The organism is Halomonas saccharevitans (genome assembly GCF_032333995.1).
Taxonomy (GTDB): domain Bacteria; phylum Pseudomonadota; class Gammaproteobacteria; order Pseudomonadales; family Halomonadaceae; genus Halomonas; species Halomonas saccharevitans.
In genome coordinates this window covers 112,105-168,220 of record NZ_JAVXUR010000005.1, presented here as the reverse complement: position 1 = coordinate 168,220, position 56,116 = coordinate 112,105, and the positions used below count along the sequence as shown (strand labels likewise).

Below are 56,116 nucleotides of genomic sequence, written 5' to 3'. Positions count from 1 at the left end.
ATTATTTTGCTCAGTACGGAACACGGCCAGGGCCGCATCGGCGCCGCCGTCGAAGACGTCGGCCTTGAGCCCCATCTCGTAGCTGGCCCCCTCAATGGGATCAAGATACTGGCCGCTGCGGTCCATCTCGGTCTGAGGCGTGAAGATCTCGGTATAGCTGGCGTAGAGCGAGGCGCGGTCGGTGACGTCGTAGATCAGGCCGGCATAGGGCGTCAGCTCGTGGTCGAGGGTGGTGTCCTGGGAGCTGCCGTACTGCTCGCCCACGGTATCCAGCCAGCTCATCCGCGCACCGACCACGGCCGTCCAACGATCGGCAAGGTCCAGCTTGCCGGTACCGTAGAGGCTGCGCTCCTTGATGGTAGCGTCGTTGACGAAGTCAGGATCGCCGAAGTCGGGTTCCGGATAGTCACCGTCCCACTCGTCCAGGGGCGGCAGGTCCTCGGACGCGGCCGCGTAGAGGGAACTCTGCTGATTCCGGCTCTGGCTCCAGTCCGAGCCTAGCACCAGCTGATGGGTGCGTCCGAACGCCTCGACGTCGCCCTTGGCATGCACGTCCGCCACCCACTGCTCCAGGTGCCGATCGTATTTGCTCAGATAGAAGCTGTTGGGAATCCGTCCCGTGTCGGCATCCGGCACGGTACCGATAAAGAACAGCTCGGTGTCGGAGACCATGTCCAGATGGGTCACCGTGCCCTTGAGCGACCAGTCGTCGGAGAGCCGCTGGGTCAGCTCGACGAAGCTGCGCTGGGTCTCGCCGTTCCAGTAGGACCAGTTGGGCGCCGACGACGTCGAGCGGTCATAGTCGGTGGGGTTACCAGCCGAGTCGTAGAGCGGCAGCGCCCCCCACATGTTGCTGTCGGTGTCATTCTGCTGCCAGGTGTGCCCCAGCGCCAGCTGGGTGCTGTCGGTCAGGTCGGCTTCCAGCACGCCGTAGAGCACACCCCGCTCCCGATGAAGCCGATCCAGGTAGGAGTCGCTGTCCTGCCCCGCGGCCACCAGGCGGCCGCGCACCCGACCTTCATCGTCCAGGGGGCCGGAGACATCCAGTGCCAGACGGCGGTGGTCATCGCTGCCAAGGCTGCCGGTGACGGAGGCGTGAGGGGTCGCGGTGGGGCGCTTGCGGACGAAGTTGACGGTGGCCGCCGGGTTGCCCGAGCCGGACATCAGCCCGGTAGCGCCGCGCACCACCTCAACCCGGTCGTAGACGGCGGTATCGATGTCGCCGTGGACGTTGTTGTAGGGCATGGGCAGGCGCAGGCCGTCGACCTGGAAGTTCGAGATCTCGAACCCACGCGAGGTGTAGTAGGTGCGGTCCGTTTCCGGCCGCTCTACCGTCACGCCCGGAGCGCTCTCCAGAACGTCATTGATCGTATGGAGATTGAAATCCTCGATCTGGGCACGAGTCACCGTGGAGACGGACTGCGGCGTCTCGCGAGGCGTCAGGTCGAGCCTGGTCGCGGTGCTGGTCTGGGCGACCCGATAGTCGTCGGCGCCCTCGGTGACCAGCGACAGCGCTTCGGCCTCGACGGTGACCGTCTCGAGCTCTTCGGCGGACGCGGTCTCCTGGGCCAGCAGGGTGGGCGAGCCCAGCACGAGGCTGCCGAGGGCGGCGAGGCCAAGGGCGCGGCGCACGGCTTGGGCGAGGGGGTCGACCCCGACGCGGCGGGAAGCGGATGGGAACATGGGGAAAGCAAGCCTCTGGGTCAGATGCACGGGAAAGCGCATGATAATGACTCGTATTAACAACAACAACCCAATTGAAACTTATTCGCGTTTAAAGAGTCGCGTCGACGATACGACTCGGCGGTGGCCGTGGGGCCACCGCCGGGGAGAGCATGTGAGGCTCGCGTCAGCCCGAGACCGCCGTCGCCGCCTCGACCTCACCGGTCTGCACCCGCCACTGAGCGGCATAGCGCCCGTCCCGGGCGAGCAGCTCGGCGTGGCTGCCCCGCTCGACGACGCGGCCGGCCTCGATGACGGCGATCTGGTCGGCGTGGACGATGGTCGAGAGCCGGTGGGCGATCATGATCACGGTGCGGCCGTGGCCGATGCGCGAAAGCGAGCGCTGGATGGCCGCCTCGGTCTCGTTATCCACCGCGCTGGTCGCCTCGTCGAGCACCAGGATCGGCGGATCCTTGAGCAGCGCCCGGGCCAGCGACAGGCGCTGGCGCTGGCCGCCGGAGAGCCGAACGCCGCGCTCGCCCACCGCGGTGTCGAGCCCCTGGGGCAGCGCCTGGATGAAGTCCCAGGCCTCGGCGGTGCGCGCCGCCTCGACGATCTCGGCCTCGGGGGCGTCCGGTTTGCCGTAGGCGATGTTGTCGCGCACCGAGCCTTCAAACAGGTAGACGTCCTGGCTGACCAGGCCAATGGCTCCACGCAGCGAGGCCAGAGAGACCTCGCGGATCGGCTGGTCGTCGATCAGCACCCGTCCTGCTGCCGGGTCATGGAAGCGCAGCAGCAGCTTGATCAGCGTCGACTTGCCGGAGCCGGTAGCCCCGACCAATGCCAGGGTGTGCCCCGCCGGCACCGTCAGATCGATGCCCTGGACGCCGGCGCCCCCCTCGTCGTACCGGAAACTCACGCCCTCGAAGCGCACCGCACCGCGCACCGGCTTGGCCAGCGCCTCGGTCGCCTCATCGCGCACCCGGATGGGCGTGGCCAGCAGGTCGAGGATGCGCCGGGTGCTGGCCATGGCCCGCTCGAAGAGGTCGATCACCTGAGCCAGGCCGGTGAGCGGCCACAGCAGTCGCTGGGTGAGGAACACCAGCACGCCGTAGGCGCCCACGTTGAGCTCGCCCTTGAGCGCCATCATGCCGCCCACGGTGAAGGTCGCCAGGAAGCCGGCGAGGATCGCCATGCGAATCACCGGGATGAAGGCGGAGCTCAAGCGAATCGCCCGTCGATTGGCCTCCACGTAAGCCTCGCTGGCGGCCTTGAGACGCTCGGCCTCGCGGGCCTCGGCGGTGAAGCTCTTGATGGTGGCGATGCCGGCCAGGTTGTTGGCCAGCCGGCTCGAGAGCTCGCCGACCCGCTCGCGCACCTCGGCATAGAGCGGCCCGGCCCGGCGCTGGAAATAGAAGGCGCCCCAGATGATCAGCGGGATCGGCGTGAAGGCCAGCAACGCGATCAACGGGGAGAGCACGAAGAACACCGCGCCCACGGCCACCACGGTGACGCCGACCTGGATCATGGCGTTGGCACCGCCGTCGAGGAAGCGCTCGAGCTGGTTGACGTCGTCGTTCATGGTCGCGACCAGCTGCCCCGAGCTCCTCGACTCGAAGAAGCCCATGTCCAGGCGCTGAGCATGCTCGTAGGCGTCCTGGCGCAGGTCGGACTGCAGACGCTGGGCCAAGTTGCGCCACAGGACCTGGAAGAGATACTCGAACAGCGACTCGCCGGCCCAGATGAAGAAGGTCAGCACCCCGAGCACCAGGATCTGCTGCTCGGCCGTGGTGAAGCCCAGCCCGGCGACAAAGCTCTCCTCCTGATTGACCACCACGTCGATGGCCACGCCGATCAGGATCTCCGGGGCGATATCGAAGAGCTTGTTGAGGATCGAGCAGAGCGTGGCGGCGATGATACGACGCCGGTAACCCCGGGCATAGCGCAAGAGGCGCCCCAGGGCCTGGAAGCTGGAAGCGGTGGAAGACATGGTGAGGGTCCTTGCAAACGGGGGACAAAGCCTAAGGCATGTCGGCGCCCGAACCAACCGATCATATTGATAAGTATTATCGTTTGCCTTACGCTTTGCGGCAATTCCGCTGCCCCGCCGGGGCGGCCTTCCGCGAGCGGAGCCCTCCATGATTGAAACGCGCGCCGCCTCCTTCGAGGTCAACGGCCAGTGCCTGCTGCATCCCCTCGATCTCGCCTTCGCGGAAGGCCGGGTCCATGGCCTGATCGGCCACAACGGCTCGGGCAAGTCGACCCTGCTCAAGCTGCTGGCCCGCCAGCAGCCCGCCACTCGGGGCGAGCTCAGGCTGGACGGCAAGCCGCTGACGAGCTGGGGCCATCGCGCCTTCGCTCGTCGGGTCGCCTACCTGCCCCAGCACCTGCCCGCTGCCGACAACCTCACGGGCCGCGAGCTGGTAGGCTTCGGCCGCTACCCCTGGCGCGGCCTGCTGGGCCGACATGGCCGCGATGACGAGGCGGCCATCGAGCGAGCCCTGGCGTTGACCCATACCGAGCCCTTCGCCGACCGCCAGGTGGATACCCTCTCCGGCGGGGAGCGCCAGCGCGTCTGGCTGGCCATGCTGCTCGCCCAGGGCAGCCGCTTCCTGCTGCTCGACGAGCCCCTAGCCGCGCTGGATATCGCCCACCAGGTGGAGGTGCTGGCGCTAACCCGACGACTCTGCCGAGAGCTTGGCCTCGGGGTGATCATCGTGCTTCACGACATCAACATGGCATCGCGATACTGCGACCGCCTGGTGGCCCTGCACGGCGGCCGCCTGCTGGCCGAGGGCACGCCCGAGGCGCTGATGAACGGCGAGACCCTGAAGGCCATCTACGGCATTCCCATGCACGTCATGGCCCATCCCTCCGGCGAGCACCGCGTCGCCATCGCCCACTAGCCCCGCTATCCATTGACCTTGGAATCGCCCCTGGAGTCACCCGTGCCCCGCCCTCGACGCGCCCTGACATGGCTGGCCGGCCTGACCGCCGCGCTGGTCGCCGCCGCGACCCCGGCCGATGCGCCGCGCCTCGCCACCCTCGACTGGACCCTGGCCGAGACGCTCGTCGCCCTCGGCGCGCCCCCCGCCGCCGTGGCCCAGGTCGAGGCCTATCATGCTTGGGTGGGCGAACCCGCCCTGCCCGCCTCGACGATCGATCTGGGCCTGCGCAGCCAGCCCAACCTCGAGCGGCTGGCAAGCCTGGCGCCGGAGCGCATCCTCATCTCACCGATGTTCGCCAACCTGACGCCGCGTCTCGAGCACATCGCCCCGGTGGAAACCCTGCCGCTCTATCGCCCCGAGCGCGACACCTGGCGCGAGATGCGCGAACTGACCCGCTCGATCGGCGAGATGGCCGAGCGCCCCGAGGCGGCGTCGGGGCTGATCGAGCAGACCGAGGCCCGGCTCGATGCCCTGCGCCAGCGACTCGATGACGCCACAGCGCCGCTTCTGATCATGCAGTTCATGGATAGCCGCCATGTGCGGGTCTTCGGTGATAACGGCCTCTACCAGGCGGTGCTCGATCGGCTGGGCATCGACAACGCCTGGACCGGCCCCACCAATGCCTGGGGCTTCTCGCTGGTGGGCCTCGAGGCGCTAGCCGGCCTCGATGCCCGCCTGGTGGTGGTAGAACCCTACCCCGCCGGGGTCCGCGAGCGCCTGGACGACGGCGGCCTGTGGGGTCACCTGGTCGAGGCGAGCCGCGGCACTCCTATCGTGCTGCCGCCGATCTGGAGCTTCGGCGCCCTGCCCTCGGCCGAGCGTTTCGCCGAGCAGCTGGTGAATGCCCTGGAGCCCGACGATGCCGCCTGACGCCCTCGCCACTCGCCGCCCACGGCGTCCCCGACTGACCCCAGGCGCGCTCGGCCTGCCGCTCGCCCTCGGCGTGCTGGCCCTCGCCCTTGGCCACCTGCTCGCCGGTCCCGGTCTGGGGCCGGGCCTAATCGCGCTGTTCGCCCCCGAGGCGACGCTCGATGCCGCCTCGACGCTGGTGCTGCACTACGCTTGGTGGCCGCGACTCGCCATGGCGCTGCTCGCCGGCGGCGGCCTGGCGCTCGCCGGCGTGCTGATGCAGCAGGTGCTGCGCAACCCCCTGGCCGCCCCCACCACCCTGGGCGTGGCGAGTGGCGCCAACCTAGCGCTGATGGCCGCCTCGCTGATGGCCCCGGGCCTGCTGGGGCTGGGGCGGGAGTGGGTGGCGCTGGCCGGCGGCGGCATGGCCATGGGCCTGGTCTTCGCCCTGGCCTGGCGGCGCGGCCTGGCGCCGGTGGTGGTGGTGCTCGGCGGCCTGGTGGTCAACCTCTACTTCGGAGCGCTCTCCATGGTGCTGCTGCTCTTCCATCAGGAGGAGCTCAAGGGACTGCTGATCTGGGGAGCCGGCTCGCTCGCCCAGAACGGCTGGCAGGACGTCGCCTTCCTGGCGCCGCGCCTGGCGATCGGCGGCCTGCTCGCCTGGCTGCTGCTGCGCCCCCTGGCGGTGCTCGCCCTCGACGAGGCCGGCGCGCGCAGTCTCGGCGTCTCGCTCAAGCATCTGCGCCTCGCCGGCCTCGGGCTCGCGGTCTTTCTCACCGGCTGCGTGGTCAGCGTGGTGGGCATCGTCGGCTTCATCGGCCTGGCCGCGCCCAATATCGTGCGCCTGGCCGGCGCGCGGCGCCTGGGCGCTCGGCTCGTCTGGTCGACGCTGCTCGGCGCCCTGCTGCTGGCCGCTACCGACTTGACGCTGCAGCGCATCTCTGGGCACCTACCAACCCTGATCCCCACCGGCGCCACTACCGCGGCCCTGGGCGTCCCGCTGCTGCTGTGGCTGATTCCGCGACTGCGCTTGGCCGGCGAGACGCCCCCGCGTGAGGCCCGCGCGCTCGGTGGGCGTCATCCGGCGCCCGGGCGGCTGGCCGGCGGGCTCGCCATCGCCCTGCTGGGCGTGGGGGCGGTCGCAATGCTCGCCGGCCAGGGCGCCGACGGCTGGCACTGGGCCAAGCCCACCGACTGGACACTGCTGCAGTGGCGAGCGCCCCGAGCCCTGGCCGCCGCCGGCTGCGGGGTAATGCTCGCCATCGCCGGCACCCTGATCCAGCGGCTGACCGCCAACCCCATGGCCAGCCCCGAGGTGCTGGGCATCAGCGGCGGCAGCGCCATCGCCCTGATGGGCGCCATCTTCCTGCTGCCCGCTCCCGACAACCTGACGCTGGTGGCCGCCGGCACCCTGGGGGCGTTGGCCAGCCTGGCGGTGCTGGTGGGTCTCAACCGCGCCAGCGGCTTCCAGCCGGAACGGCTGCTGCTGACCGGCGTGGCGATCACCGCGCTGTTCGAGGCGGTCAAGGGCGTGGTGCTGGCCGGCGGCGATCCCCGAGGCCAGCAGGTCATCGCCTGGCTATCCGGCTCCACCTACTACGTCGACCCGACCAGCGCGCTGTCGGTGGCCGCGGCGGCCCTGCTGCTGGCCCTGGTCGCCACACCGCTCGGGCGCTGGCTGGATATCCTGCCGCTGGGCGGCGCCACCGCCACGGCCCTGGGGCTGCCCCTGGCCCGCGCGCGGCTGGCGCTGCTGCTGATGGTGGCGCTGCTCACCGCCGGCGCCACCCTGGTGGTGGGGCCGCTTTCCTTCGTCGGCCTGCTGGCCCCCCACATGGCGCGCCTGATGGGCTTCGCCCGGGCCCGGGCGCACCTGGCCGGGGCGGCGCTCACCGGCGCCCTACTGATGGTGCTGGCCGACGGGCTGGGCCGCCAGCTGCTGTTCCCCGAGGAGATCCCCGCCGGCCTGATGGCCTCGCTGCTCGGCGGCGCCTATTTCATGTGGGGATTGCAGGCCTCACCCTCACGGCGCTGAGGCCACCCACACCGCAACGAAAAGAGCCACGCCTCATTGAGGCGCGGCTCTGGCTCGGTTCCAGACCAGGCTGATGACTTGCTCAGACCTTATCGGCCGACGAACTCAGCCGGTGGCGTTCTGATAGCGACGCTCGACGTCTGACCAGTCGATGACGTTGAAGAAAGCCGCCACGTAATCGGGACGCTTGTTCTGATACTTCAGGTAATAGGCATGCTCCCAGACATCCAGGCCCAGCAAGGGCGTCCTGCCCTCCATGATCGGGCTGTCCTGGTTAAGCGTGTTCTCCACTTTCAGCTTGCCCTCCGGCGTAACGCTCAGCCAGGCCCAGCCGCTGCCAAACCGACCCAGCGCCGCCTTGGTGAAGGCCTCCTTGAAGGCGTCGAAACCGCCCAGCTCGCCGTCGATGGCCTCGGCCACCTTGCCCTGTGGCTGGCCTCCGCCGTCGGGCGACATCATCTGCCAGAACATGGAGTGGTTGGCGTGACCGCCGCCGTTGTTGATCACGGCCTGGCGTTTGCCGTCCGGTACATGATCAAGGTTCGCGATCAACTCCTCGACATGAACATCCTCAAGGCCGGAACCCTCGAGGGCGGCGTTGAGGTTGTTGACATAGGTCTGATGGTGACGGGAATGGTGAATCTCCATGGTCAACGCATCGACGTGTGGTTCCAGAGCGTCATAGGCATAAGGAAGATCGGGAAGGGTATGCGGCATGGTTCCTCCTCCTTGCTGGTATCCATGGGGCCTTCGGCCCCGCTACACCCTCAAGGATGGCAGAGAAGCACGGCTGTTGCTAATAGTTCTCGTTATCTCTTGTATAGTCATCGTTTATCAAAGCCTAACGCCGGATACGACAAGGCCGGCCCACCAGGGGCCGGCCTTGCATGGGACGAGCGACAGGTTTTACAGCTTCTGCTCGAGCTCCGGCAGGACGTCGAACAGGTCGCCGACCAATCCATAGTCGGCCACCTGGAAGATCGGCGCCTCCTCGTCCTTGTTGATCGCGACGATCACCTTGGAGTCCTTCATGCCCGCCAGGTGCTGGATGGCGCCGCTGATGCCCACCGCGATGTAGAGCTCCGGGGCGACGATCTTGCCGGTCTGACCGACCTGCATGTCGTTGGGCACGAAGCCGGCGTCCACGGCGGCGCGCGAGGCGCCGATGGCCGCGCCGAGCTTGTCGGCGATGCCGTCGAGCAGCGTGAAATTCTCGCCGTTGCCCATGCCGCGCCCGCCGGAGACGACCACCTTGGCCGCACCCAGCTCCGGGCGGTCGCTCTGCGCCAGCTCCTCACCGACGAAGGTGGACTGGGCGTTGTCGGCCTCACTGGTGAAGGACGGGTCCACCGCCTCGATGGCGGCGCTGCCGCTGTCGGCGACCGCGTCGAAGGCGGTGGCGCGCACGGTGATCACCTTCAGGGCGTCGTCGCTCTGCACGGTGGCGATGGCGTTGCCGGCGTAGATCGGCCGCTTGAAGGTGTCGGCGCTCTCCACCGCGATGATCTCGGAGAGCTGGGCGACATCCTTCAGCGCGGCAACGCGCGGCAGCACGTTCTTGCCGGTGGTGGAACCCACCGCCAGCAGGTGGCTGTAGTCGTCGGCCAGTTTCGCCAGCAGCGCGCCCAGGGGCTCGGCGAGTTGGTGGGCGTAGACGGCATGGTCGGCCACGCGCACGCGGCTCACGCCGTCGAGTTGGGCGGCCGCCTCGGCGATGGCGCCGACGTTCTCGCCGGCCACCAGGACGTCGATGTCGCCGCCGCCCGCTTCGGCGATCTGCATCGCCGCCGCCACGGCATGGGCAGTGGCACCGACCAGGGCGCCGTCATGATGTTCGGCAAGGACCAGAATGCTCATGGGATGCGCTCCTTTCAAAGAACTGTTTTCAAAGAACCTTGGCTTCGTTCTTGAGTTTGTCGACCAGCTCGTCCACGGAGCCCACCTTGACGCCACCCTGGCGCTCGGCCGGCGACTCGACCTTGACCAGCTTGACCTTGGAAGCCACCTCGATGCCGAGATCCGCCGGCGTCTTGACGTCCATCGGCTTCTTCTTGGCCTTCATGATGTCGGGAAGCTTGGCGTAGCGCGGCTCGTTGAGGCGCAGGTCGGTGGTGACGATGGCCGGCAGGGTCAGCGACACGGTCTGCAGGCCGCCGTCGACCTCGCGGGTCACCTGCGCCTTGTCGCCCTCGATGAGCACCTCGGAGGCGAAGGTGCCCTGGGGCAGGCCGCACAGCGCCGCCAGCATCTGGCCGGTCTGGTTGTTGTCGGTGTCGATGGCCTGCTTGCCGAGGATGACCAGGCCCGGCTGCTCCTCCTCGACCACCTTGGCCAGCGCCTTGGCCGCGCCCAGCGATTCGACGCGCTCATCGGTCTCGACGTGCACGGCGCGATCGGCGCCCAGCGCCAGCGCGGTGCGCAGCTGTTCCTGGGCGGCCTTGGGGCCGACGGTGGCCACCACGACCTCGCTGGCCACGCCCTTCTCCTTCAGGCGCACGGCCTCTTCCACGGCGATCTCGCAGAAGGGGTTCATGGCCATCTTGACGTTGGTGAGGTCGACGTCGGAGTGATCCGGCTTGACCCGGATCTTGACGTTGTAGTCGATGACGCGTTTGACCGCGACGAGTACCTTCATAGTGTCCTCGCTTGGTTCACTCTAGAAACCTGATGGTGGAAGAAGCGGCCTCGACCTCCCGAACGTGCGGGCGGGAAACACGCCTCCTTGGAACCGGCTGACATACCCTTATGCGTTTCATGCAAGCGTTTGATAGGCGCTACGGCGAAAAACGCTCCCAATGTGCCATGGCCGGCTCGGATCAACAATCCCCGACCCTGCCAAGCCACGCCGGTCACCCTTGCGCCCTGCACCATCGCAGGGGGTGACCCTTTGCCGCTATTATGCCTATCATGAGGCATGGCTAGAAGCAAACGACCGTTTTAAATCCTGTCGACGTTGGTCGCATTCGATGGCCGCGTCCTCGGGGACAGCAAGGAGAGTACTGGTGGAAGAACAAATCGAACGCGATTCCATGGACTTCGATGTCGTCATCGTCGGCGCCGGCCCCTCGGGACTCTCGGCGGCGTCTCGCCTGATGCAGCAGGCGAACGAGGCCGGTCAAGAGCTGACCGTGTGCGTGGTGGAGAAGGGCTCCGAGGTGGGCGCCCACATTCTCTCCGGGGCCGTTTTCGAGCCCCGCGCCCTCAATGAACTCTTCCCCGACTGGGAGGAGCGCGGCGCGCCGCTGACCACCCCCGCGACCCGCGACGAGCTCTATCTCCTCAAGGATGCCGAGAAGGCCCAGAAGCTGCCCAACGCCCTGGTGCCCAAGACCATGCATAACACCGGTGGAGACATCACCCGCTACGTGATCAGCGCCGGCAACCTCTGCCGCTGGCTCGGCGAGCAGGCCGAGGCGCTGGGCGTGGAGATCTTCCCGGGTTTCGCCGCCCAGGAGGTGATCGTCGAGGACGGGGTGGTCAAGGGAATCCTCGTCGGCGACATGGGCGTGGGCGCCGACGGCCAGCCCAAGGACGGCCACATGCCGGGCATGGAGCTGCGCGCCAAGTACACCCTGTTCGCCGAGGGCGCCCGCGGCCACCTGGGCAAGCGGCTGATCCGCGACTTCGAGCTCGACGCCGGCAAGGATCCCCAGCACTACGGTATCGGCCTGAAGGAGCTGTGGGACATCCCCGCGGAGCAGCACGAGCCGGGACTGGTGCTGCACGGCTCCGGCTGGCCGCTGGACAAGCAGACCCACGGCGGCTGGTTCCTCTACCACGCCGAAAACCAGCAGGTGGTGGTCGGCCTGATCATGGACCTCTCCTACCAGAACCCCTGGCTTTCGCCCTTCGACGAGTTCCAGCGAATGAAGCACCATCCGGTGCTCAAGGCCCACCTCGAGGGCGGCAAGCGCGTGGCCTACGGCGCCCGAGCGCTCACCAAGGGCGGACTCAACTGCCTGCCGAAGATGACCTTCCCCGGGGGCCTTTTGATCGGCTGCGATGCCGGCACCCTCAACTTCGCCAAGATCAAGGGCCTGCACACCGCCATGAAGTCGGGCCTGGTGGCGGCCGAGGCGGTCTTCGAGGCGCTCAAACAGGGCGACGAGGGCGGTGGCGAGCTGACCACCTTCACCGAGAAGTGGGAGGCGAGCTGGGCCTATGAGGAGCTCAAGGCGAGCGCGAGCTTCGGGCCGGCGATCCACAAGTACGGCACCGTCGGCGGCGGCGCCTACAACTTCCTCGACCAGCTGCTCGGCGGCAAGCTGCCCAACGTCCACGACACCACGCCGGACCACGCCACCCTGAAGCCGGCGGCCGAGTGCGAGAAGATCGACTATCCGAAGCCCGACGGCAAGCTCTCCTTCGACAAGCCCTCTTCGGTGTTCCTGTCGAACACCAACCACGAGGAGGACCAGCCCTGCCACCTGAAGCTGGCCGATCCGGAGCTGCCGATCCGCGACAACCTGCCCACCTATGCAGAGCCCGCAAGCCGCTACTGCCCGGCCGGGGTCTACGAGGTGGTCGAGGCGGACGACGGCACGCCCAGGTTCCAGATCAACTTCCAGAACTGCGTGCACTGCAAGACCTGCGACATCAAGGACCCGGCCCAGAACATCACCTGGGTGGCCCCGGAGGGCGGCGGCGGGCCTAACTACCCGAATATGTAACGCACGCCCCCAACGAAACGGCCCCGCCATGGCGGGGCCGTTTTACGTTCTGTCCGGGGTTCCGGTCGGCGAGCTCGAGCCGCGTGTCGCGTCAGTCGCCGGTGGCGATGGGGCGCTCGGGGTCGCGGATCCACTCGCTCCAGGAGCCGACGAAGAGCCGCGGCAGCGCTCGCCCGGCCACGGCGTAGGCCAGCACGTTATGGCAGGCGGTGACTCCCGAACCGCAGTAGGCGATCAAGGCATCGGCCTCGGGCAGTTCGCGGGCCAGCACCTCGGCGCGCTTGAAGTGGCCGCTGGCGTCGAGGTTGTCGGCGCTGGGGCGGCACACCGCGCCGGGAATGTGGCCGGCCACCGGATCCACGGGCTCTGCCTCGCCGCGAAAGCGCTCGCTGCTGCGGGCATCGACCTTCAGTGCCCCGTCGGCGGCGACCTCGTCGACCGCGACGAGGGCCGCGTCGCGATAGGCAGGCCGCCAGTCCGACGCTGCCGCCACGGCGTCCGGGTCGCCGTCCTCGCGAAGCTCGCCCCCCGCCGCTAGCCAGGCCTTGAGTCCGCCGTCGAGCAGGCGCACGTCGGGATGTCCCGCCCAGCAGGCGAGCATCCACCAGGTTCGCGCCGCCGCCAGCTGTCCGCCCATGTCGTCGTAGACCACCACCGGCTGCTGTGGCGTGATACCCAGACGCTGCAGCACCGCAGTGAAGGCCTCGGGGTCGGGCAGCGGATGCCGGCCGCCCGCTCCCGGCGCGGCGGCCAAATCGCGATCGAGGTCGACATGCAGGCTGCCCGGCAGGTGGGCCTCGACCCACAGCCGGCGACCGGCATCGGGCTCACCCAGCCGCGCGCGGCAGTCCAGCAGGCGAGGCGGATGGGTCTCCTCGAGGGCATCGGCCAGGGTGGCGGCCGAGATCAGCGGCTTGGTCATGCGTCGACTCCGTCCAGCAGTTCGATGGGGGCCCGGCAGGCGATCAGGCGGCGCCGGCCGGCCGTGCGGAAGCGTACCTCGATCACCGGGTTGTCGGGATCGCCCTCCACCACGTCGATCTGACCCTCGCCGAAGACCGCATGGCGCAGGGCCTGGCCGACTCGGAACTGGCCCGGGGCGACGTGGCCCGGCTCCGGCGCGGCGGGCCGCGCTCGGGCCACCGGCAGCGAGTGGCCCAGCGAGGCCAGGTAGCGCTGAACGAGCGCGGGATCGGCGACCTCCAGCGGGGCGCCCGGCTCGGCGGCCTCGCTCTCGGGCGCCTCACGCTCGACCGGCTCTCTCTCGACCGGCCTCCCGGCGCCGAGATCGACCTCGGCCAGTCGGCGGGCGACCCGCTCACCGTCCTGCCAGGCGGATTCGCCGATGAAGCGGCTGGGGCGGTGCTCGCCGCCGTCGTGGAGCAGGACCAGACGCTCCCGAGCCCGGGTGATGGCAACGTAGAAGAGTCGCCGCTCCTCCTCAAGCCGCGCCGGGGTCAGCGGGTTGTCGCGGGTGTAGTGGGGAAAGTCCTCCTCGTTGGTGCCGGCCAGCAGCACCAGCGGCCACTCGAGCCCCTTGGCTCCGTGCACGGTGTTGATCAGCACGCCGTCCTGGCGATTCTCGACCGGACGGCACAGGAGCTCGATGAAGGCGGCGGTGTCATTGCCGAGTTCGCGGGCCTGCTCGACCAGCACGTCGAGCAGGCGCACATCTTCCTCACCCTTGTCGCGCCGCGCGGCGGCGCGCTTCAGGACCTTCTCGGCCTCCACCGCCTCGAGCACGTGCTCGAGCAGGCGGGCCGGCGGCCAGGTCGAGCGCCGCGGCAATTCGCAGAGCAGCGACCAGCGCCGCTTCAGGGTGCGCCGCTGATGGGGTTTGAGCCCCTCCAGCATAGGATCATGACGTTCCGGCCAGCGTTGAGTCTCGGCCAGCCGGGTCGCCAGGGCGGCGATTCGCTCCCGGGCCACGAAGGAGGTGGGCTGGGCCAGCAGCAGGGCCAGGTGGCCCGGATCCTGGAGCAGCCGCGGCTCCAGCGCCAGTCGCAGGTAGCCGGCCAGGGCCTCCACCAGCGGCAGGCGGAAGACGAAGCGATCCTCCCGGGCCAGCCGGAACGGGATGCCTTGGCGCAGCAGCGCCAGCTGCAGCGGCACCGAGAGGGCCCAGCTGCGCACCAGCAGGCAGGCCTCGTCGAGGCCCCGTCCCTGGCGATGCCAGGCGCCGAGCTCGTCGAGCAGCGCCCGGCCGCCCTGCCCCACCGCGAGTCCGGTATGGGGATTGTCGGGGGCGGCCAGGCAGAGCTGGTCGGGGCGCCGGCGGTTGGCGGCGATGGCGTGGTTGGCGGCCAGCGCCAGGGCGTGGCCGTGGCGGAAGGTGGTGGAGAGCGGGTAGTCGTGCGCCGCGCCGAAGGTGGCGGTGAAGTTCTCCAGCATGGTGTCGGGATGGGCGCCGCGCCACTCGTAGATGCACTGGTTGGCATCGCCCACCGCCATCACTTCGGCCTCACGGCCGGCGAGCAGCGCCAGCAGGCGCTGCTGGGCGGTATTGATGTCCTGATACTCGTCGATCACCACGTGATCGAGGAAGCCCTGCACCCGGCGGCGCAGCGCGGCGTCCTCCTCCAGCGCCAGCAGCGGCCGATAGAGCAGATCGGCGAAGGTCATCAGTCCCTGCTCGGCCAGCAGCCGCTCGGCATGCTCGAAGGCGGCAACGAAGTGGCCGGTCTCTTCGCCGAAGTCGAGTCGCGCATGCAGCTCGGCGGGCGAGGCCATCTCGGCCTTCACCAGCCCGCAGAAGTGCGCCAGCGCCTCGAGTCGCTCGGCGTCCAGCGCCGTCTCGCGGGCCTCGGGCTCCTCGGCCAGCGCCGCCAGCGTCGCCTGGCGCAGCAGCCGCTCGAGCTGCCAGTCGGCGGTGAGCAGCTGACGGGGCGCCAGCACGCCCCAGCGAGTCAGGCTGGCGGAGAGCCGATGGCCGAGCGAGTGAAAGGTGCGCACGTCGGGCAGAGCCTGCCCAGCCGGCGCCATGGCCGCGAGCCGCGCCTGGAAGTCCTCCCGGGCCGAGCGGTTGAACATCAGCACCAGTATCCGCCCCGGAGGCACGCCGCGGGCCAGCAGGTGCAGCACCCGGGCGACCATGGTGGTGGTCTTGCCGGCCCCGGCCACGGCCGCGACCCGGGCGTGCCCCCGCGCGTGAGAGACCACCGCCTGCTGTTCGGCGGTCAGCGACGGAGAAGAAGCGGCATGCTCGCTCATCGGCCGTCGCCGCCCCGGCGCTCGTCCGCCTCGAGTCGGCCGAGCGGCTGCCATGTCCCGGCGCTGGTCAGCCCCAGCTCGAGGGCGCCCTCCTCGCCCTCCCGGGTCTCGGCCTGCTCGACGAGCCGGTAGTAGACGTTGCGCCCCAGGCGGGCCGCGAGGCCGAAGCGGATCGGCACCTCGGGGATCGTCTCCCCGGCCGGCGTCTCGCTGAGGGTCAGCCGGCATTCCTCGTCGAGGCGTACTCGATCGCCGACGTTGGTGGTGAGCCACCAGTCGCCCGCCTCGAGCTCGGCATCGACGATCAGAAAGGGACGATCCTCGACGCGGATGCGCTGCATCTCGGCCGGCGTGACCAGAAAGTAGTCGCCCTCGGCCTCGCGTCGCAGGATGGTCGACAGCAGGCGCACCAGGCGCGGCCGCGCGATGGCCGTGCCCTCGTGGAGCCAGCGCCCGTCGGCGGCGATGGTGAGGTCCATCACGCCGCGCTGCGCGGGGTGCCAGCGATCCACGGGGGGAATCTCGCCGTGGGGCTCGATCTGTGCCAGCAGGGGATCGAGGGTCATGACAACGGCCTCCGTCGGTGGCGTCTCGGCCTAGACCAGCCCGGCGCGGGACAGGGCGTCGCGGACGCCCGCCGGCGCCTCGGGGGCCGCCGCGCGGAACAGGTGGTAGAAGTTGGCGGTGGTCTGGGCGGCGAGCTCCTCGATGCTGATGCCCCGCGCCTTTGCGATGCACTCGGCGACCTCGACCACCCAGGCCGGCTCGTTGGGCTTGCCGCGGTACGGCACCGGGGCCAGGTAGGGGCTGTCGGTCTCGATCAGCAGCCGGTCCAGCGGCACGCGCCGGGCCACCTCGCGCAGCGACTTGGCGTTGCGGAAGGTGACGATGCCGGACAGCGAGATGTAGAAGCCGTGGCGCACCGCTTCCCGGGCCATGTCGAGGTCCTCGGTGAAACAGTGCAGCACCCCGCCCACCGCCGGGTCGACGTGCTCACGGATCAGCGCCAGGGTGTCCTCACGGGCTTCGCGGGTGTGGATGATCACCGGCAGTTCGAGCTCGCGGGCGGCGATCAGCTGGCGACGGAAGCGCTCGAGCTGCACCTCCCGGGAGGGCACCGAGTCGGGGGACTTGTCGAGGTAGTGATAGTCCAGCCCGCACTCGCCGATGGCCACGGCACCGAAGCGCTCGGCCGACTCGATGATCGCCGCCACGTCGGGCTCCGCCTCGAGCGACTGCAAGGGGTGGATGCCGGCCGAGATCACCACGTCGTCGTGAGCACGACTGATCTCGGCCAGGGTCGGCAGGTCCTCCAGGGTCACGGCTATGGCCAGGAACTGGCAGACGTCACGAGCGCGAGCGGCCTCGAGAGCGGCGGCGAGATCGCCATGGTGCGTGCCGGGATCGAGGCGGTCGAGATGGCAATGAGAGTCGACGAACATGCGAGGAACTTCCGAAATGGCAGAGTGGGTTCAGACGGGCGGACAGGCGGGGTCCGTCACAGGGTGTAGGTCGGCGCGCCCTTGTCCAGCTGGCCGGCCAACAGCGTCTCGATGCGATCGCGCACGGCCTGATCCTCGGGGCTGAAGTGGATGCCAATCCCGGGGACTCGGCGGCCGGCCACGCCTTCGGGCGAGACCCACACCACCTGGCCGGTGACCGGCACCCGCTCATCATCGCCGGGCAGCATCAGCAGCAGGAAGACCTCCTGGCCCAGCGCGTAGCGCTCACGGGTGGGCACGAAGATGCCGCCGCGCTCGAGCACAGGCATGTAGGCCGAAAGCAGGGTCGGGACATCCTGGATGGTCAGCGAAAGTGCCTTCTGTGCGGCCATGGTGTCTCCCTTTGCGAAGCGTCACCGCGAGTCAGGATCGTCGCGGCGCGTCAGGAACGCAGCAGCGTGGACCAGCGAACCAGCCAGGCCTCGAGGGTCAGCTGGGGATTGGGATTGCCGCCCTCGGCCAGCAGCCGTCGCTGCTCACGGGCATAGTCCAGCAGGCGGAACCAGTCGCGTACCCGAGCATTCTTGACCGCCTGGCGGTAGAGCACCAGCAGGTCGGGGTTGCGAAGCTCGGCGGTATCGCCCGAGAGCCCCAGGCGAATCAGGTCTTCGAGCCAGATGATACCGTACCACAGGATGGCGTCGATGGACTGGCGATCCAGGCGGGCCGCCTCGGCCACCGGCTCGCTACCGCGCATCAGCGCCTCGAAGGTCTCCGCCAGCTGCTGACGCAGCGCCCGAGCGCTCGGCTCGGCGAGCTCCAGAGCGCGCAGCGGCAAGCCTCCCGCGGCGCGAAACCAGAAGCGGGCCTCCTCCTCGCCCCCCAGCTGCTCGATCAGCCAGGGTCGACAGTCGGCCTCGGCCGGCACCGGCAGGCTCCAGTGCTGGCAACGCGAGCGGATGGTCGGCAGCAGCCGCGAGGGGATGTCGGAGAGCAGCACGAAGAGGGTGCGCCCGCCCGGCTCCTCGAGACTCTTGAGCAGCGCGTTGGAGGCCGCCACGTTCATCGCCTCGGCCGGGGCGATGGTGATCACCCGGTAGCCGCCCTGCTGGGCGGTCTGGGCGACGAAGGCGTTGACCTCGCGCACCGGACCGATGCGGATCAGCCGCTTGCCCTCCTCCGGCGCCACCCGCAGCAGGTCGGGATGGTAGCCCGAGGCGAGCATGTGGCAGGCGTGGCAGCCCCCGCAGGCGAACTCCCCGGGCGAGGCGCAGAGGGTGCGGGCCACCAGGGCCTCGGCAAGCGACTGCTTGCCGATGCCGTGGCCGCCCGAGATCAGCAGGGCGTGGGGCAGTCGCCCGCCGTCGGCCAGCCTGACGAGCTCGCGCCAGCGCGGCATCAGCCAGGGCAGCGGGCGCGGCACCTCGACGGGGCTCATCGCCATGCGGCCATCCGCGCGTCCAGGCGGGCCAGCAGCTCGGCGCGCACCGCGTCGATAGCGGCGCCGGCATCGATCACCGCCACCCGCTCGGGGGCGGCCTCGGCGCGCTCGAGGTAGGCCCGACGCACCGCCTCGAAAAAGTCGCCGCGCTCACGCTCGAAGCGGTCGCGCACCTCGCCCTGCCCCTCGAGGCGACCGTCCAGGCGCCGCTGGGCGGCGGCCATGGACATGTCCAGCAACAGCGTGAGGTCGGGCTCGAGGCCCTGCTGGACAAAGGCCTCGAGTTCGGCGATGCGCGCGGCGTCGATACCGCGCCCGCCGCCCTGGTAGGCATAGGTGGCGTCCGTGAAGCGGTCGCAGACCACCCAGGCGCCGCGCGCAAGGGCCGGCTTGACTACCCGCGCCAGGTGCTGGGCGCGGGCGGCGAAGACCAGCAGCAGTTCGGCATCCGGGTCGAGGGGCTCCTCCTCGCTCGGATCCAGCAGCAGCCGGCGAATGTCTTCCGCCCGGCGGGTGCCCCCCGGCTCGCGAGTCGCCACCACCTCGTGCCCGCGGGCCCGAAGATGCTCGACCACCAGGGCGAGGTTGGTGGACTTGCCCACCCCCTCGCCGCCTTCCAGGGTGATGAATCGTCCGCGCTCGGTCATGTTCGATGCCGCTCCATGGTCAGCGATTGCGGATATACCGGTTCACCGCGTTGTTGTGCTCGCGCAGGGTACGCGAGAAGTGATGGGTGCCATCCCCCCGCGCAACGAAGTACAGGGTCTCGCCCTCGGCGGGGTGCACCGCGGCCTCGAGGGCGGCACGTCCCGGCAGGGCGATCGGCGTCGGCGGCAGCCCGTCGATCACGTAGGTATTGTAGGGCGTGGGCTCACGCAGGTCGGCCCGGGTGATGTTGCCCGCGTAGCGCTCGCCCATGCCGTAGATCACGGTGGGATCGGTCTGCAGGCGCATGCCCCGCTCCAGGCGGCGCTTGAACACGCCGGCGATCTCGGGCCGCTCCTCGGGCGCGCCGGTTTCGCGCTCGATCAGCGAGGCCATGATCAGGGCCTGGTAGGCGCTCTCGAGGGGCAGGTCCTCGTCGCGCTCTTCCCAGACGCTCGCAAGAGTGGTCTCCATGCGCTCGAGTGCCTGGCGCAGGATCTCCAGGTCGCTAAGCCCCTTGTGATAGCGATAGGTGTCGGGGAAGAACCAGCCTTCGGGATGGCGTTGCTCCCGGTCGAGCAGCGCCATCACCTCGATGTCGCTGAGCCCTTCGGTGCGATGCTCGAGCTTGGGGGCCTCGTCGAGCGCCTCGCGCATCTGGCCGAAGGTCCAGCCCTCGGGGATGGTCAGCGAATAGGTGACCACCTCGTGGCTGCCCAGCAGCGCCAGCAGCTCGCGGCCACTCATTCCGGGCTCGAGGCGGTACTCGCCGGGGCGCAGGTCGGGTAGGCTCTCGGGCTCCAGGCGTGCCAGCAGGCGAAAGGCCCAGACCTCCTCGAGGATACCGCGCTCGGCCAGCTCGCCGACCACGCGATGGTAGCCGGCGCCGGCTGGCACCTCGTAGAGCGTCGGCGCCTCGAGGACGATGGGCGCCTCGAGGCGCGACTGCCAGTAGCGGTGGCCGGCGAACAGCGCCAGGCCCGCCAGCAGGGCCAGCACCAACAGAATCTTCAACAGACGCAGCATGCGTGTCCTCGTTCCGTCATCACGACTCGCTCGTTCATGGGGTAATAGCGGGGTAGCCCAGCGCCTCGTGGGCCAGGGCCTGCAGGGGGCGATGGCTCGGCCCGACCCGCCAGTGGCGCAGGGGATTGCCCTCGGCATCGTCGAGCCTCGCCACCGGCCAGAGCCCCTGCAGCGAGTTGCCGAGCCACAGCGCCTCGACCCGCTCCAGCGTCTCGGGCGCGGCGTCGACCTCCCGGATCGGCGCCCGTTCGAGCAGCGTCACGCGCAGGGTGCCGGCCACGCCGCAGCGATCGAGCCGGGGCGTCTCGAGGACGCCGTCGCGCTGCCAGAAGAGGTTCATGCAGGTGGCCTCCACCAGCCGCCCCTCGGCGTCACAAAGCAGGCCCTCGGCCGTGTCGGCGTTCGTCCACTCGGCGCGGGCCAGGACGTTCTCGAGGCGATTGAGGTGTTTGAGGCCGGCGAGCAGGGGCTGGATGCCCAGGCGCAGCCGGCAGTGGCGCACCCGCACGCCGTGCCGCCAGCGCTGGGCGCTGGGCGCGAACGGGTCGAGTCGCCAGCGCAGCCGGGGCTCGAGAGTCTCGGGGAGCGCATAGCCCCGACCGCCGCTACCGCGGGTCAGGATCAGTTTAAGAACCGAAAGCCCCGCGCCGGCCTCGACCAGCGGCGCCTCCAGGTGCTCCCGGGCGGGCAGCGGCATCCCCAGCACCCGACAGCCTCGAGCGAGGCGCGCCAGATGCTGCTCCCACAGCAGCGGCGTACCATCACGCACGAGGACGGTCTCGAAGAGACCGTCCCCATAGGCGACGCCACGATCCTCCAACGGCCAGTCGCTCATTCCCGCCTCTGCCACCGCCATGGGCCGCGGCTCAGACCTTGCTGAAGAGCAGCGTGCCGTTGGTGCCACCGAAGCCGAAGGAATTGGACAGGCTGACGTCAATCTTCATCTCGCGCGCGGTGTGCGGTACGTAGTCGAGATTGCAGCCTTCCTGGGGATTGTCCAGATTGATGGTCGGCGGCGCCACCTGGTCGCGGATCGCCAGGATGCTGAACACCGCCTCCACGGCGCCGGCCGCGCCCAGCAGGTGACCGATCATCGACTTGGTGGAGCTGACCGCCACCGACCGGGCGGCCTCGCCCATCACGGACTCGACGGCGCGACTCTCGGCCAGATCTCCGGCCGCGGTCGAAGTACCGTGAGCGTTGATGTAGTCGACGGCGGCAGGGTCGATGCCGGCATCCTGGATGGCGTTGCTCATCGAACGAGCCGCGCCGCGGCCATCTTCCGGCGGCGCCGTCATGTGATAGGCGTCGTCACTCATGCCGAAGCCGGTGAGCTCGGCGTAGATGGTCGCTCCACGGGCCTTCGCCTGCTCGTACTCCTCGAGCACGATCACCCCGGCGCCATCGGAGAGCACGAAGCCGTCGCGATCCCGATCCCAGGGGCGGCTCGCCGCCTCGGGATCGTCGTTGCGGGTGGACAGCGCGCGGGCCGCCGAGAAGCCGCCGAGGCCCAGCGGGGTGGTCGCCATCTCGGCGCCGCCACAGACCATCACGTCGGCGTCGCCATAGGCGATGGTGCGCGCGCTATAGCCGATGTTGTGCGTACCGGTCGTGCAGGCGGTGGTAATGGCGATATTGGGGCCGCGGAAGCCATGCTGGATCGCCAGGTTGCCGGAAATCATGTTGATGATCGAGCCCGGCACGAAGAACGGCGAGATCCGGCGCGCCCCGCCCTTGTTGAGGGCGTTGTGGTTGTTCTCGATCATCGGCAGGCCGCCGATCCCAGAGCCGATGGCCACGCCGATACGATCGGCGTTCTCTTCGGTGCACTCAATCCCCGCATCGGCGATCGCCTGGCCGCCCGCCGCCATGCCGTACTGGATGAACAGGTCCATCTTGCGGGCGTCCTTGGGATTGAGATAAGGACTGATGTCGAAGTCCTTCACCGAACCGCCGAAGCGCGTATTGAAGGCGCTGACATCGAAGTGTTCGATGGGGGCGACACCGCTCTTGCCGGCCAGGATATTGGCCCAGCTCTCCTTGACGGTATTTCCCACCGGCGTGACCAGACCGAGCCCGGTCACCACAACCCTTCTACGAGCCATCAGCTTTCCTCCAGACAACCTTGGTGACACGACCCCATCGCGGGATCGTCATTGCGCGCATTATACCCGAGTCTCCCCGACCTGTGCGGGATCGGCAAGTTCCCTACGCGCATAGCACGAGAGCCGTCCTGCCACGGCAGGACGGCTCTCCTCGGGGCACGGCCCCGGACGCTTCAAGAAGCGGTATCGACCGCCACCTTACTGGTGGGCGTTAACGTAGTCGATGGCTTCCTGAACGGTGGTGATCTTCTCGGCTTCCTCGTCGGGAATCTCGGTATCGAATTCTTCTTCGAGCGCCATCACCAGCTCGACGGTGTCCAGGGAATCCGCGCCGAGGTCTTCGGTGAAGGAAGAGGAGTTCTGGATGTCTTCTTCCTTGACGTTCAGACGCTCAGCCACAACCTTCTTAACGCGCTCTTCGATGGTGCTCATTATGACTACTCCAGTCGTTCACATTGGCCGTTCGGAAACCAGCCGTTAAAGATCCAGATCCGCTAGCCGGAAGCTGCGGCGTAGTTTATAGACGCCCCGGGGTCGGCGCAACCGCCTCCCCCTGAAGGCTTCAACGCATGTTCATGCCGCCGTTGACATGCAGGGTTTCGCCGGTGATGTAGCCCGACGTCTCGCCGGTCAGGAAGCCCACCGCCGCCGCGATCTCCTCGGGATCACCGAGCCGAGAAAGGGGAATCTGGCCGAGCAGCATCTTGTGCTGCTCTTCGGGCAGCGCCTCGGTCATGTCGGTGGCAATGAAGCCCGGCGCCACCGCATTGACGGTGATGGCGCGCGAGGCGACCTCACGGGCCAGCGCTCGAGTGAAGCCCTCCATGCCGGCCTTGGCGGCAGCATAGTTGGTCTGCCCCAGGTTGCCCATGGTGGCCACCACCGAGCTGATCGAGACGATGCGCCCGAAACGCGCCCGGGTCATGCCGCGCAGGCACGCCTTGCTGACGCGATAGACGGACTTGAGATTGGTGTCGATCACCGAATCCCACTCGTCCTCCTTCATGCGCATCAGCAGGTTATCGCGGGTAATGCCGGCGTTGTTGACCAGGATGGTGGGCGCCCCGAACTCCTCGGTGATCGCCTTGATCAGGGCGTCGACGCTGGCCTGGTCGGTGACGTCCAGCTTGCGGCCGCCCCCCTCGATGCCCGCCGCGGCGAGATCGGCGTCGATCCGTTCGGCGCCGGCATCGCTGGTGGCGGTGCCGATCACGATGCGACCCTGGCGCCCCAGCTCATGGGCGGTGGCGCGGCCGATGCCGCGACTGGCCCCGGTGATCAGGGCGACTCTACGCTCGGTTGTCATGGTCTCTTCCGTCTACGTCCTGAAGATGAATCAGCCATTGGCCGACGGCGACTGGCCGGCGGCTTCCCTGGCCAGCTCGAGGGCCGCGGTGAGGCTGTCCGGATCATTGACCGCCAGCCCCTTGCTGCCCTTTGCAATGCGCTTGTTGAGACCGGTGAGCACCTTGCCGGGCCCGCACTCGATGAGCACCTCGGCGCCCTGACCGGTCATGGCCTCGACGCATGAGGTCCAGCGTACCGGCTGATAGAGCTGCTCGATCAGCCGGGTGCGCAGGGTCTCCACGTCGGCATGCGCCTGGGCATCCACGTTCTGATAGACCGTGTAGCGCGGCGAGCGCAGCTCGATCTCCTCCATGGCCGCGGCCAGCCGCTCGGCGGCCGGACGCATGAGGTCACAGTGGGAGGGTACCGACACGGGCAGCGGCATGGCACGCTTCGCCCCGGCCTCCTGGCAGGCCACGATGGCGCGCTCGACCGCCGCCTTGCTGCCGGCGATGACCACCTGACCGGGGGCATTGTAGTTGACCGCAGCAACGACGTCGCCGTCCGCGGCGCGGGCGCAAGCCTGCTCGACGGCACCGTCATCCAGGCCGAGGATCGCCGCCATGGCACCCTCGCCCACCGGCACGGCCGCCTGCATCGCCTCGCCGCGCAGCTTCACGAGCCGCACGCCTTCGGCGAAGGTCAGGGCACCGGCACACACCAGGGCGCTGTACTCGCCCAGGCTGTGGCCGGCCATGGCACCGGGCCTCGGCCCCTCGAGCTCCTGCCAGACGCGCCAGATCGAGACGCTGGCCGTGAGCAGCGCCGGCTGGGTGCAGGCCGTGGCGTTGAGCGCCTCGGCCGGGCCTTCCTGAACCACCTGCCAGAGGTCGTATCCCAGGGCGTCGGAGGCCTCCTCGAAGGTGGTGCGCACCACGCTGTAGCGCTCCGCCAGCTCGCGCAGCATGCCGATCTGCTGCGAGCCCTGCCCGGGAAAGATGAGGGCAAGGGATTGTGTCATGTCGATCACCTTTGCGCTTGTTGACTGTCGTCGATGCCGGTTGCACCCGGCAGGATCGGCCCCTCGGGACCGGATCCGCTCTCGACTCGACCGACGGCGGCCGAATCGACAGCGGACCGTCGATGATGCAGTTCAGCGGCCAGCCGACTCGGCAAGTCGTGACTGACTTCGTTGGCGGCGCGCTGGATCGCGAAGCGAAAGCCCGTGGCATCGGCGCCGCCATGACTCTTGATCACGATCCCGGCGAGCCCCAGCAGGCTGGCCCCATTGTAGCGGACGGGGTCGAGCTCACCCCTTAGGCGTCGCAGTGCCGGCCGGGCCAGCAGCCCCACCAGCCGACTGCTCCAGCGGGCCTCGAAGGTCGCCTGCACCCGCTCCACCAGCAAGCGCGCCAGGCCTTCGCTGGCCTTGAGCACCGCATTGCCGACGAAGCCATCGCAGACCACCACGTCGGCGGCGCCGCTGAAGACCCCGTCACCCTCGACATAGCCGAGGTAGGTGATGCCGGGATGCTGACGCAGCCAAGCATCCGCTTCGCGCACGCTGGCGGTACCCTTGGTGCCCTCGACGCCGACGTTGAGCAGCGCTACCCTCGGGGCGACGAGGCCGTCCACGTGGCGCGCCATGACCTCGCCCATCAGGGCGAAGTCCACCAGGCGTGCGGCGCTCGCCTCAACATTGGCTCCCAGATCGAGCAGATAGCAGCGCCGCCGATCACGGGTCGGAATGGCGGTGCTGATCGCCGGCCTGGGGATACCCGCCACCGTGCCCAAGGCGCGCCGCGAAAGAGCCATCAGGGCGCCGGTATTGCCGGCGCTGACTCCGGCCGCGGCCTCACCACTGGCGATACTGTCGAGCATGAGAGCCATGCTGGTGCCGGCACCGTGACGCAGCGCCTCACTGGGTCGCTGCGCCTGACGAACCACGCCGGGCGCATCGCTGACCCGCAGACGCACCGCCGCCGCGGCAAGCTGCCGCGGCAGGCGGGCGATCTCGTCATTAAGCCGCTCGGCAGGGCCAAACAGCTGGAGCTCGAGATTCGGGTCATCGCTGACCGCCTGAGCAGACCCCATTACGACCGGGCGGGGACCGAGGTCCCCGCCCATCGCGTCGATGGCGATCCGCACGTCAGCGGCTAGCCACTACCGCTCGCGTCGCCGTCGTCTTAAACCTCGACGACCTTGCGACCGCGGTAGAAGCCGTCCGGCGCCACGTGGTGACGCAGGTGGGTGGTGCCGGTTTCCTTGTCCTGGGACAGGGCCGCGGAGGTCAGGGCGTCGTGGCTACGGCGCATGCCGCGCTTGGAACGGGTCTTGCGGTTCTGTTGAACTGCCATGGGTTATCACTCCAGAGTGAAACGAGGGTGTATCAGAGTTTGCCCTTGATCTGCCGCAGCACATCGAAAGGGTTCGCCGGGGCGTCGGCCGACGCGTCGGTCGCCTCCCCGCTGGTCAGCTGGTCGCGCGAGACCGGGCACTCGGCCTCGTCGTGGTAAACCACCTGGGGCAGGCTGAGGATGATCTCATCCTCGACCACCGCCATCAGGTTCAGCTGTTCGTTTTCCACCAGCACCGGTTCATGGGTGCTCGGCAGCTCCGCGGCCAGGGCGTCGCTGGTGACCATCCCCAGCCGGAAATCGCTCTCGACGCGCTGCGCCATGGGCTGGAGACAGCGGCGGCACGGAATCTGCAACTCGGCTTCCAAGTGGCCGCGAATCTCCCGGCGACCTTGGGAGTCGATGGCAAAATCCAGCCACACCTGACCATCACCGGCCTGGGCGCCGACTTCGTCTTCGAGTCGGGCCAGCTCGGCGAGTGCCACCAGGCCTTCCAGGTGTTCGGCACGGGCCGCGAGCTTGTAGGGCTCGACCCTGCCGGGGAGTCTTGAGGTCAACATAGGCGCGCAATGATAGGCACTCCCCTCCCCCCTGTCAAAGCCGCCATCACCCCGGGTTAGAATGGCTGCGCGACGCCTGAGTCGTCATCATGCGTCTCGCCCATTCGCCCCACCGCAGAGGAAGCCTTCATGCCCCGCCTGGTCCTTGCCTCCGGCTCTCGCTGGCGCCGCCAGCTGCTCGACCGCCTTGCCCTCCCCTATGCCTGGGAGAGCCCCGATATCGACGAGACGCCGCGCCCGGGAGAGGCGCCCGAATCGCTGGTGCATCGCCTGGCGCTGGCCAAGGCCGAGCGGCTTGCGGAGACGCACCCCGACCACCTGATCATCGGCTCCGACCAAGTGGCGCTGTTCGACGGCGAGATCCTCGGCAAGCCAGGCAGTGAGGCCACCGCCCGCGCCCAACTGGCACGCTTCTCCGGACGACGCGTGCGCTTTATTACCGGCCTGGCGCTGATCGATACCGGGCACGGCCGGCATCGCGTCTGTCACGAGACCTATGACGTGGTGTTTCGTCGACTCGACGAGCGGGAGATCGCGAACTATGTCGCCCGGGAGCAGCCGCTGGACAGTGCCGGCAGCTTTCGCATGGAGGGCCTGGGCATCACGCTGTTCGAACGCCTCGAGGGCGAAGACCCCAACACCCTGATCGGCCTGCCGCTGATCCGGCTCTGTGCGATGCTGCGCGAGGCAGGGCTCGACCCGCTGGACTGACACCCAGCGACCGACAGAAGCTCCCGCGATCGGCAAAAGCACCCCGCGCCTGAGAAAAGCCCCTCCCCGACGGCGCGGGGCATCGAGCGTCGCTTACGGCAGCTGGTAGCGCACCGGCGTCTCGGCCTGCGGGAGCCCCACCCACTCGGCGGCGACTCGGCCGAACTGCCGGGAGATCCGCTCGAACGGATCCAGGCGCGGCGTGTAGTCCTGCAGCCGCGCGCCCTCGAAGCGGCGCGCCAGGGTATCCAGGCTGCCCAGCTCATCCACCAGGCCGAGCGCCTGGGCCTGCTCACCCGTCCAGATCAGCCCGCTGAACAGCCGCTCGTCATCGGCCAGGCGGTCGCCGCGCCCGGCGCGAACGTCGTCGATGAACTGCCGGTGAGTCGTCGCCAGCACCTCCTGCCAGAAGTCACGCTGCGCCTCGGCGACGGTGGAGAAGGGATCGAGGAAGGCCTTGTTCTCCCCGGCGGTGAAGACACGACGCTCGACCCCGAGGCGCTCGATGGCCTCCTCGAAGCCGAAGCCGGCATGGATCACCCCGATCGAGCCCACCAGGCTCGCCGGCGCGGCGACAATCTCGTCGGCCGCGGCCGCCACATAGTAGGCGCCGCTGGCGCCGATGTCCTCGACCACCGCGACGATCGGCTTGTTGCCCTCCTCGCGCAGCCGCATCACCGCATCGAAGATGCGCTGGGACTGCACCGGACTGCCGCCGGGACTGTTGACATGCAGCACCACCGCCTCGGTCTGCTCGGCCCTCCAGGCTCGCTCGAGCCCCTCGATGACGCGCTGGGCACTGGCCGGCGACTCGCTGTCGATCACGCCCTTGATCTCGACGACGCCTAGGTGTCGCCCGGCAGGTGCCGCTGCCCCCGGCGCCACGAAGAGCCCATAGAAGGTGGTGGAGAGCGAGGCCAGGATCAGCAGCGCGAAGAAGAAGCGAAAGAACAGCTTCCAGCGCCGCGAGCGGCGCTGCTCGACCAGCACACCGTCGATCCAGCGATCCATCATCGCCAGCTGAGCCAGGCGCTGGCGTTCGCGCAGCGTCTCGGCATCCTCGTCGCCGGACGGCTCGACACCAGCCGCCGCGGCATCGGCAGGCGAGCCCTCACGCGCCTGGCGCGCCTGCTCGGGCGTCAGCTCAGGGCCCGTCGTCCAGCGGTCATCCCGCTTGTCGTCGTCGCTCATGGTAATCCTTCCCCTGGTGGGCTGATCGTTGTCGGGCGGGTCGTGGCGGACCTGAAAATGAAAGAGCTAGCCGTGAAGCCAGTCGAAGAGTTCAGGCACCGTCTCGGCGGTGAGCACCGGGCGACTGACGGCCAGCCGGTCCGGGGCATGCACGCCCCAGGTCACCGCGATGCGATCCATGCCCAGCGCCCTGGCCATCTCCAGGTCGTATTCCGTGTCACCGATCATCACCGCCTCGTCGACATCGACGCCGAGCTCGACGAGGAGCTCTTCGAGCATGCGCGGATGCGGCTTGGAGAGGGTCTCGTCGGCGGTGCGACTGCCGTGAAACCAGCCGCCGCTGCCGCTCTCGCGGAAGATGCGATCCAGGCCGCGTCGGCTCTTGCCGGTAGCCACGGCCAGCTGCTGCCCCTCCCGTCCGCGCAGCCGGGCGAGTCCCGCCTCGACGCCCGGATAGAAGCGCATCGGCGTGACGTCTCCCTCGACGAAATGGTAGGCGTAGCGGGCCCTGAGCCGCTCGGCCCGCTCGGCATCGATCCCGGGGCAGAGCGTGGCGATGGCCTCGGGCAGGCCGAGACCGATGATGTTGCGCACCGCGCCCGCCTCGAGCTCACCCAGGCCTGCATCCCGGGAGGCCGCCTGCATGCAGGAGACGATACGGGCGATGGAGTCCATCAGAGTGCCATCCCAGTCGAAGATGGCCAGTCGATAACGCATGAGATCTCCTGTCAGCGAGATTGGCGCGCTCGGGAGAGCGCCGCCTCAAGCTCGTCGGGCAGCGGTGCCTTGATCTGCACGGGGCGACCGCTGGTGGGTTCGGGAAAGGTCAGCGAGGCGGCATGCAGGAAGAGCCGCGAGATGCCGAGACCCGACGCCAGGCGCTGGCTCTCGCGGCTGCCGTACTTGTCGTCGCCGAGCAGCGGATGCCCGGCATGGGCGGCATGTACGCGAATCTGGTGCGTCCGTCCGGTGACCGGCTCGGCCTCGATCAGCGTGACTCGATCGAAGGTCTCGCGCACCGCGAAGCGGGTGCGGGCCACCTTGCCGGCCGAGTCGACCCGCACCCGCCGCTCGCCATTGCCGAGCTCGAAGCGGTCGAGCCTGGCGCTGACGAAGTCGCGACGCGCCGGCCAGCGACCCGCCACCAGGGCCAGGTACTGCTTGTCCATGCGGTGCTGCTTGAGCGACTCGTTGAGCGCCAGCAGCGCCGGACGTGACTTGGCCAGCAGCAGGCAGCCGGAGGTATCACGATCCAGGCGGTGCACCAGCTCCAGGAAGTCGAGATCCTCGCGCACCTGGCGCAGCGCCTCGATCAGGCCGATCTTGACCCCGCTGCCGCCGTGCACGGCCAGCCCCGAGGGCTTGTTGATCACCAGCCAATCGCGCCCTTCCACCAGCACGCTGCCGGCCAGCAGGTTACGCAGGTTGTCGCTGACCTCGCGCACCGCCTCGCGTGGCGCGAGACGCAGCGGCGGGATGCGCACCAGGTCGCCCAGCGCCAAGCGCGTATCCGCCTTGACCCGCTTCTTGTTCACCCGCACCTCGCCCTTGCGCACGATGCGATAGATCAGCGCTCGCGGCGCCCCCTTCATGCGCGTCAACAGGAAGTTGTCGACCCGCTGGCCGACCTGACCCTCGGTCACTTCCACCCACTGCACGTCGCGCCCTTCGGCCATGCCGCCACTCCACTGAAAAACCGCTCGAAAGGCGCATTCTAACGCAGTGTGCACCATCCTGCGCCAATTGCTGGCCACCCCCGTTACTGGTATATTGCCGACTCGCCTCAATGGGTCGTGACGACCCGCTAGAGCGCCTGCACGACAGACACGCAGGCCGAGGCGAAAAGATCGGGCCGCGAAGATCCTCGCCAATCCGAGGTCCCGCCGCCGACAAGCAAACGATACTACGCCACGCCCGGCTCCGATCGCGCCCGCTGAGGCATGACCGGAGACCACGGGATACGTACAACAACGTGCCGGAGGCCGGCGTTGGCGAATCGATGAATGCCAGGTGTTGGCGGTGACCGCAGAACCGGATGGGCGATGTCCCACCGTGACATGTCCTGCCACCGCCCCGTACTCAACATGATCATGCCGCGTCGGATCCATCGTGCAAGGATGCTCCGGGGCGGCCGGGCGCTATACCGCATCCGCGACATGCGCTGAGCACAGGCACGCTGCAGCCAGCGGTTCGCCTCCGTCGTTGACCACCATCCGGCACGTCCATATTTGTGAGACGACATGAAACGGATGCTCATCAATGCGACCCAGCCGGAAGAGCTGCGCGTCGCGCTGGTCGATGGACAACGCCTCTACGACCTGGACATCGAATCCGGTGCCCGGGAACAGAAGAAAGCCAATATCTACCGCGGCAAGATCACCCGCGTCGAACCCTCCCTCGAAGCCGCCTTCGTCGACTTCGGTGCCGACCGCCACGGCTTCCTGCCCCTCAAGGAGGTCTCCCGCGACTACTTCCTGAAGGAGCCCTCCGGGCGCCCCAGCATCAAGGAAGTGCTCAAGGAAGGTCAGGAAGTCATCGTCCAGGTCGACAAGGAGGAGCGTGGCAACAAGGGCGCAGCGCTGACCACCTTTATCAGCCTGGCCGGCCGCTTCCTGGTGCTGATGCCCAACAACCCGCGGGCCGGCGGCATCTCGCGGCGCATCGAGGGCGAGGAGCGCAGCCAGCTCAAGGAGGCCATGGGCCAGCTGACCGTGCCCGACAAGATGGGCATGATCGTGCGCACCGCCGGCATTGGTCGCTCCCCCGAGGAGCTGCAGTGGGACCTCGACTATCTCATCCAGGTGTGGGAATCGATCACCGAGGAGGCCGGCAAGCGCGCGGCCCCCTTCCTGATCTACCGCGAGTCCAACGTCATCATCCGCGCCATGCGCGACTACCTGCGCCAGGACATCGGCGAGGTACTGATCGACAGCGAAGAGGTCCACCAGGAGGCGCTGGCCTTCATCCGCCAGGTGATGCCCTCCTACCAGCAGAAGATCAAGCTCTACGTCGACGAGGTCCCGCTCTTCTCGCGCTTCCAGATCGAGTCGCAGATCGAGACCGCCTACGAGCGCGAGGTCAAGCTGCCGTCCGGCGGCTCCATCGTCATCGACCACACCGAGGCGCTGGTCTCCATCGACATCAACTCGGCGCGCGCCACCCGGGGCAGCGACATCGAGGAGACCGCCCTGCAGACCAACAGCGAGGCGGCCGACGAGATCGCCCGCCAGCTGCGCCTGCGCGACATCGGCGGCCTGGTGGTGATCGACTTCATCGACATGAGCCCGGCACGCAACCAGCGTGAGGTCGAGAACCGCATGCGCGACGCGCTGAAGCTCGACCGCGCGCGAGTGCAGATCGGCCGCATCTCGCGCTTCGGCCTGATGGAGATGTCTCGCCAGCGCCTTCGCCCGTCGCTCGGCGAAACCAGCGGCGTGGTCTGCCCGCGCTGCGACGGCCAGGGCACCATCCGTGACGTGCGCTCCATCTCGCTCTCGATCATGCGTCTGATCGAGGAAGAGGCCATGAAAGAGCGCAGCGCCCAGATCCGCGCGATCCTGCCGGTGCCGGTGGCCACCTACCTGCTCAACGAGAAGCGCAGCGTCCTGGCCGAGATCGAGCGTCGCCAGGACGTGCGGGTGGTGATGCTGCCCAATCCCGACATGGATACGCCCCACTACGACGTGCAGCGCCTGCGCGACGACCACGTGGACGAGGAAGGCACCGCCAACCTCTCCAGCCATGAGCTCTCCACCGAGAGCGAAGTGGGCAAGGAGCCTGAGGCCGCCTTCGGCAAGCCGATACAGCGCGCCGAGGCCGCGGTCAAGACGGTGATCCACCACGAGCCGGCCCCCGCCTCCCTGCAGAAGGAGGAGGCCGAGGCACCGGCACCTGCCGCCAAGGCCCCGGCCGCCAGCAAGCCCAGCGCGCCCAAGGCCTCCAGCGCCAAGGCACCGGCGGCCAAGGCGCCGACCGCGCGGCCGGCCGCCGAGCCCGAGGGCGGCGTCCTGGGACGCCTGGTCAAGGGACTGGCCAAGCTGCTCGGCGGCGACGAAGCGCCCACCGAGCAGGAGAAGAAACCCGCCGCTCGCCGCAGCGAGTCGTCGACCGCCAGCGACCAGACGGCGCGCAAGCCCGCCGCGCGTGACGACGATCGCGGCAGCCGCGGCGGCCGCCAGCGCCGGCAGCGCAATGACGATCGTCGCGGCCCCGCTCGCCAGGAGGGCGGGCGCGATGAGGGCAAGTCCACCGCCAACGAGGGACGCGGCAACCGTGGCGGCCGTGGACGTGGACGCCAGGACGACAACCGCCAGGCACCGCGCCAGCAGGAAGCGCCCAAGGGCCGTGACGACAAGCCCCGCGATGACAAGCCGCGCGACGACAAGAGCCGCGAGGAGAAGCCCCGCGAGGACGCACGCCGCCAGAAGCCGAGCGACAAGCCGGCCGATAAGGTAGCCGACAAGCCGAGCGAGAAGCGCGCCGAGACGCCGGCGGCCAGCGAGCCGGTCGATGATGGCAAGCCGAAGCGGTCCCGCAACAACCCGCGAAGCCGCACCCGCAAGCACGCCATCAATCCCAAGGCAGAAGCCGAGCAGCAGCGCCTGCAGGCCGAGGCCGCTGAGGCGCCCAAGGCCGAACCGGTAGCGACAGAGGCCAAGGGCGATGCACCGGCCAAGGCCGAGCAGCAGCCGACCGAGGCCAAGACAGGCGAGAAGGTCGAGCCCAAGGCCGACTCCAGGGCCGACTCCAAGCCCGAGTCCAAGCAGAGCGACGCCGAGACCGAGCCGAAAGCCGAGGCCAAGCCCGAACCGAAAGCCGAGGCTGACGCGAAGACCGAAGCGAAGCCCGAGCCGAAGCCGATCGAAGCCAAGTCCGACGAAACGGTCGAGGCCAAGGGCGAACAGCCGGACGCGTCAAAGCCCGCCGAGCCGAAAGCCGCCGAAGCCAAGACTGAGCCGAAGGCCGAGGACAAGGCTGACGAGAAGGCCGAAGCCAAGCCCGAGCCTAAGCCCGCCGAGCCCAAGGCTGAGCCGAAAGCCGAGGCCAAGGCTGAGCCGAAAGCCGAGTCCAAGACCGAAGCGAAGCCCGAGCCGAAGCCCGCCGAGCCCAAGGCTGAGCCGAAAGCCGAGGCCAAGGCTGAGCCGAAAGCCGAAGCCAAGACCGAAGCGAAGCCCGAGCCTAAGCCCGCCGAGTCCAAGGCTGAGCCGAAAGCCGAGCCCAAGACCGAAGCGAAGCCCGAGCCGAAGCCGACAGAGACCAAGGTCGAGGAGAAGGTCGAGCAGCCGGGTGAATCCAAGCCTGCCGAGGTGAAAGACGAGCCTCAGACCGACGCCAAGGCCTCTCGTCGTCGGGGACGTCGCGCGCACAACGATCCGCGCGAGATCCGCCGCCGCGAGCAGGAGGCCAAGGCTCAGGAGGGCAAGCAGGGCTGATCCCTGCCCTGCCCCCAACGACAACGCCCGCAGCCATGGCTGCGGGCGTTGTCGTTTAGGGTCACGGTCAGCTCGATGTGGAGCGAATCTCCCGCCCCATGTCTATGGCCCTAGACTCCAGCCCACCGAGGCTCACGTTCGAGGCTGACGCCGAAGCGCTCCCGCACCCGGGCAGCTACTTCGCCGGCGAAGCCGAGCAGCTCGTCGGCACTGCCACCCCCGAAGTGCACCAGTACCAGGGCCTGGCGGTCATGTACGCCGAAATGGCCCCTGCGCCACCCCTTCAGCCCGCAGCGATCGATCAGCCAGCCGGCCGCCAGCTTGACGCGACCATCGGGCTGGGGAAAGTTCGGCATGGCGGGATGCTCGGCCAGCAGTCGGCGGGCGCGCTCGCCATCGACCAACGGGTTCTTGAAGAAGCTGCCGGCATTGCAGAGCGTCGCCGGGTCGGGAAGCTTCTCGCCCCGGATCGCGCAGACCGCCTGGGCCACCGCCAGCGCCGTCGGCTCGGCATCTAGCCGGCTCGCCAGGTCGCCATAGCCAAGCCGTGGACGCGGCGTCCGCGACACGCGAAGTACCAGCCGCGTGATCACCACCCGGCCCTCCAGCGCGCCCTTGAAGACGCTGTCTCGATAGCCGAAGGCGCAGTCGGCGGCCGACAGCACCGCCTCGCGGCCGTCGTCGAGATGCACCAGATGCACCGACTCGAGAAGATCACTCAGCTCGACCCCGTAGGCGCCGATGTTCTGGATCGGCGCCGCCCCGCAGTGGCCGGGAATCAGCGCCAGGTTCTCGGCGCCCCACAGCTCACGCTGCGCCAGGGCCATCACCAGCGCGTGCCACGGCACCGCCGCCTCGGCATGCACCAGCACTGAGTCGCCATGCTCCTCCAGCCACCACTGCCCCATGGCCGGCTGGATCACCAGCCCCTCGAGTCGCTCGGGCAGGATGAGGTTGCTGCCGCCGCCGAGCACCGTCAGCGGCCAGTCGTGCCGCTGCGCCAGGGCCAGCGCCTCGCGCAACTCGGCCAGGGTCGCCGGCGCCGCATGATGCTCGGCGACGCAGGGCAGCCCGAGCGTGTTGGCATCGGTCAGGGCGTGATCGGTGTGGAGCGCCAGGCTCAAGGCGAGGCCTCCAGGCGCGAGGCGATATCGACCAGCAGCCCCCGGGAGGCCGCCTCGACCAGGTCCAGCACCGCCTCGAAACCGTCCTCATCGCCAAAGTAGGGGTCGGGCACGGCGCGCTCGGGCCAGCCGGCGAAGGCGAGAAACAGCGCGACCACCGCCTCGCTGGACGCGGGGCGGTGCGCCTCGATGGCGGCGAGGTTGTCGTGGTCCATGGCGAGAACGTAGTCGAAACGCTCGAAGTCCTCGACGGCGAGCTGTCGCGCCCTGAGATCGGACAGGTCGATCCCGCGTTGCATGGCGGCTTCCCGTGCACGGGCATCCGGTGCCTTGCCCACGTGCCAGGGCCCGATGCCGCAGGAATCGACCTCGACCCTCGACGCCAGGCCGGCCTGCTCGAGATGGGCGCGGAAGACCCCTTCGGCGGTCGGCGAACGGCAGATGTTACCTAGGCAGACGAAGAGCACACGCATCAGGCGCCTCCCGAAGGGTCATGGCCCGCGAGCAGCTCGCGCACCCGCGCGAGGTCCGCTTCGGTATCGACGCCGGCCGGATGAGGCACCTGGGCCAGGGCGACCTGAATGGCATGGCCGTGGTGCAGGGCGCGCAGCTGCTCGAGCTGCTCGAGTCGTTCCAGCGGTGACGGGGGCCAGTCGCGATAGTCGGCGAGAAAGCCAACCCGATAGGCGTACAGGCCGATGTGGCGCAGCCAGGCATCGGTCTCGAGCAGCTCAGGGCGCCGAGCGAAGGCCTCGCGATCCCAGGGGATGGGTGCCCTGGAGAAGTAGAGGGCACGCCCGGAGAGCGAGCGCACCACCTTGACCGCATTGGGGTTGAAGAGTGTCTCGACGTCGCTGATCGGCTCGGCCAGGGTGGCGATGGACGCCTCGGGATCGTCGAACAGCCGGGCCGCGACCTGGTCGATCAGCAGCGGCGGAATCAGCGGCTCGTCGCCCTGCACGTTGACCAGCACGGCGTCGTCGGCCAGCCCAAGGCGTTCGGCCACTTCCGCCAGGCGGTCGGTACCGGAGGGATGATCGTCACTCGTCATCACCACCTCGGCGCCCAGCGGCACGAGAGCCTCGCGGATGCGCTCATCGTCGGTGGCCACCACCACCCGCCCGGCGCGACTCTCGCCGGCGCGCCGCCAGACGTGCGCCACCATGGGCTCGCCGGCGATGTCGGCCAGCGGCTTGCCGGGCAGGCGTGAGGAGGCATGCCGTGCGGGAATCACCGCGATGAAGGAGTCGGCGTCGCCCATCACTCTTCCCCCGTGCGTCCCGGAGAGTCGTGCAGCGTCTCATCGACGCTCATGGCGCGCGCCTCCTCGGGCAGCATCACCGGGATGCCGTCGCGGATCGGATAGGCGAGGCTATCGAAACGACACTCGAGCTCGAGAGCCTCGCGGTTGTACTTCAGCTTGCCCTTGCACAGCGGGCAGACCAGCATTGCCAGAAGTTCCTTGTCCATTACTCCCCCTCGTGGTGATTCAGTTCGTCGCCCGGGCCTCGCCCGGCGTCGGGTAAGATGATGACAGGGCGTCCAGCCGTTGCGCCAGCCAGGCGCGGAAGGCGGCATCGGGTTGCGCCTCTACCTCCAGGACCCAGCTCTCGTCGGGCGCCAGGCCCCGACACTTCACCGCGTCCTTGGCAGTCATCACCAGCGGTCGATCGTCGCCGAAGACCAGATCGTCGGCCGTGTAGTGGTGGTGATCCGCGAAGGCATGTGGGATCGCCTCGATGCCCTGGTCCGCCAGGGTCGCGAAGAAGCGTGGCGGATGGCCGATACCGGCGATGGCGTGCACCGCCCCCTCGAAGGGCAAGGGCGAGAGCGGACGGCGCTGGCCATCGCCGAGGCGGCGCCAGGCGGCGGGCTCCAGGGCCATGGCGTGGGCGCCGGGCGGCGGCGTGAAGGCCGGCGTGCCGTTGATCACTAGCGCATCCACGCGGTCGAGCCGCGAAAGTGGCTCGCGCAGTGGGCCCGCCGGCAGGCAGCGGCCGTTGCCCAGGCCGCGCCGCCCGTCGACCACCACCAGCTCCAGGTCGCGGCCCAGCGCCAGGTGCTGTAGGCCGTCGTCGCCGAGCAGGATATCGCAGCCGGCCTCGAGCAGGCGCCTCGCCCCGCGCGGCCGGTCCGGATCCACGACCACCGGCAGGCCGGTCTGGTCGGCCAGCATGCGCGGCTCGTCGCCGCAGGCGGTGACCGGGGTCGAGGCGTCCAGCAGCAGCGGGTAGTGCTCGCTGCGACCGCCATAGCCCCGGGAGAGGATGCCCGGAGACCAGCCCTGCTCGGCCAGGTGGCGGGCCAGCCAGGCGACCAGCGGCGACTTGCCGGTGCCGCCCAGGGTGATGTTGCCGACCACGATCACCGGCACCGGGGCCTGCCACACCGCCTTGCGGCCCGACGCGTAGGCCGCGGCACGACGGCGCACGGCCAGGCGATAGAGCGCCTCCAGCGGTCGCAGGGCAGCAAGCCAGGCGTCGCCGCGGTAGGCCGCCGTCAGCCAGCGCTCGCCGAGGCCGGTCATGCCGGCCCGGGCTCCTGGAACTGCAGCCGATGCAGCGCGGCGTAGGCGCCGTCGCGGGCCAGCAGCTCGTCGTGAGAGCCCTGCTCGATGATCTCGCCCTGCTCCATGACCAGGATGCGGTCGGCCCGCTCGATGGTCGAGAGGCGGTGGGCGATGACGAAGGTGGTCCGGCCCTGGCACACCTCCTCCAGGGCCGCCTGGATGTGGCGTTCCGATTCGGTATCCAGCGCCGAGGTCGCCTCATCGAGCACCAGCAGCGGGGCATCCTTGAAGATCGCCCGGGCGATGGCCAGGCGCTGGCGCTGGCCGCCGGAGAGCATCACGCCGTTCTCCCCCACCACGCTGTCGTAGCCGTGCGGCATGCGCTCGATGAATTCGTGGGCATGGGCGGCCCGGGCCGCGGCCTCGATGGCGGCGGGGTCGGCCCCCGACACGCCATAGGCGATGTTGTCGGCGATGCTCGCGTTGAACAGCGTGACCTGCTGGGAAACCAGGGCGATCTGGCGGCGCAGCGGGGCCAGGCGGTACTCGCCCTGTTCCACCCCGTCGATCAACAGCCGTCCCGCGGTGGGGCGATAGAAGCGCGGCAGCAGGCCGACGAGGGTCGACTTGCCGCTGCCGGAGCGGCCGACGATGGCGACCATCTCGCCGGGCGCCACCTCCAGGTCGATGCCCTTGAGGACCTCGGGCTGGTCGTCACCGTAGGCGAAGCGCACCCCTTCGAAGCGGACTCGCCCCTCGAGGCGACCGGGCTCATGGGTCCCGGTGTCGGGCTCGGGGGGCTCCTCGAGCAGCCCGAACAGTTCGCCGGCGGCGGCGATGCCCTTCTGGATCTCGCTGTTGATCTCGGTGAGCTGTCGCACCGGCTTGGCCATCAGGGCCGCGGCGGTGATGAAGGCGACGAATTCGCCCGGCGTCATCTCATCGAGCAGCGCCGGCGACATCGCGAGCCACACCAGCAGCGCCAGCGACAGCGCCACCAGCAGCTGGATCACCGGCGTGCTGGTGGCCTTGGTCAGCGCCTCCTTCATGCTCTGGCGACGATTGACCTCGCTGGCCCTCTCGAAACGCGCCTTCTCGAAGGTCTCGGCGCCGTGGGTGCGCACCACCCGATAGCCCGAGAGCGCCTCGGAGGCGACGTGGGTGACGTCGCCCATGGAGCGTTGGATGCGCCGCGAGATACGCCGGAAGCGCTTGCTGGCGTAGCTGACCACGCCGCCGATCAGCGGCGTCACGGCCAGAAACAGCAGGGTCAGCATCCAGTTGGTCCACAGCAGGTAGACCACCAGGCCGATCACGAAGAGGCCCTCGCGCAGCAGGATGGTAACCGCCTTGGTGGCGGCCCCGGTGACCTGCTCGACGTGGTAGGTCACCCGGGAAATCAGGTGCCCCGTAGAGTGAGCATCGAAGAAGCGCCCGGGCAGATGCAGCATGTGGTTGAAGACGTCACAGCGCAGCGCATGCACCAGGTTGCGGGCCACGCTGCTCATGAAATAGGTGCCGAGGAAGGTGCCGAGGCCGCGCGCTGCGAACATGCCCACCACGAACAGCGGCAGGAACAGCCGGAAGGCCGCGTCCGGGTTCTGGATGCCGTCGATCAGTCGCTTCATCATCTCGGCAAGTGCCGTGCTCGAGGCGGCATAGATCACGTAGCCCAGGATCGCCAGGGCAAAGGCGCGCCAGTAGGGCTTCACATAGCCCAGCAGGCGCTTGTAGAGGTTCCAGCCGGAATGTTCGATCACGGTGTCTCCGCTTGAGGTTTTGCAACGGCCTCGGTGGCGATGCGAACGTGCCGGATCTCGAGACCGGCGGCCCGGTCCAGCACGCGCACCACGTCGGCATGGGCGGCCCGCCCGTCGGCCTCCACCACGAGGCCATGTTCGCGGGCCTGTTCGGCCTGTGCCGCCAGGGCATCACTGAGCGTCCCGGCGGAATACGTTCGATCATCCAGGCGATACTCACCAGAGGCGGTGACCACCAGGATCACCGGGCCGGCCTCCATGGGCTGGCCGCTCGCGCTCTCGGGCAGTTCGAGTTCCAACGCCTGACGAGTCTCGAAGGTGGTCGAGACCATGAAGAAGATCAGCAGCAGGAAGACCACGTCGATCAGCGGCGTGAGGTTGACCTCCACCGGGTCGCGTCGCCGCCGGGAGAACCTCACAACGATTTCACCCCGGGCGCAGTGCGGCCATCCGCCTCTCGCTGCTCGTTGCCGCGCGAGGCAGACTGCACCTCGTCGGCACGGCGTTCGGCCAGCACCAGCTCGCCGGGATAGTGAGCGAGGTACTCGACCACCTGGCCGGCCTGCTCCTCCATGCGCACGGTGATGTCCTCGACCCGACGCTGGAAGTAACGGTGAAACATCAGCGCGGGAATCGCCACGGTCAGGCCCGCCGCGGTGGTCACCAACGCGCGGGAAATGCCGCCGGCGAGATCGGCGGTGCGACTCGCCCCGTCGCCGCTGACGATCACCGCGAACACCTCGATCATGCCCACCACGGTGCCCAGCAGGCCGATCAGCGGCGTGATGGCAGCGATAGTGCCCAGCGGACTCAGGAAGCGCTCCATGTCGTGGATCACCGCGGTGGCGGCCTCCTGCAGCCGGGCGCGCACCTGCTCATGGCCGAGTCGGGCGTTGCGCAGCCCGGCGGCGAGTACCCCGCCCAAGGGCGAGTGTGCCTCCAGCCAGTAGAGGTTGATCTGACCGCGCGCCATCAAGTGGCAGACCTCCTGACCCAGTCCGGCCGGGGCGATACGGCGCGCGCGCAGGGTCCAAAGGCGCTCGATGATGATCACCGAGGCCAGCAGCGAGCAGCCCAGCAGCGGCACCATCAACCAGCCGCCGGCGATCAGGGCATCCATCATGTCCATGGCGTTCTCCCCGGGTATGACCGGCCCATGGGCCGGCATCAGTGGGGCGATTCTAACGCAAGGCAGCCGCCTTCGACACCGCCGCGCCGCCAGGCGGCCGGCCGCGCGGTGATGAGCCGCGATTGCGCCCCGTCGCCGAGCCACAGGGTCACGGCGCCGTCCTGGGCGGTGTTCCACAGACAGCTGCCCACCTCGCGAAAGCGACGCACGACGCGATCCGCCGGATGGCCGAAGGCGTTGTGGCGCGCCGCGCTGAAGATCACGTGGCGCGGCGCCAGGCGTCGCACCAGCTGCAGCCCGGAGCTAGTGGCGCTGCCGTGGTGGCCCGCCACCAGCAGCGTGATTCCCGGCGCCACCTCGTCGAGAAAGCGCCGTTCGGCTTCGCGGCCGACATCCCCGGTGATCAATAGCCGCTGGTCACCGACGCTGACCAGCAGCACGCAGGAGCGATCGTTGGCGGAGAGCCCAGCGGTCTCCCGAGGCGGCCACAGGATGCGAAAACTGACCCCGTCACGCCGCCAGCGTCGCCCCGCCGTGCAGGGCCTGGCCGGCCGACCCACGTCTTCGCCGGGAGGCGCCAGGATGCGCCGCACTCGATGCGCGTCGAGCAGTGCCGGCAGGCCGCCGGCATGGTCCTGGTCGGCGTGGCTGACGATGACATCGTCGAAGCGCTGGCCCGGCGGCCACAGCGCGGCCAGCGGCATGAAGCCCGAGGCGAAGCGCGGACCGGTATCATAGAGGGCCCGATAGCCGGCAGTACGCAGCTCGATCAGCTGGCCCTGGCCCACGTCATGAATCCGGACCCGCAGCTGCCCGTCGGCGAGCATCGGCGGTGCAGAGGCAAGCCCCAGCGGTACCAGCATCAGCGCCGCCGTGGCCGCCAGGCGCAGGCGCATCGCGAGGCCCGGCAGCGCCCAGAGCAGGCCGGCCAGCCCCAGCGCCAGGCCAAACGGCACCACCCGCGCCGGGTCCGGCCGCCACAGCGGCAGCCGGGCGACCGCCCACTCGAGCAGCGTGGCCAGGGCATCCACCAGCAGGCCGAAGAGATCCCAGCAGAGCATCGAGAGCGGGGGCAGCCAGGCGGTGAGCCAGCCGAGCAGCCCGAGGGGCACCAGCAGCGTGCTGACCAGCGGCACGGCGACCAGGTTGATCAGAGGTGCCGTCGGCGCCAGTCGATCGAAGGCCAGCAGCACGGCGGCGGCCATCACCGGCGCCAGCAAAAGCTGAGTGCGCACCAGGGCCCAAAGCCAGCCGGACAACCCTCGCGGACGGGCTCTCCCCTGCCAGATGAGGATCAGCAGCGCCACGGCGGAAAACGACAGCCAGAGACCGGGCCGCCAGGCCGATAGCGGATCGACCGACAGCACCAGGGCCAGCGCCAGCCACCAGGCCTGCCAGGGGCCGGGCGCGTGTCGTCCACTGGCCACCCAGAGCCCCACCAGGGTCATGATCATGGCGCGCAGCGCGGGCGGCTCAAGGCCGGCGAGCACGGCGTAGCCCACCGCCGAGGCGGCAGCCAGCCACCAGGGCCACACCGCCAGGCGCCAGGCCCCGGGCGTGATCAGCCGCGCCGCGCCCCGCGCGAGCCACAGGGCGAAGGTCGCCACCAGCCCGACATGCAGGCCGGAGATCACCACCAGGTGGGTGGTGCCGCTGGCATTGAGCAGGTCCCAGTCGGCGCGCTCGAGGCGTTCGCTGGCCCCCAGGGTCAGCGCCGCCAGCCACCGCGCCTGGCGATCCGGTAGCGCCTGGGCATCGAGGTGGTCGAGGGCCTGCCGGCGCAGCGAGACATCGGCTTCGGCGATCCTTACCGGTGGCGGGTTGCGACGCACGTAGCCGCTGGCCTGGATGCCCTCCCGCCGCAGCCAGGCACCGTAGTCGAAGGTGTCGGGATTGGCGAAACCGGATGGCGGGCGCAGGCGCACCGTCAGCCCCCATCGCTCGCCTGCCTCCAGGTCGGGGGCCTCGAAGAAGGAAAGACGCACCCGCGTCAGATCTTCACAGGCCGGCAGTCCGACCGTCGCGGCGCGACACGCGTCGACCGACAGGACCACGCGGGCGAGACCCGCATCGCGGCGCACCGAGATCAGCGAGCCCTCCAGACGCAGGTCCTGACGAGTCAGGCCCGGGGCAAGCTCGCCGCCGCGCAGCGTCAGCAGCTGCACGGCAACCAGGGCCGTCACCAGAAGTCCCAGCGCGAGTCGCGGGCGGCGCCCGGCCAGAGCCGCCAGGAGGGCGAGCGCGAGCAGCTCGGCGCTTCCCGGCATGACGAGATGACCCACCAGCACGCCAGCCAGCACGGCGAGCGCCAGGGGAATGGCCAGACCCAGCGGCATGATGTCGTCCCTGAACGGCAGGCATGGCGCCCCGCCCTCCATCGTGTCAGCGAGACGTATCATGGCGAGGCAGGCGACTTCTATGGATAATAGCTCGGGTTTCGACGCCGCGAGCTCGTCTTCATGCCGCGCAGACTCCTGCAGCGCTACTTGCCTCATCCCGACGCCCTCAGGCGCCGACGCTCCCTGCGCGTGGTCGGCCACCTGATCGGCAATCCGTCGCTGTGGGTGCTGACAAGGCGCAGCGTGGCTAACGCCTTCTCCGTGGGGCTGTTCAGCGCCCTGCTACCGATCCCCTTCCAGATGCTGGTGGCCGCCCTGGGCGCCTGGCTGGCGCGCTGCAACCTGCCACTGTCGATCGGCCTGGTGTGGATCACCAACCCGCTGACCATGCCGCTGATCTTCTACGGCAACTATCGCCTGGGCGCCTGGCTGCTGGATACGCCCGTGCGCCAGGCGCCTGATCATATCTCCACTCAGTGGATCGCCGAGCAGCTGGTGGAGATCCTGCCGGCGCTCGCGCTAGGATCGCTGGTCGCGGCGGTGGTCATCGCCGCCCTGGCCAACCTGGCGATCCGCCTGATCTGGCGCTGGCAGGTGTCACGCAGCTGGCGTCAGCGCACGCGCCGGCGCCGCCGCTCGCACGAGGCCGCCCAGGAACCCTGACGCACAACGCACGCGGCCGGCGCCAAGGCGCCGGCCGCTGCTTCATCGCCCCACCGGACGCGTTCAGGCGCTAGCGGGCTGCTCGATCAGGCGTCCGCCGTCGAGCTGGAGGACGCGATCCTGATGGGCGGCGAGCCCCGGATCGTGGGTGACGATCACGAAGGCGCAGGCCGCGCTTGCCGCCAGCTCGTCCATCAGCGACAGGATGCTCGCCGCGGTGGTCTGGTCAAGGTTCCCGGTGGGCTCATCCATCAGCATCAGGCTCGGATCGGTGACCAGCGCCCGGGCGATGGCCACCCGCTGGCGCTCGCCCCCAGAGAGCTCACCCGGCTTGTGATCGGCCCGGTCGGCCATGCCGACACGCGTGAGCAGCTCCCGGGCGCGCTCCTCGGCGTGGCGCTTGCGCTGCCCGCGAACGATCAGCGGCAGCGCCGCATTCTCGAGCGCCGTAAACTCCGCCAGCAGGTGATGGAACTGATAGACGAAGCCAATCTGGCGGTTGCGAAAGCGCCCCAAGTCGGCGTCGTTGAGTGCCCGCAGCGATTCGCCGGCGATGCACACCTCACCGCGGCTGGGCTGATCCAGCCCGCCCAGCAGGTTCAAGAGCGTGGTCTTGCCGGAGCCGGAGCTGCCGACCACGGCGACCCGCTCGCCCGCCTGCACCCGCATCTCCAGGCCGTCCAGAACGGTCAGATCCCGCGGACCCTCGCGATAGACGCGGGTCAGATCCGTACACTCGAGCATCACCTGCCCCGCTCGGCTGGCCGCAGCGGGGCGTGGCGTCGTGGCCGTATCACTCATAGCGCAGTACCTCGGCAGGCTGGACCCGCGCGGCCCGCCAGGCCGGATAGAGGGTCGAGAGGAAGGTCAGGATGAAGGCCGCGGAGACGATGTTGCGCACATCGGACCAGATCAGACGCGAGGGCAGCTCGCTGATGAAGTAGACGCCGGCATCAAGGAAGTGGATGCCGAAGGTGCTCTCCACCCAGCCGATCAGGTCCGACACGGTCAGCGCCAGCAGCACGCCCACCGCGACGCCGACCAGGATGCCGATCACCCCGATCGCCAGTCCCTGGACGATGAAGATACCCATGATCGAGCGCGGCGTGGCGCCGATGGTGCGCAGGATGGCGATATCGGCCCGCTTGTCGGTGACCACCATCACCAGGGTGGAGACGATGTTGAAGGCCGCCACGGCGATGATCACCGTCAGCAGCAGCGCGATCATGCGTTTTTCCATCTGGATCGCCTGGAAGAGATTGCCATGGGAGTAGGTCCAGTCGAGCCCCCGGTAGCCGGCGCCGAGCTCGTTGATGATGGCGCGGGTCTCGCTGCCGGCGACGAACAGGTCGTCGAGCTCCAGGCGCAGCCCCCCCACGGCATCGCCAAGGCGCGCCAGGGTCTGCATGTCCTCGATGTGGGCATAGGCCAGGGCGGCATCCAGGTCGGCGCCGACGCTGAAGATGCCGCTTACCGTAAAGCGCTTGAGCCGGGGGAACACCCCGGCCGGAGTGATCGAGGCCTCGGGCACCAGCAGGGTGACGCGGTCGCCCACCCCCACGCCCAGGCGACGGGCGAGGATGGAGCCCAGTACGACGTTCCACTCGCCCGCCTTCAGGTCGTCGAGCCGGCCCTGGCGCATGTTCTCGTCGACGATCGACACGCGACTCTCCCAGGCGGGCTCGATGCCGTTGACCATGGCGCCCTCGTTGCGACCGCCCACCGAGAACATGCCCTGCTGCTCCACGTAGGGCGCGGCGCCGATCACCCGCTCGCGCTCGACGAGGCGTTCGGCCAGGGACTGCCAGCCGGTGAGCCCACCCGGCGACTCGATCTTGGTGTGCGGCACCATGCCGAGCACGCGGGTGCGCAGCTCGTGGTCGAAGCCGTTCATCACGGAGAGCACCAGGATGAGCACCGCGACCCCCAGCATGAGGCCCAGCATGGAGGTGAGGGAGATGAAGGAGATGAAGTGGTTGCGGCGCTTGGCCCGCACATAGCGCAACCCGATCAGGAAGGGGAGACGGTCGAGCATGGGAACGTTCCTTGTCGGCGGGCGCCCATGGTACGGTTTTTTGCCCGCCCCTGCATCGCCGCTGGCGGCCGCTTGCGCGATCATTGCATCATTGACGGCGGCGGCCTACATTGCGCCGTCACGACCCGCACGAGACTCGCACCCATGGCCCATCGCCTGCTCCCCGAATGGCATCCCCAGGATGCCGTGCAACTCACCTGGCCCGGCGCCGACAGCGACTGGGCGCCCCTGCTCGAGCGCATCGAGGCGACCCTGGAGGCCATGGTGGTGGCCATCGCCCGCTATCAGGCCGTGCTGATCGCCGTGCCGGATGCGGCCACCCGCCGCCACCTGGCCCGGCGCTTCGCCTGCCTGGGCGTCGACCCCGCTCGCCTGCGACTGATGGTCGCCCCCGCCGACGACACCTGGGCCCGCGACCACGGCCCCATCGCCGTGGCCGAGGGCAACGCGCCGCGGCTGCTCGACTACGTCTTCACCGGCTGGGGCGGCAAGTACGAGGCCGCTCGGGACAACACCCTGACCCGGCGCCTGGTCGCGGCCGGCGCCTTCGCCTGCCCGGTCACCTCGAGCGAGCTGGTGCTGGAGGGCGGCGCCATCGAAACCGACGGCGAGGGCACCCTGCTGACCACCGAGGCCTGCCTGCTCAACCCCAACCGCAATCCCGAGCTCGATCGGGCGGCCATGGAGGCGCGCCTCAAGCAGGACCTGGGAATCTCCCGGGTATTGTGGCTGACCCACGGCCACCTGGAAGGCGACGACACCGACAGCCACATCGACACCCTGGTGCGCTTCTGCGACCCGGCCACGCTGGCCTATGTGCGCTGCGATGACCCGTCGGACCCCCACTACCCGGCGCTTGCCGCCATGGAGACCGAGCTCAAGGCGCTGCGCCGCGCCGACGGCGAGCCCTACCGGCTGGTGCCCCTGCCCTGGCCGCGCGCCTGCCATGACCCGGTGGACGGCCACCGCCTGCCCGCCACCTACGCCAACTTCCTGATCATCAACGGCGCCGTGCTGGTCCCGACCTACGGCGACGCCGCCGATAGCCTGGCGCTTAGCGCCCTGGCCGGCGCCTTCCCGGGCCGCGACATCATCCCCATCGACTGCCTGAGCGTGATTCGCCAGCACGGCAGCCTGCACTGCCTGACCATGCAGCTGCCCGCCGGCAGCCTGGCCACCAAGGACACGACAGTTGCGTGACGCACGAGGCGCCGAGGTAGCCTCGCACACCGAACTACGAGGAGACTTATCCATGTCCCGTCATCTAAAGGTGGGCCTGGTCCAGCAGCCCGCCTGGCCCGACAAGGCCAAAAGCCTCGATGAGAGCGAGGCCGGCATCCGCGAGCTGGCAGGCGCCGGCGCCCAGCTGGTGATGCTCCAGGAGCTTCACGCTACCCACTACTTCTGTCAGACCGAGGACACCGACGTCTTCGACCTGGCCGAGCCCCTCGACGGGCCGACCGGCACTCGGCTGGCGGCGCTGGCGAAAGAGCTCGACATCGTGCTGGTGGGCTCGCTGTTCGAGCGCCGCGCGCCCGGCCTCTACCACAATACCGCGGTGGTCTATGATCGCGATCGCGGCCGCGTGGGCCACTATCGCAAGATGCATATCCCCGACGATCCGGGTTTCTATGAGAAGTTCTACTTCACCCCCGGCGACCAGGACGACGCCCGCGACCAGGGCTTCACCCCGATCGACACCTCGCTCGGGCGGCTCGGCGTGCTGGTGTGCTGGGACCAGTGGTACCCGGAGGCCGCCCGGCTGATGGCACTCGCCGGCGCGGAGCTGCTGCTCTACCCCACCGCCATCGGCTGGCATCCGCCGGACGACACCCCGGAGAAACAGCGCCAGAAGGAGGCCTGGACCCTCATCCAGCGCAGCCACGGGGTGGCCAACGGCCTGCCGGTGGTCGTCGCCAACCGTGTCGGCCACGAGGCGGATCCCTCCGGGGCCACGCCGGGTATCGATTTCTGGGGCGGCAGCTTCATCTGCGGCCCCCAGGGCGAGCTGCTGGCCCACGCCGGCGAAGAGGCCGCGCGGATGCTGGTGACGCTGGACATGGCGCGCAGCGAGGACGTGCGACGCATCTGGCCCTACCTCAGGGATCGGCGTATCGACGCCTACGGAGATCTGGTCCGCCGCTACCGGGACTGAGGCGGCCAAGCCGCGAAGCCGCGAAGCCGCGAAGCCGCGAAGCCGCGAAGCCGCGAAGCCGCGAAGCCGCGAAGCCGCGAAGCCGCCAAAAGTGTGGGGGCTGCTAGGCAAAAGCAAACCCCGAGGCAACGGCCTCGGGGTTTGCTTGTAGCTCGGCGCTGATTACTTCCAGAAATCGCGGATCGAGGCGATGCCCTGGGCGCCCACGGCGCGCGCGTGATGGGCATCGAAGCGGGTCATGCCGCCCAGCGCGAAGACCGGCATGCCGGCGTGCTCCACCAGCTGCTGGAAGTCGTGCCAGCCGATGGGGGGCACCTCGGGATGCGAGGGCGTGGTGCGCAGCGGCGACAGGGTCACGAAATCGCAACCGATGCGGCGCGCGTGATCCAGCTGCCGGCGATCATGGGTCGAGGCCGACAGCCACTTGGCCTCGGCCACCGGACGGCGTTCCAGGCTCATCAGGCGATCGCTGGTCAGGTGGATGCCGTCGGCGTCCACGGCTTCGAGCAGCGACGGCTCGCCGTTAAGCACCAGCCGCGCGCCCCGTGCCCGGCAGAGCTCGAGAGCCTGCTCGGCGCGGCTCAGATAATCCGCCTCGCCCAGCGACTTGGCCCGCAGCTGCACCAAGCGCACGCCATCCTCGTCGAGGGCACGCACCAGGCACTCCTGGAAACGAGAATCGTCGGCCTCCTCCCCGGTGATCAGATACTCCGTCGGCAGCATCACCGCGCGCAGGATTGGCAGGTTGGCCGCCGGGAAGGGATAGTTGACCAGATCGCTCATCGGCACCCAGCGCACGGCCTGCCCCTCGCGCCCGAACGGCTCGCCTGCGAAGTCATGCACCTGCCATACGTCCAGCAGGATATGCTTGTCGGAATATTCGTGATGGATGCGGATCAGCGGCTGGGCGCGCCGAATCTCCACGCCCAGCTCCTCGTGGAGCTCGCGTTTGAGCGCCTCCAGGCCGGTCTCGTAGGGGGCCAGCTTGCCGCCGGGAAACTCCCAGAGGCCGCCATGATCGACGTTGGAGGGACGACGGGCCAGCAGCACCTCGCGGCCGTCGGCACTGATGATGGCGGCCGCCGCCACGTGCACCCTTCTCTTCACCATTGCGTTCATTGACTCCTACCCGCTGTTCCACACGGCCTCGGCCGTGTGGGGTTTCTGTCTGATTGCCGACCAAGAAACTCGGTCAGCTACGATAGTCGGCGTTGATGCTCACGTAGTCGTGGGACAGGTCCGAGGTCCAGACCGTGGCCTCCTGCTCGCCGCGCCCCAGGGCGATGCGGATCTCGATCTCCTCGCGGGCCATCTCCGCGCTGCCGGCTTCCTCGACATAGCCGGGAGCGCGACCGCCGCTTTCGACCAGGCGCACCTCGCCCAGGTCGATGGTGACGCGGTCGACGTCGAAGTCCTCGACGGGCGCCCGACCCACCGCGGCGAGGATGCGCCCCCAGTTGGCATCGGAGGCGTAGAGCGCCGTCTTGACCAGCGGCGAGTGTGCCACGGTGAAGGCCACGTCCAGCGCCTCGCGACGGCTGTGCGCGCCCTCAACCCTCAGGGTGACAAACTTGGTCGCGCCCTCGCCGTCGCGAATGATCGCCTGGGCGAGCTCGGTCATCACCTCCAGCAGCCCCTCGCGAAAGCGCTTGAGCGCCTCGCCGTCGACCACCGCCGCACCACGCCCGGTGGCGATCAGCAGGCAGGCGTCGTTGGTCGAGGTGTCACTGTCCACGGTGATGCAGTTGAACGAGCGCTCCACCGCCTCGCGCAGCAGCCCATCGAGCAGCGACTGCTCGATGGCGGCATCGGTGGCCACGAAGGCCAGCATGGTGGCCATGTCGGGACGGATCATGCCCGAGCCCTTGGCGATGCCGTTGATGGTCACCGTTTCGTCGCCAAGCGTGAGGGTGATGCTGGCGCCCTTGGCTCGCGTGTCGGTGGTGAGAATGCCCTCGCCCGCCTCACGCCAGGCCCCGGGCCCATCGTCGAGGGTCTCTACCGCGCCGGGCAGGCCGGCCAGCAGGCGCTCCATGGGCAGCGGCTCACCGATCACCCCGGTGGAGAACGGCAGCACGCTCTGCGACTCCACTCCGGCCAGCCGCGCCAGCTCGGCACAGGTGGCCCGGGCGTCACTGAGTCCCGTCGTGCCGGTACCGGCATTGGCATTGCCGGTGTTGATCACCAGGTAGCGCGCGCCCTCGCCGCGCGCCACGCAGGCGGCGAGATGCTCTCGGGCCACCGTCACCGGCGCCGCGCAGAAGGCGTTGCGGGTAAAGGTGCCCGCTACCCTCGCCCCCTCGGGGATCTCGATCACCACCAGGTCGCGGCGCTCGGGCTTCTTGATGCCGGCCATGGCGGTGCCCAGCCGCAGCCCCGTGATCTGCGGCATCTCGGGAAAACGTGTCTCGCCCACTGCCATCGTCTCGTCTCCTCTATCGACCGGGACGTGCCCGGCCCGTCACCTCAACTCACGGCCTCAGCTCAGCTTGCCGCAGCACTGCTTGAACTTCTTGCCCGACCCGCAGGGGCAGGGGTCGTTGCGCCCCACCTTGGGGCCCTCGCGGCGCAGCGGGCGACCGTCGGCGCCCGGTGCCGGTGCGGCCGGTGCCTCGTCGCGCGCGTCGCCGGCCAGGGCCGGCTCGTCGTGGCGGCTCGCCGCCGTCGCCTTCTCACGCTCCAGCGCCTCGCGACGCTGGCGCTCGAGCTCCTCGACTTCCTCGGGACGACGCACCTGGACGTGGCTCAGGATGCGCGTCACGTCGGCCTTGATGTTGGTCAGCAGGTGCTGGAACAGCTCAAAGGATTCGCGCTTGTACTCCTGCTTGGGGTTCTTCTGGGCATAGCCCCGCAGGTGGATCCCGCGGCGCAGGTGGTCCATGGACTGCAGGTGCTCCTTCCAGCGCGTGTCCAGCACCTGGAGCATCGCCTGCTTCTCGAAGCGGCGCATCAGGGTCTCGCCGGCCTCGGCGACCTTGGCCTCGTAGGCCTCGCGGTGCATGGTCTGGAGCCGTTCGCGCAGCTGCTCCTCATGGAAGCGCTCATCCTGCTCGGCCCACTCGACAACCGGCGCATCCAGGTTGAACTCACTCTTCAGGTGGTCCTGGAGCCCGGCGAGGTCCCACTGCTCGGCCAGGCTCTGGGGCGGCACGAACTCGCTGATGGCGAGGTCCAACACTTCCTCGCGGATGCCGGCGACGTTCTCGGAGATGTCCTCGGCGGCGAGGATCTCGTTGCGCTGCTCGTAGATGACCCGACGCTGGTCGTTGGCCACGTCGTCGTACTCGAGCAGCTGCTTGCGGATGTCGAAGTTGCGACCCTCGACCTTCTTCTGGGCCCGCTCGACGGCATTGGAGACCATCTTGTGCTCGATCGCCTCGCCCCGCTCCAGGCCCAGCGCCTGCATCAGCCGCTGGACCCGGTCGGAGCCAAACAGCCGCATCAGGTTGTCTTCCAACGAGAGGAAGAAGCGCGTCGAGCCCGGGTCACCCTGGCGGCCGGCACGGCCGCGCAGCTGGTTGTCGATGCGCCGGGATTCGTGACGCTCGGAGCCGACCACGTGCAGGCCACCGGCCTCCAGCACCGCATCATGGCGCGCCTGCCACTCCGCCTTGAGCCGCTCGAGTTCTGCCTCAGAGGGATTTTCCAGGGTGGCGGCCTCGGCCTCCCAGTTACCGCCGAGCACGATGTCGGTGCCGCGACCGGCCATGTTGGTGGCGATGGTCACGGCGCCGGGACGGCCGGCCTGGGAGATGATCTGCGCCTCGCTCTGGTGCTGCTTGGCGTTGAGGACGTTGAAGGAGATGCCGGCGCCCTTCATCAGCTCGGCCAGGTACTCGCTGGTCTCGATGGAGGCCGTGCCGACCAGCACCGGACGTCCCACTTCCGTCTGGGTCTGGACGTCCTCGATGATCGCCTCGAACTTTTCCTCGGCGGTCAGGTAGACCAGGTCGTTGAGGTCCTTTCTCACCAGCGGTCGGTTGGTGGGAATCACCACCACGTCCAGGCCATAGATCTGTCGGAACTCGAAGGCCTCGGTATCGGCGGTGCCGGTCATGCCCGAGAGCTTCTCGTAGAGGCGGAAGTAGTTCTGGAAGGTGGTGGACGCCAGCGTCTGACTCTCACGCTGAACCGTCACGCCCTCCTTGGCCTCGACCGCCTGGTGCAGGCCCTCGGACCAGCGCCGCCCCGGCATACTGCGACCGGTGTGCTCGTCGACGATCACCACCTGACCATCCTTGACGATGTAGTCGACGTCGCGGTGATAGAGGTGACGGGCGCGCAGCGCCGAGTGCATGTGCTGCAGCAGGTTGAGGTTCTGGGCCGCGTAGAGGGAGTCCGCCTCGCCGAGGAGCTCCTGCTCGCGCATCAGCGACTCGACCTTGTGGTGGCCACCCTCGGTGAGCTCCACCTGTTTCTGCTTCTCGTCGAGGGTGAAATCGCCACTCTCGGGATCCTCCTCGTCGCTGCACTGCTCGAGGTGATGCGCGAGCCGGTCGACCACCTGATAGAGCTCGGTGTTCTCGTCCACCGCCCCGGAGATGATCAGCGGCGTGCGCGCCTCGTCGATGAGGATCGAGTCGACCTCGTCGATGATGGCGAAATGCAGGTCGCGCTGCACCTTCTCCTCCAGCGAGAAGGCCATGTTATCGCGCAGGTAATCGAAGCCGAACTCGTTGTTGGTGCCATAGGTGATGTCACAGGCGTAGGCGTGGCGCTTCTCCTCGGGGCTCTGGCCGGCATAGATGACGCCCACCGACAGGCCCAGATATTCATAGAGCGGGCGCATCCACTCCGCGTCGCGGCGGGCCAGGTAGTCGTTGACCGTGACCACGTGCACACCCTTACCGGGCAGCGCATTGAGGTAGACGGCCAGGGTCGCCACCAGCGTCTTGCCCTCGCCGGTCTTCATCTCGGCGATGCGGCCGCTATGCAGGGTCAGGCCGCCGACCATCTGCACGTCGAAATGGCGCATGCCCATGACGCGCCGGCTGGCCTCGCGGACCGTCGAGAAGGCCTCCGGGAGCAGCGCCTCGAGAGACTCTCCCCCCTCGAGGCGCTCGCGAAAGTGTTCGGTGCGGCCCTTGAGGGCGGCCTCATCGAGGGCTTCGTGGTCGGCTTCCAGGGCGGTCACGCCCGCGACCTGGCGGTTCATGCGTTTGACGTCGCGGTCGTTCTTCGAACCGACGACCTTGCGTAACAGGTTATTGATCATGAAGGATCCAGTGGCTGCGTATGATGTCGCATCGCGGGCAAGGGCTCGCGACCTCTCCGGGGCGTTGGCTCAGCGGCCGGCGGGAGGGCCACGGCGCGACAGGACGTCATGGGCGGCAACCGGAAAACAGGGGGGCGCGGGACGCGGAAGGCTTCGCCGCGTCGCAAGCGGCCAGCCCATGCGGCGGCGGACCCAGCGCCCCAGAGCGCGACGGCGCGCCTGGAGGCGGGAGCGCACGCGCAGCAGCACGGGCACCAGCAGGCTGACCTGGGCGGCCCGCTCGACGGGGCGCAGGGATTCCAGCTGGGCGAGGCCCGCCGGCAACAGGCAACCTACCAGCAGACCGGCCAGCCACCAGCGCGTCGCGCGGCGCATGCGCCGCGAGCCCTGGGGGCCGGCGCAGTTGTCGGTGATGGCGGCGGGCATGCTGTCGACGGCCTCCGGTGCGTGCTAGGCTCTGACTGTTCAAAGACCGCCTGGATCATGGCGGCCGACGGATAACGGCAGGGCTTCGACCCCGAGAATCAAGCAGATGAGTATAAAGGTTAAGCGGTTCCGAGCACAGCCCATGTCCCGCCTGCTGGAAGGTCGCGGCGAGCTAGGCGCCTTGATGCGTATGGCCACCCTGGTCGAGCGGGCCCAGGCCCATCTGCGCGATCATCTGCCCGAGGAGATGCGCGAACATGTCTTCGTCGGCGGTTTCCATCAGGGGCGGCTCGCGCTGATCACTGACCGCGCCGTCTGGCTGACCCGGCTGCGCTACGAGCAGCCGCGACTGCTCGGCCTGCTGCACCAGCTGCCTGGGTTCGAGGCGGTCACCGGCTTCACCCTCAAGGTGCGGCCCGTGCGCCCGACCCGCCCGCCGTTGCGCCAGACCCGCCACCTGCCGGAGAAGGCCGCCGATGAGATCACGAGCTGCGCCGCCGACGTCGACGACCCCGGCCTCAAGCGCGCCCTGGAACGACTGGCTGCCCACGCCGAGAAGTCCTGAGCGGCTCTCGAACAGGACGCACACGAAAACGCCGCCATCCTCTCGGATGGCGGCGCTCTTGAGACTGCCCGGTGCCGCTTTTGGCTTCAGGCCCTGGCGGCTTCAGGCCATGGCGGGCGCCGCATAGGAAATCGGGGCCTTCTCGGCCTCGCCCTCGAAGGTAACGAGCTCCCAGGCCTCCGGCTGAGCCAGCAGCGCACGGCACAGCTGGTTGTTCAGGGCGTGGCCCGACTTCACGCCGCGGAACTCGCCGATCAGGCTGTATCCGAGCTGGTAGAGATCGCCGATGGCATCGAGGACCTTATGCTTGACGAACTCGTCGTCGTAGCGCAGCCCACCCTCATTCACGATGCGGTAGTCGTCGACCACGATGGCATTATCGAGGCTGCCACCCAGCGCCAGGTTGTTGGCACGCAGGTACTCGAGATCACGCATGAACCCGAAGGTCCGCGCCCGGGACACTTCCTTGACGAAGGAGGTGGTGGAGAAGTCCACCATCGCGGTCTGCGACTGCCCCTCGAATACCGGGTGATCGAAGTCGATGGCAAAGGAGACCTTGAAGCCCTGGTGAGGCAGGAAGATGGCCTCCTTGTCGTCTTCGCGCACCACGATCTCACGCTTGATGCGGATGAATTTCTTTGGAGCATTCTGCTCGGAGATACCCGCCGACTGGATCAGGAAGACGAAGGGCCCCGCGCTACCGTCCATGATCGGCACCTCGGGCGCGCTGACGTCGACGTAGGCATTGTCGATACCGAGGCCGGCGAAGGCCGACATCAAGTGTTCGACGGTCGCGACCTTGGCTCCACCCGCTGATAGTGCGGTGCACAGAGTGGTATCGGTGACGTGCTCGGCGCGAGCCGGTATCTGCACCTCGGGCTCGAGATCAGTGCGCACGAAGACGATCCCGGTGTCGGCCGGCGCCGGACGCAGCGTCAGATAGACCTTCTTGCCGGAGTGCAGGCCGACACCGGTGGCGCGGATGACATTCTTAAGGGTTCGTTGTCTGATCATGGGCAGTCGCCAGGCAGTCATTGGTTATCAAACAGCGTTCACTATAACACCGAACGGCCATTTCAACAAAGAAAGATGACCCGGTGCCCGCTATTCACGCAATAGGCCGCCTCAATCGGCTTGGCGGCGCAGAAAGGCGGGAATGTCCAGATAGTCATCGAGCTCCTGAGAGGGGCGCTTCTCGGGCTGAGCCTTGGGCCGCGGCGCCTCCTGGGGCTCCGGCTTGGTTGCCGCCGCGGCCTGACCACGACTGGCAGCTGCCGGCGGACGCTGACGGTAGCCGCCGGTTTCGGCACGGCGGGAAGACGCCTCACGGGCGGCCGATTTCTGCGCCTGCTGGCCGTCGAGGCCGGCCGCGACCACGGTCACGCGCAGCTCGTCGGTCATGTCCATGTCGATGGAGGTACCAACCACGATGGTCGCATCCTGGGAGGCGAACTCCTGAACGGTGGCACCCACGTCGTTGAACTCACCGATGGAGAGATCTGGGCCGGCGGTGATGTTGACCAGGATGCCGCGGGCGCCATGGAGGTCGATGTCCTCGAGGAGCGGGCTGCGGATGGCCTTCTCAGCGGCCTCGCGGGCGCGATTCTCGCCGGTGGCGCCGCCGGTGCCCATCATCGCCATGCCCATCTCGGACATCACGGTGCGCACGTCAGCGAAGTCGACGTTGATGATGCCGGGGCTGGTGATCAGCTCGGCGATGCCCTGCACGGCCCCCAGCAGCACATCATTGGCCGCACTGAAGGCGGTCAGCAGGGTCGCGCTCTTGCCCAGCACCGAGAGCAGCTTCTCGTTGGGGATGGTGATCAGCGAGTCGACGTGCTCGGAGAGCTCCTTCATGCCCTCCTCGGCGGCGCGCATGCGCTTAGGACCCTCGAACGGGAAGGGGCGCGTCACCACGGCGACGGTAAGAATGCCCAGTTCCTTGGCTACCTGGGCGACCACGGGCGCGCCGCCGGTGCCGGTACCACCGCCCATGCCGGCGGTGATGAAGACCATGTCGGCCCCGCCGAGCAGTTCGGCGATGCGCTCACGGTCTTCCATGGCGGCCTGACGACCGACGTCGGGGTTGGCACCGGCGCCGAGCCCTTTCGTGATCTCGCTGCCGAGCTGGAGCACGGTCTTGGCGGCGACCCGCTTGAGGGCCTGGGCATCGGTGTTGGCGCAGATGAACTCGACGCCCTCGATGTTGCTCTCGACCATGTGGTTGACGGCGTTACCGCCACCGCCCCCGACACCGATAACCTTGATGACTGCACTGCTGGAGGGTGCGCTATCTACCAGTTCGAACATAAGTCCCGTCTCCTGGACCGCAACCGCGGCCCTGTCAGAAATTTCCTTTGAACCAGCCCTTGATCCTTGCCAACGCCGGAGTCCCTTCCCCTGCGTCACGCCGGGCATTGTCGTCGCGCCTGGGCCGCGCCGACAAACCACCCCCGGCTCCCTGGCGGCCATGCCCTTGACGGGTTTCCAGTAGAGCGTAATGCAGCAGGCCGACACCCGTCGAATAAATCGGGTTACGCACCACGTCGGCCAAGCCACGCACATTCTGCGGACAGGCGATGCGCACCGGCATGTGGAAGATCTCCTCGGCCAGCTCGACCACGC

General features: G+C 68.8%; 52 protein-coding genes (2 of these 52 running past the window's edge). 10 read left to right on the top strand and 42 right to left on the bottom strand.

What is annotated here, in order from left to right; translation table 11 throughout:
- Both RSO68_RS13370 and RSO68_RS13365 read right to left on the bottom strand, forming a co-directional pair.
- Positions 1–1,683 carry the 5' portion of a TonB-dependent siderophore receptor gene (locus tag RSO68_RS13370; protein WP_315586924.1) on the bottom strand. 486 nt of this gene lie to the left of the window's left edge, so only the first 1,683 of its 2,169 coding nucleotides appear in the window; the start codon lies at positions 1,681–1,683; the stop codon falls past the left edge of the window.
- Positions 1,684–1,849: 166 nt separating this feature from the next.
- Positions 1,850–3,652: an ABC transporter ATP-binding protein gene (locus RSO68_RS13365; protein WP_315586923.1), complete on the bottom strand. Its 1,803-nt coding sequence runs from the start codon at positions 3,650–3,652 to the stop codon at positions 1,850–1,852.
- Positions 3,653–3,800: 148 nt separating this feature from the next.
- Here RSO68_RS13365 and RSO68_RS13360 point away from each other — a divergent pair, with 148 nt between their 5' ends.
- The 3 genes from RSO68_RS13360 to fhuB are packed head-to-tail and all read left to right on the top strand — an operon-like array spanning position 3,801 to position 7,494.
- Positions 3,801–4,568, top strand: a complete 768-nt coding sequence (locus RSO68_RS13360; RefSeq protein ID WP_315586922.1) for an ATP-binding cassette domain-containing protein — start codon at positions 3,801–3,803, stop codon at positions 4,566–4,568.
- A 42-nt stretch (positions 4,569–4,610) separates the two neighbouring features.
- Complete coding sequence (locus tag RSO68_RS13355) at positions 4,611–5,480, top strand: iron-siderophore ABC transporter substrate-binding protein (RefSeq protein WP_315586921.1); 870 nt, start codon at positions 4,611–4,613, stop codon at positions 5,478–5,480.
- Positions 5,470–7,494, top strand: coding sequence for a Fe(3+)-hydroxamate ABC transporter permease FhuB (gene fhuB, locus RSO68_RS13350; protein WP_315586920.1), 2,025 nt, complete (start codon positions 5,470–5,472; stop codon positions 7,492–7,494). Before RSO68_RS13355 ends, fhuB begins: the two co-directional genes overlap by 11 nt.
- A gap of 105 nt (positions 7,495–7,599) precedes the next feature.
- Here the strand turns inward: fhuB and RSO68_RS13345 are convergent, their stop codons facing one another.
- The 3 genes from RSO68_RS13345 to RSO68_RS13335 all read right to left on the bottom strand — a co-directional run bounded on the left by RSO68_RS13345 (position 7,600) and on the right by RSO68_RS13335 (position 10,129).
- Positions 7,600–8,211 (bottom strand): superoxide dismutase, encoded by a 612-nt coding sequence (locus RSO68_RS13345; RefSeq protein WP_315586919.1) that lies wholly within the window; start codon positions 8,209–8,211, stop codon positions 7,600–7,602.
- 189 nt (positions 8,212–8,400) lie between these two features.
- Positions 8,401–9,351, bottom strand: a complete 951-nt coding sequence (locus tag RSO68_RS13340; protein ID WP_315586918.1) for an electron transfer flavoprotein subunit alpha/FixB family protein — start codon at positions 9,349–9,351, stop codon at positions 8,401–8,403.
- Positions 9,352–9,379: 28 nt separating this feature from the next.
- Positions 9,380–10,129: an electron transfer flavoprotein subunit beta/FixA family protein gene (locus RSO68_RS13335; protein ID WP_315586917.1), complete on the bottom strand. Its 750-nt coding sequence runs from the start codon at positions 10,127–10,129 to the stop codon at positions 9,380–9,382.
- A 394-nt stretch (positions 10,130–10,523) separates the two neighbouring features.
- On the opposite strand from RSO68_RS13335, the gene RSO68_RS13330 reads away from it, so the two are divergent.
- Positions 10,524–12,164 carry an electron transfer flavoprotein-ubiquinone oxidoreductase gene (locus RSO68_RS13330; protein ID WP_315587011.1) on the top strand — a complete coding sequence of 547 codons (1,641 nt, stop codon included), beginning with the start codon at positions 10,524–10,526 and terminating at the stop codon, positions 12,162–12,164.
- Between the two features lie 91 nt (positions 12,165–12,255).
- Here RSO68_RS13330 and RSO68_RS13325 read toward each other — a convergent pair whose 3' ends face one another.
- The 16 genes from RSO68_RS13325 to RSO68_RS13250 all read right to left on the bottom strand — a co-directional run bounded on the left by RSO68_RS13325 (position 12,256) and on the right by RSO68_RS13250 (position 26,237).
- A complete protein-coding gene (locus RSO68_RS13325; protein ID WP_315586916.1) occupies positions 12,256–13,086 on the bottom strand; it encodes a sulfurtransferase in 831 nt (276 codons plus the stop codon).
- A complete protein-coding gene (locus RSO68_RS13320) occupies positions 13,083–15,374 on the bottom strand; it encodes an ATP-dependent helicase (protein ID WP_315586915.1) in 2,292 nt (763 codons plus the stop codon). Before RSO68_RS13320 ends, RSO68_RS13325 begins: the two co-directional genes overlap by 4 nt.
- Positions 15,371–15,940, bottom strand: a complete 570-nt coding sequence (locus RSO68_RS13315; protein ID WP_315586914.1) for a DUF1285 domain-containing protein — start codon at positions 15,938–15,940, stop codon at positions 15,371–15,373. The genes RSO68_RS13320 and RSO68_RS13315 overlap by 4 nt, the downstream gene beginning before the upstream one ends.
- A 30-nt stretch (positions 15,941–15,970) precedes the next feature.
- A complete protein-coding gene (locus RSO68_RS13310) occupies positions 15,971–16,816 on the bottom strand; it encodes a TatD family hydrolase (RefSeq protein ID WP_315586913.1) in 846 nt (281 codons plus the stop codon).
- Positions 16,817–16,872: 56 nt separating this feature from the next.
- Positions 16,873–17,208, bottom strand: coding sequence for a PilZ domain-containing protein (locus tag RSO68_RS13305; protein ID WP_089846194.1), 336 nt, complete (start codon positions 17,206–17,208; stop codon positions 16,873–16,875).
- Positions 17,209–17,258: 50 nt separating this feature from the next.
- Positions 17,259–18,260 carry a DNA polymerase III subunit delta' gene (locus RSO68_RS13300; protein WP_315586912.1) on the bottom strand — a complete coding sequence of 334 codons (1,002 nt, stop codon included), beginning with the start codon at positions 18,258–18,260 and terminating at the stop codon, positions 17,259–17,261.
- On the bottom strand, positions 18,251–18,904 hold the full coding sequence (gene tmk, locus RSO68_RS13295; RefSeq protein ID WP_315586911.1) for a dTMP kinase: 654 nt from the start codon (positions 18,902–18,904) through the stop codon (positions 18,251–18,253). Before tmk ends, RSO68_RS13300 begins: the two co-directional genes overlap by 10 nt.
- A gap of 19 nt (positions 18,905–18,923) precedes the next feature.
- On the bottom strand, positions 18,924–19,928 hold the full coding sequence (gene mltG / locus RSO68_RS13290; RefSeq protein ID WP_089846188.1) for an endolytic transglycosylase MltG: 1,005 nt from the start codon (positions 19,926–19,928) through the stop codon (positions 18,924–18,926).
- A gap of 34 nt (positions 19,929–19,962) precedes the next feature.
- Positions 19,963–20,763 (bottom strand): aminodeoxychorismate lyase, encoded by an 801-nt coding sequence (pabC, locus tag RSO68_RS13285; protein WP_315586910.1) that lies wholly within the window; start codon positions 20,761–20,763, stop codon positions 19,963–19,965.
- 31 nt (positions 20,764–20,794) lie between these two features.
- Positions 20,795–22,033, bottom strand: coding sequence for a beta-ketoacyl-ACP synthase II (gene fabF, locus RSO68_RS13280; RefSeq protein WP_089846184.1), 1,239 nt, complete (start codon positions 22,031–22,033; stop codon positions 20,795–20,797).
- 198 nt (positions 22,034–22,231) lie between these two features.
- Positions 22,232–22,465 (bottom strand): acyl carrier protein, encoded by a 234-nt coding sequence (gene acpP / locus RSO68_RS13275; RefSeq protein ID WP_008956801.1) that lies wholly within the window; start codon positions 22,463–22,465, stop codon positions 22,232–22,234.
- Positions 22,466–22,595: 130 nt separating this feature from the next.
- The gene (fabG, locus tag RSO68_RS13270; RefSeq protein ID WP_089846182.1) at positions 22,596–23,339 is read right to left on the bottom strand and encodes a 3-oxoacyl-ACP reductase FabG; all 744 of its coding nucleotides are present in this window, start codon (positions 23,337–23,339) and stop codon (positions 22,596–22,598) included.
- Between the two features lie 30 nt (positions 23,340–23,369).
- Positions 23,370–24,341: an ACP S-malonyltransferase gene (fabD, locus tag RSO68_RS13265; protein WP_089846180.1), complete on the bottom strand. Its 972-nt coding sequence runs from the start codon at positions 24,339–24,341 to the stop codon at positions 23,370–23,372.
- Positions 24,342–24,346: 5 nt separating this feature from the next.
- Positions 24,347–25,468: a phosphate acyltransferase PlsX gene (gene plsX / locus RSO68_RS13260; protein ID WP_315586908.1), complete on the bottom strand. Its 1,122-nt coding sequence runs from the start codon at positions 25,466–25,468 to the stop codon at positions 24,347–24,349.
- Positions 25,469–25,506: 38 nt separating this feature from the next.
- On the bottom strand, positions 25,507–25,677 hold the full coding sequence (gene rpmF, locus RSO68_RS13255; RefSeq protein ID WP_089846176.1) for a 50S ribosomal protein L32: 171 nt from the start codon (positions 25,675–25,677) through the stop codon (positions 25,507–25,509).
- A 32-nt stretch (positions 25,678–25,709) separates the two neighbouring features.
- Positions 25,710–26,237 (bottom strand): YceD family protein, encoded by a 528-nt coding sequence (locus RSO68_RS13250; RefSeq protein ID WP_089846174.1) that lies wholly within the window; start codon positions 26,235–26,237, stop codon positions 25,710–25,712.
- A 129-nt stretch (positions 26,238–26,366) separates the two neighbouring features.
- Between RSO68_RS13250 and RSO68_RS13245 the strand changes: the two genes are divergently transcribed.
- The gene (locus RSO68_RS13245) at positions 26,367–26,948 is read left to right on the top strand and encodes a Maf family protein (protein WP_315586907.1); all 582 of its coding nucleotides are present in this window, start codon (positions 26,367–26,369) and stop codon (positions 26,946–26,948) included.
- 93 nt (positions 26,949–27,041) lie between these two features.
- Here RSO68_RS13245 and sppA read toward each other — a convergent pair whose 3' ends face one another.
- The 3 genes from sppA to RSO68_RS13230 all read right to left on the bottom strand — a co-directional run bounded on the left by sppA (position 27,042) and on the right by RSO68_RS13230 (position 29,815).
- Entirely contained in the window at positions 27,042–28,139 is a 1,098-nt protein-coding gene (gene sppA, locus RSO68_RS13240; RefSeq protein ID WP_315586906.1) for a signal peptide peptidase SppA, read from the bottom strand.
- A 66-nt stretch (positions 28,140–28,205) separates the two neighbouring features.
- Positions 28,206–28,856: an HAD family hydrolase gene (locus RSO68_RS13235; protein ID WP_089846168.1), complete on the bottom strand. Its 651-nt coding sequence runs from the start codon at positions 28,854–28,856 to the stop codon at positions 28,206–28,208.
- A gap of 11 nt (positions 28,857–28,867) precedes the next feature.
- Positions 28,868–29,815, bottom strand: a complete 948-nt coding sequence (locus RSO68_RS13230; protein WP_089846167.1) for an RluA family pseudouridine synthase — start codon at positions 29,813–29,815, stop codon at positions 28,868–28,870.
- A 564-nt stretch (positions 29,816–30,379) separates the two neighbouring features.
- Here RSO68_RS13230 and rne point away from each other — a divergent pair.
- Positions 30,380–33,571, top strand: a complete 3,192-nt coding sequence (rne, locus tag RSO68_RS13225) for a ribonuclease E (protein ID WP_315586904.1) — start codon at positions 30,380–30,382, stop codon at positions 33,569–33,571.
- A 110-nt stretch (positions 33,572–33,681) separates the two neighbouring features.
- Here the strand turns inward: rne and murB are convergent, their stop codons facing one another.
- The 9 genes from murB to RSO68_RS13180 are packed head-to-tail and all read right to left on the bottom strand — an operon-like array spanning position 33,682 to position 42,429.
- Entirely contained in the window at positions 33,682–34,695 is a 1,014-nt protein-coding gene (murB, locus tag RSO68_RS13220) for a UDP-N-acetylmuramate dehydrogenase (RefSeq protein WP_315586903.1), read from the bottom strand.
- Positions 34,692–35,168: a low molecular weight protein-tyrosine-phosphatase gene (locus RSO68_RS13215; RefSeq protein ID WP_315586902.1), complete on the bottom strand. Its 477-nt coding sequence runs from the start codon at positions 35,166–35,168 to the stop codon at positions 34,692–34,694. The genes murB and RSO68_RS13215 overlap by 4 nt, the downstream gene beginning before the upstream one ends.
- Positions 35,168–35,956 (bottom strand): 3-deoxy-manno-octulosonate cytidylyltransferase, encoded by a 789-nt coding sequence (kdsB, locus tag RSO68_RS13210; RefSeq protein ID WP_315586901.1) that lies wholly within the window; start codon positions 35,954–35,956, stop codon positions 35,168–35,170. The genes RSO68_RS13215 and kdsB overlap by 1 nt, the downstream gene beginning before the upstream one ends.
- Positions 35,956–36,165, bottom strand: a complete 210-nt coding sequence (locus RSO68_RS13205; protein ID WP_089846156.1) for a Trm112 family protein — start codon at positions 36,163–36,165, stop codon at positions 35,956–35,958. The genes kdsB and RSO68_RS13205 overlap by 1 nt, the downstream gene beginning before the upstream one ends.
- 19 nt (positions 36,166–36,184) lie before the next feature.
- Entirely contained in the window at positions 36,185–37,222 is a 1,038-nt protein-coding gene (gene lpxK / locus RSO68_RS13200; protein WP_315586900.1) for a tetraacyldisaccharide 4'-kinase, read from the bottom strand.
- The gene (msbA, locus tag RSO68_RS13195) at positions 37,219–38,964 is read right to left on the bottom strand and encodes a lipid A export permease/ATP-binding protein MsbA (RefSeq protein ID WP_390882408.1); all 1,746 of its coding nucleotides are present in this window, start codon (positions 38,962–38,964) and stop codon (positions 37,219–37,221) included. The genes lpxK and msbA overlap by 4 nt, the downstream gene beginning before the upstream one ends.
- A complete protein-coding gene (locus RSO68_RS13190) occupies positions 38,961–39,383 on the bottom strand; it encodes an ExbD/TolR family protein (protein WP_315586899.1) in 423 nt (140 codons plus the stop codon). The genes msbA and RSO68_RS13190 overlap by 4 nt, the downstream gene beginning before the upstream one ends.
- Positions 39,380–40,093 carry a MotA/TolQ/ExbB proton channel family protein gene (locus RSO68_RS13185; RefSeq protein WP_245781418.1) on the bottom strand — a complete coding sequence of 238 codons (714 nt, stop codon included), beginning with the start codon at positions 40,091–40,093 and terminating at the stop codon, positions 39,380–39,382. The genes RSO68_RS13190 and RSO68_RS13185 overlap by 4 nt, the downstream gene beginning before the upstream one ends.
- Before the next feature lie 38 nt (positions 40,094–40,131).
- Positions 40,132–42,429: a DNA internalization-related competence protein ComEC/Rec2 gene (locus RSO68_RS13180; RefSeq protein WP_315586898.1), complete on the bottom strand. Its 2,298-nt coding sequence runs from the start codon at positions 42,427–42,429 to the stop codon at positions 40,132–40,134.
- A 123-nt stretch (positions 42,430–42,552) separates the two neighbouring features.
- Here RSO68_RS13180 and RSO68_RS13175 point away from each other — a divergent pair, with 123 nt between their 5' ends.
- Positions 42,553–43,095 carry a DUF2062 domain-containing protein gene (locus RSO68_RS13175; RefSeq protein ID WP_089846148.1) on the top strand — a complete coding sequence of 181 codons (543 nt, stop codon included), beginning with the start codon at positions 42,553–42,555 and terminating at the stop codon, positions 43,093–43,095.
- 63 nt (positions 43,096–43,158) lie between these two features.
- On the opposite strand, the gene RSO68_RS13170 is transcribed toward RSO68_RS13175, so the two are convergent.
- Together RSO68_RS13170 and RSO68_RS13165 are read right to left on the bottom strand one after the other, a co-directional pair.
- Entirely contained in the window at positions 43,159–43,896 is a 738-nt protein-coding gene (locus RSO68_RS13170; protein WP_089846147.1) for an ABC transporter ATP-binding protein, read from the bottom strand.
- Positions 43,889–45,130, bottom strand: a complete 1,242-nt coding sequence (locus RSO68_RS13165; protein WP_315586897.1) for a lipoprotein-releasing ABC transporter permease subunit — start codon at positions 45,128–45,130, stop codon at positions 43,889–43,891. The genes RSO68_RS13170 and RSO68_RS13165 overlap by 8 nt, the downstream gene beginning before the upstream one ends.
- Before the next feature lie 144 nt (positions 45,131–45,274).
- Between RSO68_RS13165 and RSO68_RS13160 the strand changes: the two genes are divergently transcribed.
- Together RSO68_RS13160 and RSO68_RS13155 are read left to right on the top strand one after the other, a co-directional pair.
- A complete protein-coding gene (locus tag RSO68_RS13160; protein ID WP_315586896.1) occupies positions 45,275–46,330 on the top strand; it encodes an agmatine deiminase family protein in 1,056 nt (351 codons plus the stop codon).
- Between the two features lie 52 nt (positions 46,331–46,382).
- Positions 46,383–47,285 (top strand): carbon-nitrogen hydrolase, encoded by a 903-nt coding sequence (locus RSO68_RS13155; protein ID WP_089846141.1) that lies wholly within the window; start codon positions 46,383–46,385, stop codon positions 47,283–47,285.
- Positions 47,286–47,447: 162 nt separating this feature from the next.
- Here the strand turns inward: RSO68_RS13155 and RSO68_RS13150 are convergent, their stop codons facing one another.
- The 4 genes from RSO68_RS13150 to RSO68_RS13135 all read right to left on the bottom strand — a co-directional run bounded on the left by RSO68_RS13150 (position 47,448) and on the right by RSO68_RS13135 (position 52,926).
- On the bottom strand, positions 47,448–48,395 hold the full coding sequence (locus tag RSO68_RS13150; RefSeq protein ID WP_089846139.1) for a Nudix family hydrolase: 948 nt from the start codon (positions 48,393–48,395) through the stop codon (positions 47,448–47,450).
- An 82-nt stretch (positions 48,396–48,477) separates the two neighbouring features.
- The gene (gene argJ / locus RSO68_RS13145; RefSeq protein WP_315586895.1) at positions 48,478–49,707 is read right to left on the bottom strand and encodes a bifunctional glutamate N-acetyltransferase/amino-acid acetyltransferase ArgJ; all 1,230 of its coding nucleotides are present in this window, start codon (positions 49,705–49,707) and stop codon (positions 48,478–48,480) included.
- A 57-nt stretch (positions 49,708–49,764) separates the two neighbouring features.
- On the bottom strand, positions 49,765–52,500 hold the full coding sequence (gene secA / locus RSO68_RS13140) for a preprotein translocase subunit SecA (RefSeq protein ID WP_315586894.1): 2,736 nt from the start codon (positions 52,498–52,500) through the stop codon (positions 49,765–49,767).
- 69 nt (positions 52,501–52,569) lie between these two features.
- Positions 52,570–52,926, bottom strand: a complete 357-nt coding sequence (locus RSO68_RS13135) for a hypothetical protein (protein WP_315586893.1) — start codon at positions 52,924–52,926, stop codon at positions 52,570–52,572.
- A 142-nt stretch (positions 52,927–53,068) separates the two neighbouring features.
- On the opposite strand from RSO68_RS13135, the gene RSO68_RS13130 reads away from it, so the two are divergent.
- Positions 53,069–53,491: a DUF721 domain-containing protein gene (locus RSO68_RS13130; RefSeq protein WP_315586892.1), complete on the top strand. Its 423-nt coding sequence runs from the start codon at positions 53,069–53,071 to the stop codon at positions 53,489–53,491.
- Between the two features lie 102 nt (positions 53,492–53,593).
- Here RSO68_RS13130 and lpxC read toward each other — a convergent pair whose 3' ends face one another.
- From lpxC to ftsA, 3 genes are all read right to left on the bottom strand, one after another.
- Positions 53,594–54,505 carry a UDP-3-O-acyl-N-acetylglucosamine deacetylase gene (lpxC, locus tag RSO68_RS13125; protein ID WP_089846336.1) on the bottom strand — a complete coding sequence of 304 codons (912 nt, stop codon included), beginning with the start codon at positions 54,503–54,505 and terminating at the stop codon, positions 53,594–53,596.
- 111 nt (positions 54,506–54,616) lie between these two features.
- Positions 54,617–55,801, bottom strand: coding sequence for a cell division protein FtsZ (ftsZ, locus tag RSO68_RS13120; protein WP_089846130.1), 1,185 nt, complete (start codon positions 55,799–55,801; stop codon positions 54,617–54,619).
- A gap of 34 nt (positions 55,802–55,835) precedes the next feature.
- On the bottom strand, positions 55,836–56,116 hold the final stretch of the coding sequence (gene ftsA, locus RSO68_RS13115; protein ID WP_089846129.1) for a cell division protein FtsA. It continues 1,009 nt past the right edge of the window; 281 of the gene's 1,290 nt are visible here — the last part of the coding sequence; its start codon lies off the right edge, out of view — the gene reads right to left on this strand; its stop codon occupies positions 55,836–55,838.

Coding starts and splice junctions, on each gene's coding strand:
- RSO68_RS13365 (WP_315586923.1), bottom strand. CDS start 3,652: ATGTCTTCCACCGCTTCCAGCTTCCAGGCCCTGGGGCGCCTCTTGCGC.
- RSO68_RS13360 (WP_315586922.1), top strand. CDS start 3,801: ATGATTGAAACGCGCGCCGCCTCCTTCGAGGTCAACGGCCAGTGCCTG.
- fhuB (WP_315586920.1), top strand. CDS start 5,470: ATGCCGCCTGACGCCCTCGCCACTCGCCGCCCACGGCGTCCCCGACTG.
- RSO68_RS13345 (WP_315586919.1), bottom strand. CDS start 8,211: ATGCCGCATACCCTTCCCGATCTTCCTTATGCCTATGACGCTCTGGAA.
- RSO68_RS13340 (WP_315586918.1), bottom strand. CDS start 9,351: ATGAGCATTCTGGTCCTTGCCGAACATCATGACGGCGCCCTGGTCGGT.
- RSO68_RS13335 (WP_315586917.1), bottom strand. CDS start 10,129: ATGAAGGTACTCGTCGCGGTCAAACGCGTCATCGACTACAACGTCAAG.
- RSO68_RS13330 (WP_315587011.1), top strand. CDS start 10,524: ATGGACTTCGATGTCGTCATCGTCGGCGCCGGCCCCTCGGGACTCTCG.
- RSO68_RS13325 (WP_315586916.1), bottom strand. CDS start 13,086: ATGACCAAGCCGCTGATCTCGGCCGCCACCCTGGCCGATGCCCTCGAG.
- RSO68_RS13320 (WP_315586915.1), bottom strand. CDS start 15,374: ATGAGCGAGCATGCCGCTTCTTCTCCGTCGCTGACCGCCGAACAGCAG.
- RSO68_RS13315 (WP_315586914.1), bottom strand. CDS start 15,940: ATGACCCTCGATCCCCTGCTGGCACAGATCGAGCCCCACGGCGAGATT.
- RSO68_RS13310 (WP_315586913.1), bottom strand. CDS start 16,816: ATGTTCGTCGACTCTCATTGCCATCTCGACCGCCTCGATCCCGGCACG.
- RSO68_RS13305 (WP_089846194.1), bottom strand. CDS start 17,208: ATGGCCGCACAGAAGGCACTTTCGCTGACCATCCAGGATGTCCCGACC.
- RSO68_RS13300 (WP_315586912.1), bottom strand. CDS start 18,260: ATGGCGATGAGCCCCGTCGAGGTGCCGCGCCCGCTGCCCTGGCTGATG.
- tmk (WP_315586911.1), bottom strand. CDS start 18,904: ATGACCGAGCGCGGACGATTCATCACCCTGGAAGGCGGCGAGGGGGTG.
- mltG (WP_089846188.1), bottom strand. CDS start 19,928: ATGCTGCGTCTGTTGAAGATTCTGTTGGTGCTGGCCCTGCTGGCGGGC.
- pabC (WP_315586910.1), bottom strand. CDS start 20,763: ATGAGCGACTGGCCGTTGGAGGATCGTGGCGTCGCCTATGGGGACGGT.
- fabF (WP_089846184.1), bottom strand. CDS start 22,033: ATGGCTCGTAGAAGGGTTGTGGTGACCGGGCTCGGTCTGGTCACGCCG.
- acpP (WP_008956801.1), bottom strand. CDS start 22,465: ATGAGCACCATCGAAGAGCGCGTTAAGAAGGTTGTGGCTGAGCGTCTG.
- fabG (WP_089846182.1), bottom strand. CDS start 23,339: ATGACAACCGAGCGTAGAGTCGCCCTGATCACCGGGGCCAGTCGCGGC.
- fabD (WP_089846180.1), bottom strand. CDS start 24,341: ATGACACAATCCCTTGCCCTCATCTTTCCCGGGCAGGGCTCGCAGCAG.
- rpmF (WP_089846176.1), bottom strand. CDS start 25,677: ATGGCAGTTCAACAGAACCGCAAGACCCGTTCCAAGCGCGGCATGCGC.
- RSO68_RS13250 (WP_089846174.1), bottom strand. CDS start 26,237: ATGTTGACCTCAAGACTCCCCGGCAGGGTCGAGCCCTACAAGCTCGCG.
- RSO68_RS13245 (WP_315586907.1), top strand. CDS start 26,367: ATGCCCCGCCTGGTCCTTGCCTCCGGCTCTCGCTGGCGCCGCCAGCTG.
- sppA (WP_315586906.1), bottom strand. CDS start 28,139: ATGAGCGACGACGACAAGCGGGATGACCGCTGGACGACGGGCCCTGAG.
- RSO68_RS13235 (WP_089846168.1), bottom strand. CDS start 28,856: ATGCGTTATCGACTGGCCATCTTCGACTGGGATGGCACTCTGATGGAC.
- RSO68_RS13230 (WP_089846167.1), bottom strand. CDS start 29,815: ATGGCCGAAGGGCGCGACGTGCAGTGGGTGGAAGTGACCGAGGGTCAG.
- rne (WP_315586904.1), top strand. CDS start 30,380: ATGAAACGGATGCTCATCAATGCGACCCAGCCGGAAGAGCTGCGCGTC.
- RSO68_RS13215 (WP_315586902.1), bottom strand. CDS start 35,168: ATGCGTGTGCTCTTCGTCTGCCTAGGTAACATCTGCCGTTCGCCGACC.
- kdsB (WP_315586901.1), bottom strand. CDS start 35,956: ATGGGCGACGCCGACTCCTTCATCGCGGTGATTCCCGCACGGCATGCC.
- RSO68_RS13205 (WP_089846156.1), bottom strand. CDS start 36,165: ATGGACAAGGAACTTCTGGCAATGCTGGTCTGCCCGCTGTGCAAGGGC.
- lpxK (WP_315586900.1), bottom strand. CDS start 37,222: ATGACCGGCCTCGGCGAGCGCTGGCTGACGGCGGCCTACCGCGGCGAC.
- RSO68_RS13185 (WP_245781418.1), bottom strand. CDS start 40,093: ATGGACATGATGGATGCCCTGATCGCCGGCGGCTGGTTGATGGTGCCG.
- RSO68_RS13180 (WP_315586898.1), bottom strand. CDS start 42,429: ATGCCGCTGGGTCTGGCCATTCCCCTGGCGCTCGCCGTGCTGGCTGGC.
- RSO68_RS13175 (WP_089846148.1), top strand. CDS start 42,553: ATGCCGCGCAGACTCCTGCAGCGCTACTTGCCTCATCCCGACGCCCTC.
- RSO68_RS13170 (WP_089846147.1), bottom strand. CDS start 43,896: ATGAGTGATACGGCCACGACGCCACGCCCCGCTGCGGCCAGCCGAGCG.
- RSO68_RS13165 (WP_315586897.1), bottom strand. CDS start 45,130: ATGCTCGACCGTCTCCCCTTCCTGATCGGGTTGCGCTATGTGCGGGCC.
- RSO68_RS13160 (WP_315586896.1), top strand. CDS start 45,275: ATGGCCCATCGCCTGCTCCCCGAATGGCATCCCCAGGATGCCGTGCAA.
- RSO68_RS13155 (WP_089846141.1), top strand. CDS start 46,383: ATGTCCCGTCATCTAAAGGTGGGCCTGGTCCAGCAGCCCGCCTGGCCC.
- RSO68_RS13150 (WP_089846139.1), bottom strand. CDS start 48,395: ATGGTGAAGAGAAGGGTGCACGTGGCGGCGGCCGCCATCATCAGTGCC.
- argJ (WP_315586895.1), bottom strand. CDS start 49,707: ATGGCAGTGGGCGAGACACGTTTTCCCGAGATGCCGCAGATCACGGGG.
- secA (WP_315586894.1), bottom strand. CDS start 52,500: ATGATCAATAACCTGTTACGCAAGGTCGTCGGTTCGAAGAACGACCGC.
- RSO68_RS13135 (WP_315586893.1), bottom strand. CDS start 52,926: ATGCCCGCCGCCATCACCGACAACTGCGCCGGCCCCCAGGGCTCGCGG.
- RSO68_RS13130 (WP_315586892.1), top strand. CDS start 53,069: ATGTCCCGCCTGCTGGAAGGTCGCGGCGAGCTAGGCGCCTTGATGCGT.
- lpxC (WP_089846336.1), bottom strand. CDS start 54,505: ATGATCAGACAACGAACCCTTAAGAATGTCATCCGCGCCACCGGTGTC.
- ftsZ (WP_089846130.1), bottom strand. CDS start 55,801: ATGTTCGAACTGGTAGATAGCGCACCCTCCAGCAGTGCAGTCATCAAG.